At 45.0% G+C, this 57,671-nt stretch carries 55 protein-coding genes (2 of these 55 running past the window's edge); 10 read left to right on the top strand and 45 right to left on the bottom strand.

Annotation, left to right across the window (positions count from 1 at the left end; all coding sequences use genetic code 11):
• Positions 1-51, top strand: the 3' end of a protein-coding gene (locus tag ACHZES_RS07550; RefSeq protein WP_038278888.1) for a hypothetical protein. It extends 147 nt beyond the left edge of the window; 51 of the gene's 198 nt are visible here — the last part of the coding sequence; the start codon falls outside the window, past its left edge; its stop codon occupies positions 49-51.
• Positions 52-159: 108 nt separating this feature from the next.
• Positions 160-1,449, top strand: a complete 1,290-nt coding sequence (locus ACHZES_RS07555; RefSeq protein ID WP_038278891.1) for a peptidoglycan-binding protein — start codon at positions 160-162, stop codon at positions 1,447-1,449.
• A 93-nt stretch (positions 1,450-1,542) separates the two neighbouring features.
• On the opposite strand, the gene ACHZES_RS07560 is transcribed toward ACHZES_RS07555, so the two are convergent.
• The 10 genes from ACHZES_RS07560 to ACHZES_RS07605 all read right to left on the bottom strand — a co-directional run bounded on the left by ACHZES_RS07560 (position 1,543) and on the right by ACHZES_RS07605 (position 10,680).
• Complete coding sequence (locus tag ACHZES_RS07560) at positions 1,543-2,445, bottom strand: DUF368 domain-containing protein (RefSeq protein WP_154521666.1); 903 nt, start codon at positions 2,443-2,445, stop codon at positions 1,543-1,545.
• Positions 2,446-2,574: 129 nt separating this feature from the next.
• A complete protein-coding gene (locus tag ACHZES_RS07565; protein ID WP_038279317.1) occupies positions 2,575-3,345 on the bottom strand; it encodes an N-acetylmuramoyl-L-alanine amidase in 771 nt (256 codons plus the stop codon).
• Positions 3,346-3,436: 91 nt separating this feature from the next.
• Complete coding sequence (locus tag ACHZES_RS07570; protein ID WP_038278897.1) at positions 3,437-3,892, bottom strand: Lrp/AsnC family transcriptional regulator; 456 nt, start codon at positions 3,890-3,892, stop codon at positions 3,437-3,439.
• A 93-nt stretch (positions 3,893-3,985) separates the two neighbouring features.
• Positions 3,986-5,221 (bottom strand): LL-diaminopimelate aminotransferase, encoded by a 1,236-nt coding sequence (locus ACHZES_RS07575; RefSeq protein ID WP_395548378.1) that lies wholly within the window; start codon positions 5,219-5,221, stop codon positions 3,986-3,988.
• 17 nt (positions 5,222-5,238) lie between these two features.
• Positions 5,239-6,051: a diaminopimelate epimerase gene (gene dapF, locus ACHZES_RS07580; RefSeq protein WP_038278903.1), complete on the bottom strand. Its 813-nt coding sequence runs from the start codon at positions 6,049-6,051 to the stop codon at positions 5,239-5,241.
• A 15-nt stretch (positions 6,052-6,066) separates the two neighbouring features.
• Positions 6,067-6,615: an ANTAR domain-containing response regulator gene (locus ACHZES_RS07585; RefSeq protein ID WP_038278905.1), complete on the bottom strand. Its 549-nt coding sequence runs from the start codon at positions 6,613-6,615 to the stop codon at positions 6,067-6,069.
• Positions 6,616-6,657: 42 nt separating this feature from the next.
• Positions 6,658-7,995, bottom strand: coding sequence for a type I glutamate--ammonia ligase (gene glnA, locus ACHZES_RS07590; RefSeq protein WP_038278907.1), 1,338 nt, complete (start codon positions 7,993-7,995; stop codon positions 6,658-6,660).
• Between the two features lie 153 nt (positions 7,996-8,148).
• Positions 8,149-10,017, bottom strand: coding sequence for a heavy metal translocating P-type ATPase (locus tag ACHZES_RS07595; protein WP_154521672.1), 1,869 nt, complete (start codon positions 10,015-10,017; stop codon positions 8,149-8,151).
• 16 nt (positions 10,018-10,033) lie between these two features.
• On the bottom strand, positions 10,034-10,258 hold the full coding sequence (locus tag ACHZES_RS07600) for a cation transporter (protein ID WP_038278913.1): 225 nt from the start codon (positions 10,256-10,258) through the stop codon (positions 10,034-10,036).
• Positions 10,259-10,296: 38 nt separating this feature from the next.
• A complete protein-coding gene (locus ACHZES_RS07605) occupies positions 10,297-10,680 on the bottom strand; it encodes a helix-turn-helix transcriptional regulator (protein ID WP_051835053.1) in 384 nt (127 codons plus the stop codon).
• Between the two features lie 380 nt (positions 10,681-11,060).
• Between ACHZES_RS07605 and ACHZES_RS07610 the strand changes: the two genes are divergently transcribed.
• From ACHZES_RS07610 to ACHZES_RS07620, 3 genes are read left to right on the top strand one after another with little or no spacing between them, the layout of a single operon-like run.
• Complete coding sequence (locus tag ACHZES_RS07610) at positions 11,061-11,861, top strand: ATP-binding cassette domain-containing protein (RefSeq protein ID WP_038278915.1); 801 nt, start codon at positions 11,061-11,063, stop codon at positions 11,859-11,861.
• A 12-nt stretch (positions 11,862-11,873) separates the two neighbouring features.
• Positions 11,874-12,677, top strand: coding sequence for an ABC transporter permease (locus ACHZES_RS07615; RefSeq protein WP_154521675.1), 804 nt, complete (start codon positions 11,874-11,876; stop codon positions 12,675-12,677).
• Between the two features lie 13 nt (positions 12,678-12,690).
• Complete coding sequence (locus ACHZES_RS07620; RefSeq protein ID WP_395548377.1) at positions 12,691-13,476, top strand: ABC transporter permease; 786 nt, start codon at positions 12,691-12,693, stop codon at positions 13,474-13,476.
• 70 nt (positions 13,477-13,546) lie between these two features.
• Here ACHZES_RS07620 and ACHZES_RS07625 read toward each other — a convergent pair whose 3' ends face one another.
• From ACHZES_RS07625 to ACHZES_RS07665, 9 genes are all read right to left on the bottom strand, one after another.
• Positions 13,547-13,897, bottom strand: a complete 351-nt coding sequence (locus tag ACHZES_RS07625; protein ID WP_154521678.1) for a NifB/NifX family molybdenum-iron cluster-binding protein — start codon at positions 13,895-13,897, stop codon at positions 13,547-13,549.
• Between the two features lie 17 nt (positions 13,898-13,914).
• Positions 13,915-15,285, bottom strand: a complete 1,371-nt coding sequence (locus ACHZES_RS07630; RefSeq protein WP_038278922.1) for an MATE family efflux transporter — start codon at positions 15,283-15,285, stop codon at positions 13,915-13,917.
• Positions 15,286-15,306: 21 nt separating this feature from the next.
• Positions 15,307-16,257 (bottom strand): GH25 family lysozyme, encoded by a 951-nt coding sequence (locus tag ACHZES_RS07635; RefSeq protein WP_404820388.1) that lies wholly within the window; start codon positions 16,255-16,257, stop codon positions 15,307-15,309.
• Positions 16,258-16,312: 55 nt separating this feature from the next.
• Positions 16,313-17,440, bottom strand: coding sequence for a sporulation integral membrane protein YtvI (ytvI, locus tag ACHZES_RS07640; protein WP_038278927.1), 1,128 nt, complete (start codon positions 17,438-17,440; stop codon positions 16,313-16,315).
• 57 nt (positions 17,441-17,497) lie between these two features.
• The gene (hisC, locus tag ACHZES_RS07645; protein ID WP_395548375.1) at positions 17,498-18,550 is read right to left on the bottom strand and encodes a histidinol-phosphate transaminase; all 1,053 of its coding nucleotides are present in this window, start codon (positions 18,548-18,550) and stop codon (positions 17,498-17,500) included.
• Entirely contained in the window at positions 18,550-19,755 is a 1,206-nt protein-coding gene (locus ACHZES_RS07650; RefSeq protein ID WP_395548374.1) for a pyridoxal phosphate-dependent aminotransferase, read from the bottom strand. Before ACHZES_RS07650 ends, hisC begins: the two co-directional genes overlap by 1 nt.
• Before the next feature lie 64 nt (positions 19,756-19,819).
• Positions 19,820-22,837: an EAL domain-containing protein gene (locus ACHZES_RS07655; protein ID WP_395548373.1), complete on the bottom strand. Its 3,018-nt coding sequence runs from the start codon at positions 22,835-22,837 to the stop codon at positions 19,820-19,822.
• A gap of 162 nt (positions 22,838-22,999) precedes the next feature.
• Positions 23,000-23,860 carry a diaminopimelate epimerase gene (gene dapF / locus ACHZES_RS07660; RefSeq protein ID WP_038278935.1) on the bottom strand — a complete coding sequence of 287 codons (861 nt, stop codon included), beginning with the start codon at positions 23,858-23,860 and terminating at the stop codon, positions 23,000-23,002.
• Positions 23,857-24,879 (bottom strand): D-alanine--D-alanine ligase, encoded by a 1,023-nt coding sequence (locus ACHZES_RS07665; protein WP_395548372.1) that lies wholly within the window; start codon positions 24,877-24,879, stop codon positions 23,857-23,859. Before ACHZES_RS07665 ends, dapF (ACHZES_RS07660) begins: the two co-directional genes overlap by 4 nt.
• A gap of 144 nt (positions 24,880-25,023) precedes the next feature.
• Here ACHZES_RS07665 and ACHZES_RS07670 point away from each other — a divergent pair, with 144 nt between their 5' ends.
• Positions 25,024-25,875, top strand: a complete 852-nt coding sequence (locus tag ACHZES_RS07670; protein WP_154521693.1) for an AraC family transcriptional regulator — start codon at positions 25,024-25,026, stop codon at positions 25,873-25,875.
• Positions 25,876-25,979: 104 nt separating this feature from the next.
• Positions 25,980-26,957 carry a DUF4349 domain-containing protein gene (locus tag ACHZES_RS07675; protein ID WP_395548371.1) on the top strand — a complete coding sequence of 326 codons (978 nt, stop codon included), beginning with the start codon at positions 25,980-25,982 and terminating at the stop codon, positions 26,955-26,957.
• Positions 26,958-27,016: 59 nt separating this feature from the next.
• Here ACHZES_RS07675 and ACHZES_RS07680 read toward each other — a convergent pair whose 3' ends face one another.
• The 11 genes from ACHZES_RS07680 to ACHZES_RS07730 form a co-directional block, all read right to left on the bottom strand.
• Positions 27,017-28,309, bottom strand: a complete 1,293-nt coding sequence (locus ACHZES_RS07680; RefSeq protein WP_395548369.1) for an O-antigen polymerase — start codon at positions 28,307-28,309, stop codon at positions 27,017-27,019.
• Between the two features lie 100 nt (positions 28,310-28,409).
• Positions 28,410-30,125 (bottom strand): phosphoenolpyruvate--protein phosphotransferase, encoded by a 1,716-nt coding sequence (gene ptsP, locus ACHZES_RS07685; protein WP_395548368.1) that lies wholly within the window; start codon positions 30,123-30,125, stop codon positions 28,410-28,412.
• Between the two features lie 33 nt (positions 30,126-30,158).
• Positions 30,159-30,422: an HPr family phosphocarrier protein gene (locus ACHZES_RS07690; protein WP_038278952.1), complete on the bottom strand. Its 264-nt coding sequence runs from the start codon at positions 30,420-30,422 to the stop codon at positions 30,159-30,161.
• A gap of 35 nt (positions 30,423-30,457) precedes the next feature.
• Positions 30,458-31,762: a YbbR-like domain-containing protein gene (locus tag ACHZES_RS07695; protein ID WP_395548367.1), complete on the bottom strand. Its 1,305-nt coding sequence runs from the start codon at positions 31,760-31,762 to the stop codon at positions 30,458-30,460.
• Positions 31,740-32,612: a diadenylate cyclase CdaA gene (gene cdaA, locus ACHZES_RS07700; RefSeq protein WP_038279330.1), complete on the bottom strand. Its 873-nt coding sequence runs from the start codon at positions 32,610-32,612 to the stop codon at positions 31,740-31,742. Before cdaA ends, ACHZES_RS07695 begins: the two co-directional genes overlap by 23 nt.
• 98 nt (positions 32,613-32,710) lie before the next feature.
• Entirely contained in the window at positions 32,711-33,658 is a 948-nt protein-coding gene (locus ACHZES_RS07705) for a hypothetical protein (RefSeq protein WP_038278957.1), read from the bottom strand.
• Complete coding sequence (locus tag ACHZES_RS07710; RefSeq protein ID WP_395548366.1) at positions 33,655-34,083, bottom strand: hypothetical protein; 429 nt, start codon at positions 34,081-34,083, stop codon at positions 33,655-33,657. Before ACHZES_RS07710 ends, ACHZES_RS07705 begins: the two co-directional genes overlap by 4 nt.
• Positions 34,084-34,272: 189 nt before the next feature.
• Positions 34,273-35,484: an ABC transporter permease gene (locus ACHZES_RS07715; protein WP_395548365.1), complete on the bottom strand. Its 1,212-nt coding sequence runs from the start codon at positions 35,482-35,484 to the stop codon at positions 34,273-34,275.
• 14 nt (positions 35,485-35,498) lie between these two features.
• Positions 35,499-36,707 (bottom strand): ABC transporter permease, encoded by a 1,209-nt coding sequence (locus ACHZES_RS07720; RefSeq protein ID WP_038278966.1) that lies wholly within the window; start codon positions 36,705-36,707, stop codon positions 35,499-35,501.
• Positions 36,701-37,492 (bottom strand): ABC transporter ATP-binding protein, encoded by a 792-nt coding sequence (locus tag ACHZES_RS07725; protein WP_395548364.1) that lies wholly within the window; start codon positions 37,490-37,492, stop codon positions 36,701-36,703. The genes ACHZES_RS07720 and ACHZES_RS07725 overlap by 7 nt, the downstream gene beginning before the upstream one ends.
• A 12-nt stretch (positions 37,493-37,504) precedes the next feature.
• Positions 37,505-38,887, bottom strand: coding sequence for an efflux RND transporter periplasmic adaptor subunit (locus tag ACHZES_RS07730; RefSeq protein WP_395548363.1), 1,383 nt, complete (start codon positions 38,885-38,887; stop codon positions 37,505-37,507).
• Between the two features lie 303 nt (positions 38,888-39,190).
• Between ACHZES_RS07730 and ACHZES_RS07735 the strand changes: the two genes are divergently transcribed.
• Together ACHZES_RS07735 and larE are read left to right on the top strand one after the other, a co-directional pair.
• Positions 39,191-39,844 (top strand): superoxide dismutase, encoded by a 654-nt coding sequence (locus ACHZES_RS07735; RefSeq protein WP_395548362.1) that lies wholly within the window; start codon positions 39,191-39,193, stop codon positions 39,842-39,844.
• Between the two features lie 304 nt (positions 39,845-40,148).
• Positions 40,149-40,985 (top strand): ATP-dependent sacrificial sulfur transferase LarE, encoded by an 837-nt coding sequence (gene larE, locus ACHZES_RS07740; protein WP_038278972.1) that lies wholly within the window; start codon positions 40,149-40,151, stop codon positions 40,983-40,985.
• Between the two features lie 184 nt (positions 40,986-41,169).
• On the opposite strand, the gene ACHZES_RS07745 is transcribed toward larE, so the two are convergent.
• Positions 41,170-41,562 carry a pyridoxamine 5'-phosphate oxidase family protein gene (locus tag ACHZES_RS07745; protein WP_353655122.1) on the bottom strand — a complete coding sequence of 131 codons (393 nt, stop codon included), beginning with the start codon at positions 41,560-41,562 and terminating at the stop codon, positions 41,170-41,172.
• Between the two features lie 144 nt (positions 41,563-41,706).
• Here ACHZES_RS07745 and ACHZES_RS07750 point away from each other — a divergent pair, with 144 nt between their 5' ends.
• Entirely contained in the window at positions 41,707-42,129 is a 423-nt protein-coding gene (locus ACHZES_RS07750) for a helix-turn-helix domain-containing protein (protein ID WP_038278978.1), read from the top strand.
• A 95-nt stretch (positions 42,130-42,224) separates the two neighbouring features.
• Here ACHZES_RS07750 and ACHZES_RS07755 read toward each other — a convergent pair whose 3' ends face one another.
• From ACHZES_RS07755 to ACHZES_RS07820, 14 genes are all read right to left on the bottom strand, one after another.
• Positions 42,225-43,397 (bottom strand): efflux RND transporter periplasmic adaptor subunit, encoded by a 1,173-nt coding sequence (locus tag ACHZES_RS07755; RefSeq protein ID WP_038278980.1) that lies wholly within the window; start codon positions 43,395-43,397, stop codon positions 42,225-42,227.
• Between the two features lie 26 nt (positions 43,398-43,423).
• Positions 43,424-44,104 (bottom strand): HlyD family secretion protein, encoded by a 681-nt coding sequence (locus ACHZES_RS07760; RefSeq protein WP_051835057.1) that lies wholly within the window; start codon positions 44,102-44,104, stop codon positions 43,424-43,426.
• Positions 44,105-44,123: 19 nt separating this feature from the next.
• Complete coding sequence (locus tag ACHZES_RS07765; RefSeq protein WP_395548361.1) at positions 44,124-45,962, bottom strand: ABC transporter ATP-binding protein; 1,839 nt, start codon at positions 45,960-45,962, stop codon at positions 44,124-44,126.
• Positions 45,959-47,689 carry an ABC transporter ATP-binding protein gene (locus ACHZES_RS07770; protein WP_395548360.1) on the bottom strand — a complete coding sequence of 577 codons (1,731 nt, stop codon included), beginning with the start codon at positions 47,687-47,689 and terminating at the stop codon, positions 45,959-45,961. Before ACHZES_RS07770 ends, ACHZES_RS07765 begins: the two co-directional genes overlap by 4 nt.
• A gap of 107 nt (positions 47,690-47,796) precedes the next feature.
• Positions 47,797-48,285: a MarR family winged helix-turn-helix transcriptional regulator gene (locus tag ACHZES_RS07775; protein WP_051835058.1), complete on the bottom strand. Its 489-nt coding sequence runs from the start codon at positions 48,283-48,285 to the stop codon at positions 47,797-47,799.
• A 319-nt stretch (positions 48,286-48,604) separates the two neighbouring features.
• Complete coding sequence (locus ACHZES_RS07780; protein ID WP_395548359.1) at positions 48,605-49,351, bottom strand: MurR/RpiR family transcriptional regulator; 747 nt, start codon at positions 49,349-49,351, stop codon at positions 48,605-48,607.
• A 207-nt stretch (positions 49,352-49,558) separates the two neighbouring features.
• Positions 49,559-50,941, bottom strand: a complete 1,383-nt coding sequence (locus ACHZES_RS07785) for a 6-phospho-beta-glucosidase (protein WP_395548358.1) — start codon at positions 50,939-50,941, stop codon at positions 49,559-49,561.
• A 126-nt stretch (positions 50,942-51,067) separates the two neighbouring features.
• Positions 51,068-51,751 (bottom strand): RpiB/LacA/LacB family sugar-phosphate isomerase, encoded by a 684-nt coding sequence (locus ACHZES_RS07790; RefSeq protein WP_395548357.1) that lies wholly within the window; start codon positions 51,749-51,751, stop codon positions 51,068-51,070.
• Positions 51,752-51,784: 33 nt separating this feature from the next.
• Positions 51,785-52,780: an aldo/keto reductase gene (locus tag ACHZES_RS07795; protein ID WP_395548356.1), complete on the bottom strand. Its 996-nt coding sequence runs from the start codon at positions 52,778-52,780 to the stop codon at positions 51,785-51,787.
• 23 nt (positions 52,781-52,803) lie between these two features.
• Complete coding sequence (locus tag ACHZES_RS07800) at positions 52,804-53,253, bottom strand: PTS sugar transporter subunit IIA (protein WP_038278996.1); 450 nt, start codon at positions 53,251-53,253, stop codon at positions 52,804-52,806.
• Positions 53,254-53,266: 13 nt separating this feature from the next.
• Positions 53,267-55,228, bottom strand: a complete 1,962-nt coding sequence (locus ACHZES_RS07805; RefSeq protein WP_395548355.1) for a BglG family transcription antiterminator — start codon at positions 55,226-55,228, stop codon at positions 53,267-53,269.
• Between the two features lie 24 nt (positions 55,229-55,252).
• The gene (locus ACHZES_RS07810) at positions 55,253-56,137 is read right to left on the bottom strand and encodes a class II fructose-bisphosphate aldolase (protein WP_154521750.1); all 885 of its coding nucleotides are present in this window, start codon (positions 56,135-56,137) and stop codon (positions 55,253-55,255) included.
• An 84-nt stretch (positions 56,138-56,221) separates the two neighbouring features.
• Complete coding sequence (locus ACHZES_RS07815; RefSeq protein ID WP_395548354.1) at positions 56,222-57,328, bottom strand: PTS fructose transporter subunit IIC; 1,107 nt, start codon at positions 57,326-57,328, stop codon at positions 56,222-56,224.
• A 45-nt stretch (positions 57,329-57,373) separates the two neighbouring features.
• Positions 57,374-57,671: the 3' portion of a PTS fructose transporter subunit IIB gene (locus tag ACHZES_RS07820; protein ID WP_038279009.1), read on the bottom strand. 11 nt of this gene lie beyond the right edge of the window; the window shows 298 of its 309 coding nt (coding positions 12-309); its start codon lies off the right edge, out of view — the gene reads right to left on this strand; it ends in the stop codon at positions 57,374-57,376.

Consider the following 57,671-nt stretch of genomic DNA (forward strand, 5'->3'; position numbering starts at 1 on the left):
CGAAACTATGTGGAGTCCATGTTTCAAGAAACAAAATCATCCTTTTTCTAAAAGCTTCCCGCAGGATTAAAATTTATCTTTAACCTGCGGGAGCTTTTGTAATTATTCCTTTTACCCCTTAATATATTTAATAATAATCAATCCATTAAGGGGCATTCTATGAAAAAATACATAACTGCCGTGGCCCAGGAAACAAATGCTTCCGGCGAACAGGAAGCCGCATATACCGGTATTCTTCAGGTAAACGTCGTTTCCCAGGAAAACAACTTTCCCGTCCGGGATGCAGAGGTTTCCATTGCCTACAAAGGAGATCCTGAAAGTACCGTGGAACAGCTTACCACCGATTCTTCCGGCCAGACGGAACAGGTCAGTCTAGCTGCTCCTCCCCTTGACTTAAGCTTATCACCTGGCCTTATCCAACCTTACTCGGAATACACCGTTAACATCCGGGCCCAGGGATTTGAGCCCGTCGTCATCTCCGGCACGGAAATCCTTCCGGACACCACAGCCATACAGCCGGTACGCATGGTTCCGATCCAGCAAGAAATATCTCCGGACGTCCCCATTGTTATTCCGGACCACACCCTATATGGGGAGTATCCCCCAAAAATTGCGGAAGATGAAGTAAAAACAGTGGCAGAAACCGGAGAAATCGTTTTAAGCCGGGTGGTAATCCCCCAGACTATCGTAGTCCACGACGGAGTCCCCACCGATCCAACGGCTACCAATTATTACGTTCCATACCTTGATTATATTAAAAACGTAGCTTCCAGCGAAATTTACGCCACATGGCCCAAGGCCACTATAACCGCTAATGTCCTTGCTATCATGAGTTTTACTTTAAACCGGGTTTATACAGAATGGTATAGAAACAAGGGATATGATTTCACCATTACATCTTCCACAGCCTTTGACCATAAATGGATCTATGGACGAAACATTTATGAAAGCATTTCCCAGGTCGTCGATGAAATCTTTAATAGTTACTTATCGCGCCCCGGCATCAGGCAGCCCATACTTACTCAGTACTGTGACGGCAACAGGGTCCAATGTCCTAACTGGATGACTCAGTGGGGAAGTTTAACCCTTGGAGAACAAGGCTACTCCGCTATTGAAATACTGCGGCACTTTTATGGAAGCAATATGTATATCAACACCGCCGAGCAGGTATCCGGAATCCCCTCCTCCTTCCCCGGTTACAACTTAACCATCGGTGCCAGCGGAGATAAGGTTCGCCAGGTCCAGGAGCAGCTTGATACAATCGCTGGCGTCTATACTGCGATTCCACGTATCACGGCCGACGGAATCTATGGTCAGGCAACCGCAAACGCCGTCCGGCAGTTCCAGTCCATCTTCGGCCTCCCGGTAACCGGTATCATTGATTTTGCCACATGGTACAGGATTTCCCACATTTATGTAGGGATTACTCGAATCGCAGAATACTCTTAAAAAACCAGTTCATAAAGCCCTAAGATATATTCGCATTTTTATCAGGCAAGCATATAAAAAAGGAGGAACCCATTCCTCCTTTTTCTATGTTCTCTATCCTTCTCCCCCAAGCAGCTCAGCTGCCACATATCCCAGCAAAGCAAGTGCAATTCCTCCAAGCAGCTCATACAGCTTCACCATTTCCCACGGCATATCCCATAAGATGACAAAAGGAGAGGAAAACACCAGGCCTATGATAACCCGGTACATCTGTCGTTTATGGCGGGTCAGAAGACGTTCCACCACTTTTGCAAACAGAAAAACGCCTATCAAAAGACCTGCCGCATAAGGCACCAGCACCGTTCCATTGAACAAAAGGCTTTGGAAATCAAAGGAAGAGAGAGCTCTTATGCAAGCATTGTTTGTTTGCAATATGGGTTCATAAAAACCCAGCATCATCATAATCATGGACCCGCTCACTCCAGGAACCACCATGGTGGCCGCAGCTACCAGGCCCACCAGAAACAGCGTAAATACCCAGAACTTTTCGGAAGAAAGATACGCCGCGCCGGAAGCCATATTCATTCCCTCTCCGCTGCTGCCGGAAGTAATATTTGTTTCAGCAATAAAGGTAATGAGAATTACCACGCCGCAGGTAAGGGCAGCCGTTAGAATTCCCTTCTTTCTGTCTTCCCGGTCTTTTGAAAATGACTTTTGAAACAAGGTAGGGAGCCCGCCTCCAATCAATCCTAAAAATGCCATTTTGGTCTGGAGCGGATATGTATGGAAAAGATATTCAAATGCGAGAGACAGAAAAACAATACCGGCCATTGCCCCCACCCCATAGGGAAGGAGTATCCGCAGGCTTTTTAAAGGCTCCCGAAACAGCTGCGTTACCGCATGAATAATCTTATCATACACTCCCATGGTAATGGCTAACATTCCCCCGCTGATGCCGGGAAGTATGTTCGCCACACCAATGATAACACCCTTTAGAAGTTCACTGATATACTCCAAGCAATTCCTCCTGAATTTTATATATATGGTATATCCTATGCCTTTTTAACCGCTTCTAATACATTTTTCCCTTGCCAAAAGCCGCTGGGGCGCGGCTCTTTTTAAAAGCCTGCGTCCCGGCGGCTAATTTCAAAATACAGCCGGTCTCTTGACCATGAACGTATTATATCCGCTGCGCCTGAGAGCATGCTCCATGCGTACCGCATTGTCAATATTGCGGAATGCTCCCACACGAACCTTATAAAGTCCATCTTCATAAACAACAAATGCCGGGAACCCCTGGGCCTTTAAACTATTCACCTGATCTTCGGCCAGGGTGTGAACCCGGAATGCTCCTGTCTGCACCTGATAATATTCGGCGGGTGTGGATACCTGTTCTTTTATAGAATTCAGAGTGCCCTCTGCAATCCCCTGGGCAATCAACTGAAAATTCTGATCAAACAGATTATTATCTTCTTCGTTATCAATAAATCCTGCTTCCACCAGAACCGATGGCAGCTTTGTCCGCCTGAGAACTACTAACCCCGGACGTTCTACTGTACCTAAGTTGGCTAATCCCGTCTTATTTAAGGATTCACCTATGTTTTTGGCCAGCGCGCCCGTCACCCCTTTATCTTCAAATACAAGAACCTCTATTCCGGAACCGGTACCTGGAACCGGCATGGCATTTCGGTGAATGGAAACAAGAAAATCTGCTTCCGCATCGTTGGCCATCACGGCCTTCTCAAGGGGCGTATTGTAGGTATCGTCAGTTCTCGTATACCTGACATCCATTCCGTTGTCTGCAAGAATTCTTCCTACAGCCATCGCAAGCCTTAAGTTATCATCCTTTTCCTGCCGTCCGTCATAGGTCGCACCTGGGTCTGTGCCGCCGTGACCGGCATCTATTACTACGATCATTCTCTCAGCCAAAAGAAAAACTCCCTTCACTACTTCTATTATATAAAGTATGTAAGGGCAGCCTTCTGGGTACCATTTTTTCGTACCACATTTATTCTTTTTCTCCTATTTCCGCCATTACATCCATATCTCTTGGACCTACCGGAGTAGAGAATACAATCTGAGTGCTGGTCTTTCCATATTTTTGAAGCTGCCCGATAAAAAGATCCAGCTCCATGGTGCTTGGAAAGGCTACTTTAACAAGCATGGAGTATTCTCCTGTGACGCAGTTGCACTCCAGCACATTGGGAATGGACTCCATGTCTTCATAAAACCGGATTTTATCCGCCGAGGAAACATCAAGACTTACAAATGCGGTGATGTGATATCCCAGCTTCCTTGAATCCACCGCCGCATGATATCCGGTGATGATTTTTTCCCGTTCCAGCTTTTCAATTCTGGCGGAAACTGCTGGAGAAGACAGATAGGCGGTTTCCGCTATATTCTTTAGGGATGCCCGGGCATTGTTCTGCAGTTCTTTCACTATTTTTTTATCGATGTCGTCCATTATTTCCTCCTAAAAAGAAGAAAAGCGCCAGCACCACCAGGGTACTGAACGCTCTTGTTCTTAAAATTATCATAATCAATCATTAAAAACTTGTCAATGTTTATTTTTAAGGGATGGCATTTCTTTCATCCGCTCAATGGCTTCTATGGTATTCTCATAGGTTCCAAATGCGGTCAGACGGAAATATCCTTCGCCACTTGGTCCGAACCCGCTTCCAGGAGTTCCCACCACACCGGCTTCCTCTAGAAGCCGGTCAAAAAATTCCCAGGAGGTCATTCCCGCCGGTACTTTTAACCAGATGTACGGGGCATTGACACCACCATAAACTTCACATCCGGCTTCCGTTAATCCCGTGTAAATGACTTTCGCATTTCTCATGTAATAAGCCACCTGTTCCTTTAGCTGGGCTTTTCCTTCGGTCGAATAGACCGCTGCCCCTGCTTTCTGAACGATGTAAGGGGCTCCATTGAATTTAGTTCCATGGCGTCTGGCCCACAGGGAATGAAGGGAAATCCCTCCCCGTTTTAAAGCTTTGGGAATGACGGTAAATCCCAGGCGGATTCCGGTAAAGCCGGCATTTTTGGAAAAGGAACGGAATTCAATGGCACAGGTTTTTGCGCCTTCAATCTCATAGATGGAATGTGGTACATCATCTTGAGCGATATAGGCTTCATAGGCTGCATCATAAAGGATCACCGCACCGCATTCATTGGCATAATCCACCCAGACCTTTAACTGGTCTCTTGTCAGGGTCGTACCGGTAGGATTGCCCGGAACACATAAGTAAATAAGATCCGGTATCTCTTTAGGCAGTTCAGGTACAAAATGATTTTCAGCCGTACAGGGCATATAAATCACATTGCTCCACTTTCCGGCCTCTTCCTCATATTCCCCGGTTCTTCCCGCCATGGCATTCGAATCCACATAAACCGGATATACCGGGTCACAGACTGCGATTTTACAGCTTTCATCAAAGATTTCCTGGATATTTCCACAATCGCTCTTAGCTCCGTCCGAGACAAAGATCTCATCAGGGGATATCTCACAGCCTCTGGCCATGTAATCTTCCTTTGCAATGGTTTCCCTTAAAAATCCATACCCCAGATCCGGCGCATAACCGTGAAAAGTTTCCTTATGTCCCATCTCATCCACTGCTTCATGAAGAGCTTTAATAATAGCAGGCGTAATGGGTTGCGTCACATCTCCGATCCCCAGCCGGATGATCTTCTTACCCGGATTTTCCTCGGTAAAAGCATTTACCTTTTTTGCAATGGTGGAAAAAAGATAGCTTCCCGGTAACTTCAAGTAATTTTCATTAATTTTTACCATTGGTTCCTCCTGTTAGCCTAAAGATTTGTTATGTCAAATTCTCCCTCAAACACTTCTACCGCCGGACCGGTCATGAACACATGGCCGCTTCCGTCCCGGTCCCAGTGGATGGTTAAATTGCCACCCTTTAATTCTACCTCCACCGTATGGGAAGTACGGCCGCTTAAGGCTGAAGCAACTGCGCTGGCAGCCGCTCCCGTTCCGCAGGCATAAGTTTCCCCGCTGCCTCGCTCCCATACCCGCATGCGGATGTAGTCACGGTTCACCACCTCAATAAATTCGGTATTTGTACGCTCTGGGAAACGCTTATGGTTTTCAAAGGAAGGTCCCATCGCCAGAAGATCCAGACTGTCAATGTCAGACATGTAGTAAACGGCATGAGGATTTCCCATGGAAATGCCAATGAACTCATAGTCTTTTCCTTCCACACAAATCAACTCCGGTACCTGGCTGGTGATCTCCGGCACTCCCAAATCTACCGTAACTTCAACAGCCCTGCCGTGTTCCGGCTTAATCTTTAAGTGTTTTATCCCTGCTTCGGTTTCCACATCAAATTCCGTTTTTTCCACAAGATAATGATCGTAAGCATATTTTCCTACACAGCGGATCCCATTGCCGCACATCTGACTCTCCGAACCGTCGGCATTAAACATCCGCATGCGGCAGTCCGCTGTTTCTGACGGACAAATGAGAATCAGTCCATCCGATCCGATACCAAAATGGCGGTCGCTGACTTTTCTTGCAAGCTCCGCCGGATCTTCCACGGATTCTTCAAAACAATTGATATAAACATAATCATTGCCTATTCCCTGCATCTTAGTAAATTTCATCATTCTCTCCCATAGCTATCGGTTAATCAGGCTCACGATCATCTGAGCGGTTTCCACCATATTGGTTCCGCTGTCCATGCTGCATTTCTGGATATACCGGTGCGCTTCCGTTTCGGACATATGGTTTCGTTCCATCAAAAGTTCCTTTGCCTGTCTGATTAATTCTTTTTCTTCCATGCTTCGCTCTTTTGGCTGGCTTTTTAATTTCTTCCGCCTTCTGGAAAGGGACTCCACCATCATTTCTAAAGAGCTTACCAGGTCCTGAACTTTTAAGGGCTGACCCAGGCAGACCACGCCCTCAGGTACCCTGCCGCTCCACTGGCTCGGCGACATGAGAAGAAGCATCTCCATGCCTCCCGGAAGGCATTCGTAAATATCGTTAAATACCATATCTGCAAACCTGCAGCCGCATACTACGATTCCGCTGCCCAGCTCATCAGCACTGTTTACTGCCTGGGCGCCGGAGGTGCAGACCGCCGCTACCATAAAGCCATTTCTCACAAGAATATTTTTAATATTTTTTGCATCCTCTTCTCTGGAAAATGCCACTATCACATTGGTCAAACACTCTCACCTCCAGATAACCGTATCAGAAAACAGGAACCATCAGTACTTATACAGGTATTCTTCCACTTCCCAATCCGTCACCTGCACCCGGAACATATGCCATTCGCTTTCCTTGGCCTCCAGGTATTTGGTGTAGATATGTTCGCCCAACACTTCTTTCATAAAATCGTCTTTGCGGAAAGCCTCAATGGCCTCTCCCAGTGTCTCCGGCAGATGTTCAATACCTTTTTCCAAAATTTCCTCCGGATGCATGGTAAAAATATTCCTGTCAACGCTCTCCGGCGGAGTCATCTCTTTTTCAATTCCGTCAAGGCCGGCAGCCAGACAGGCAGCCAGAGCCAGGTACGGATTAACGGCAGTATCCGGGCAGCGGAGCTCAATCCTGGTACCTGCCCCTCTGGTAGAAGGAATCCGGATCAGGGGACTTCTGTTTGCCTTGGCTGACCATGCAATATAAACCGGAGCATCGTATCCGGGAACCAGACGCTTGTAGGAGTTGACCAGAGGATTGGTAAGTATGGTCATTCCCTTTATATGATAAAGGAGTCCGGCTATAAACTGGTAGGCAGCCTTGCTTAAGCCCAGCTCATCTTCCTCATTCTCAAACATGTTTCTGCCCATTAAATCAGACAGCGACATATTGATATGCATTCCGGAACCATTGACCCCTGCCTTTGGCTTTGGCATAAAAGTAGCGTGAAGTCCATGGCGCTTGGCAATGGTCTTTACCGCCATCTTAAAGGTCATGATGTTATCCGCCGTCACCATCCCTTCCGCATATTGAAAATCAATCTCATGCTGTCCCGGTGCAATTTCATGGTGGGAAGCTTCGATCATAAATCCCATTTCCTCTAAAGTCAGCACCATATCCCGGCGGACATTCTCAGCTAAGTCAATGGGAGCCACGTCAAAGTAGCTTGCCGTTTCATGGGTTTCCGTTGTTGGTCGTCCTTCCTCATCCATATGGAAAAGAAAGAATTCACATTCCGGCCCAGCGTGGAATTCAAATCCCATGTCCCTGGCTTTTTTTAATACCTTTTTCAGAACGAATCTGGGATCTCCTTCAAAAGGCGTTCTGTCCGGGCAATACACATCACACATCAGGCGGGCAACCTTTCCCTGCTGGGGACGCCATGGCAGGATTTCAAAGGTATCAAGATCCGGATAAAGATACATATCAGATTCTTCCATTCTTACAAAGCCTTCAATGGAAGAGCCATCGAACATGCAGCGGTTATCCAAAGCCTTCCCAAGCATGCTTCTGGTAATTGCAACGTTCTTCAGCATACCGAAAATATCAGTGAACTGAAGCCGGATAAATTCCACATCCTCTTCCTCTACGATCCGGAATATATCTTCTTTGCTGTACTTGTTCATAATGCTTTCTCCCTTCTAAAAAACCATAAGAAACACGTTTTCCTGTATAGGAAAAAGGGTAGGCAAATACAGTCTCACATCAATGGACCATCTTTGCACCACCCCGTCATATGTGTAAAATATAACAGCTAGAAAAAAATTTGTCAATATTTTTTATTCATTACTTTGATATGCTAACGCCCGGATGGCATTTAAAATGGCAAGCACTGAGACACCTACGTCTCCAAATACGGCTGCCCACATCGTCGCTATTCCGGCCGCCGATAATATCAGAATGAGTACTTTCACTCCAATGGCGAAAATAATATTCTGCTTTACTATTCTTGCGGTTTTTCTTGAAATTGCAATGGCGTCTATAAGCTTTGAAGGTTCATCTGTCATAATCACCACATCCGCAGCTTCCACTGCCGCATCGGAGCCGATTCCTCCCATGGCGATTCCAACATCGGCACGGGCAAGGACCGGAGCATCATTGATGCCGTCACCCACAAAGGCCAGGTTATGTCCTTCCTGTTTTCTTGACAAAAGCTCCTCTACCTTTCCCACCTTGTCACCGGGAAGCAGTCCGCCGTGAACTTCATCAAGCCCAAGCTTTTCGCCAACCGCCTGACCAACTTCCGGTTTATCACCGGTCAGCATTACCAATTTCCTGACTCCGGCTGCCTTTAGTCCTTTTAAGGCCATGGGCACATCTTCCCGAATGGTGTCGGAAATGGTGATGGAACCAAGATAGCGGCTTCCATCTGCCACATAAAGGGAGGTCCCTGTCACTGATCCCTGATCAGTGATCTCAATTCCCTTCTGCTTCATAAGCCTTGCATTGCCGATGTAAAGTTCTTGTTGTCTTTCCCCATCTTTAATCTCTGCCTTGATGCCATAACCTGCAATCTCTTCCACACAGCCGATCAATGTCTCGTCAACAGATTTTCCATAAGCTTCCTTAACCGATAAAGCAATGGGGTGGTTGGAATGAAACTCTCCATAAGCAGCCAGTCTTAATAGCTCTTCTTTTGTTCCTTCCACCGGATCCACATCTGTGACCTGGAATTTCCCTGTTGTCAGGGTTCCTGTTTTGTCAAAGACAACCGTATCCAAAGAAGCCATGGCTTCCAGGTAGTTGCTTCCCTTCATAAGAATTCCATGCCTGGAGGCAGCACCCAGTCCTCCAAAAAAGCTTAAAGGCACGGATATCACCAGGGCACACGGACAGGATACAACCAAAAAGCTGCAGGCACGGTAAATCCAGGTTCCCCATTCACCGCCAAACAGCAGAGGCGGAATCACTGCCAGAATAAGAGCCAGACTCACCACAACCGGTGTATAGATTTTTGCGAATCTGGTAATAAAGTTCTCAGCTTTTGCTTTTCTAAAACTGGCATTTTCCACCAGCTCCATGATCTTTGCCACCGTAGAGTCATCAAACAGCTTCGTTACTTCAACTTCCAGCACACCGTTTAAATTGATGGAACCGCTTAATATCGCATCGTTTTCCTTCACTTCCACCGGCATGGATTCTCCGGTCAGGGCCTTGGTATCCAGACCTCCGGTTCCTTTTACGACGATACCGTCAAGCGGTACCTTTTCTCCCGGCTTTATAACGATCCTGTCTCCTATGGAAACTTCATAAGGGTCTACCTTCTCTTCCTTCCCATCTTTAATAAGATTCGCATATTCCGGATTTATATCCATAAGATCGGTGATGGACTTTCTGGACTTATCTACTGCGTAATCGTTAAACAGCTCACCTACCTGGTAAAACAGCATAACCCCTACCGCTTCTTCTAAAGCCCCGATGCCGATGGCGCCGAAGGTCGCCACTGTCATAAGAAAGTTTTCATCGAAAAATTGTCCGTTTATAATATTCCGTACTGCTCTTAAAGGTATATCATATCCTGCTGCCAGATAGGAGATCAAAAAGAAGATCCAGTACCAGGCAGCCTTTCCTTCTACAATCATCCCTGCTGCAAAAAACAGGGCGCTGGCCGCTAGCCTTATTGTCATCCGTTTCTGTTTCTTTGTCATAGCTGCTCCTTTGTTCTTACCGAATCACCTTAAATTCTGCTTCCGGCTCAATTTTGTTTGATATCTTTCTGGCTGCCTCTATGATTTCATCCGACTTACTTTCTTCGATTTCCATGGTCATCCGTTGAGTCATAAAGCTTAAGGCTGCACTTTCCACACCAGCTAACTTTTTTACCTCTTCTTCAATCTTAGCCGCACAGTTGGCGCAGCATAAGCCTTCCAGTTTAATAATCTTTTTCATAACCATTCTCTCCTTTTATAATTTTTTATCAGACTTCATTACTCATTGATATGCTCCATCCCCTGAGCCAGAATTGACTCGATGTGGCCGTCGGCCAGAGAATAAAATACAGTCTTTCCTTCTCTGCGGAACTTCACCAGACGCATCTGCTTCAACACCCGAAGCTGATGGGAAATAGCTGACTGGCCCATTTTTAAAAGATTTGCGATATCACATACACACATCTCTGACTGGCTGAGTACATAGAGTATTTTTATTCTGGTAGCATCACCAAATACTTTGAAGAAATCTGCCAGATCAAGAAGCTCCTGATCCTGGGGCATGACCTTTAGCACCTGGCTCACAACGTTTTCGTGAACGCAGATAAAATCGCATTGGTCGATTTCATAATCCTGAATGTTCTTTTTGCTGTCCTGCTCCATTTGGTACCTCCTTAACCCTTATATTATTATATGAATAAGTGTTCATATGTTTATATTATCACTTTTTCAAAATTTGTCAAGAGTTTTTTCCGGCTTACTTGACAGCCTTAATCGGCAGTGATAGACTTAAGGTCCTTTTCCAATCTAATTTCACATCTGACATTCAGGAAAAGAGAATATTGATACCACGGTAGAGTCCCCGGAAAAAGATATTTACTGATTCCGGAGAGCAGCGTAACCATTGGGGCAACCAATGACGCTCACCGCTTGGCAAGATATTAGGATCCTCTGGCTGGTCATGACAAGTTTCTTTTTTAATAAAGAACTGCCCGCTGCCGGAAAGAACGGATTCTCAAATATTACTACCAGGAGGAACTAATATGATTCAAGTGGAACACATGAACAAGACCTTTAAGGTCACAAGAAGAAGTGCCGGCTTTTCAGAAGCAGTGAAGGCCCTTTTTCACCGGGAGGTGGAACTCATCCACGCTCTTAACGATATTTCCTTTACCATAGGTGACGGAGAAATGGTAGGCTATATCGGACCGAATGGAGCAGGGAAAAGCTCCACCATCAAAATTCTAAGCGGAATACTGACACCGGATAACGGCACCTGTATGATCAATGGCCGGATCCCATGGAAGGAACGTAAGGAACATGTAAAGGACATTGGCGTTGTCTTCGGCCAGCGCAGCCAGCTTTGGTGGGATGTCCCCATCCTTGATTCCTTTGAACTGCTCCGCGACATCTACGAAATTCCCACACACCAATACCAGGAAACCCTTGACGAGCTGACCGGGCTTTTATCCTTAGGCGAACTTTTACGCACTCCGGCCAGGCAACTGTCATTAGGCCAGCGGATGCGCTGTGAAATTGCAGCCTCTCTTCTCCACAGGCCTAAAATCCTATTTCTGGATGAACCCACCATTGGTCTGGATGCAGTATCCAAACTTGCGGTTCGGGACTTCATCCGAAAGCAGAATAAGGAGCACAAGACAACGGTCCTCCTTACGACCCATGATATGCAGGACATTGATGCCCTGGCAGACAGGGTCCTCTTAATTGGAAGAGGTCGTCTGCTATTAGATGGCACCCTCTCCGATTTAAAGTCCCACCGTCCCAAAGAAGAGGCCACACTAGATGAGATCATTGCCGCCCTTTACCGGGATTACCGGATATAGGAGGAAGAAAGCATGAAAAAATACTGGTCCTTTTTCCGCATCCGCTTTATCCACGGCCTTCAATACCGGGCGGCGGCTCTTTCCGGCATGGTTACCCAGTTCGTATGGGGAACTATGGAGATTCTTTTATTCCGGGCCTTTTATGAGTCTGCTCCGCAAAGCTTCCCCATGGAATTCCAGGCTCTTTCCACCTACATATGGCTCCAGCAGGCTTTTCTGGCCCTTTACATGACCTGGTTCTGGGAGTCTGAGCTGTTTCATTCCATTACTACCGGAAACGTAGCCTATGAATTATGCCGTCCCGTCCGTCTTTACCATATGTGGTTTGTCAGGGGTCTGGCTGTCCGCCTTTCCAAAGCAGTCCTGCGGTGCATGCCCATTCTGGTGTTTGCCTGGCTGCTGCCGGCTCCTTACGGGCTCACACTTCCAGGAAGCTTCCATACCTGGTTTTTTACCCTTTTGTCTATGACCCTGGGACTTCTTTTTGTAGTAGCCTTTGGCATGGTGGTATATATCTCCGTTTTTTACACCATTTCCTCTCAGGGAATCAAACTGATCGTCACCTCCCTCTCCGAATTCTTAAGCGGTGCGATCATACCTCTTCCATTCCTGCCGGATGGGATCAGGGAAATTGTGAACTTTTTGCCTTTTGCATCGGCCCAGAATGTCCCTTTCCGGATTTTCGGCGGTGATTTAAAAGGACATGATATGTACACGAGCCTGCTGGGACAGGTATTCTGGCTGGCGGTGTTCCTTGTTATCGGGCAGATCATGGAGCGCAATGCCTTAAAACGTGTTGTGATCCAGGGCGGTTGAAAGGAGGGATACGATGAATTCAACCCGGTTATACGAAAAATATCTTCTCATACACTTAAAAAGCATGATGCAGCATAAGGTTTCTTTCCTTTTAACCACCTTAGGACAGTTTTTAGTATCCTTTAACATATTTCTTGGAGTCCGCTTTATGATGGACCGTTTTAAAGAAGTAAAGGGCTTTTCCTACGGAGAGGTTCTGCTCTGTTTTTCCATTACATTGATGGCTTTTACGATTGCTGAGACCATCTTCCGAAGCCTGGACACCTTTGAAACCATCATCGGTAACGGAGAATTTGACCGCATTCTACTCCGGCCGAGGGGCAGCCTGTTTCTTGTCCTTTGCAGCAAAATAGAGCTGACCAGAATCGGCCGGCTTTTACAGGCTGTGGTTATGCTTATCTACGGCATTTATTCCAGCTCCATCATCTGGACCCCTGTCCGCATTATGACCGTTGTCCTCATGATCATCGGCGGGGTGGCGGTGTTTGCAGCCATTTTTCTGATTTTTGCCTCCATATGTTTTTTTACCCTGGAGGGCCTGGAATTTATGAACATATTCACGGACGGAGCCAGGGAATATGGAAAATATCCCATCGGCATCTATGGGAAAACCCTTTTAACCATCTGTACTTACCTGGTTCCCTTTGCTCTGTTTCAGTATTATCCCTTTTTATATTTAACAGGAAAGACCTCTGATTCATGGTACAGCCTGCTTCCTCTGGCCGCATGCCTCTTCTTGATACCGGCCGGCCTTTTATGGAATTTCGGACTGTCCCGTTACCAGTCGACCGGTTCTTAAGCAGGAATGAAAAAACGCGGAGCAAGCGGGATCTTCTGATTCCGTTTGCTCCGCGTTCTTTCTTTGCGGTTTAATGACTGTCTTTTCCATGAAGGCTGCAGCACGTTTCCAGGTTATAAACTAAACTTTCGTCCAATAATGCTTCCACCGCAGAATCAGCAGCACCGGTTACTCCTGGATATAACCGGATCCCAGCCTCGCTTAAAGAGGTTCTGGCGCCCTCTCCGATTCCTCCGCAAATTACAGCATCAGCGCCCAATCCTTTTAAGAATTCTGCCAAAGCGCCATGTCCGCTTCCTTGCGTATTAACCACTTCTGTGGATGCTATGTTTTTCTCTTCTATCTGGTAAATCTTAAACTGTTCTGTCTTTCCAAAATGCTGGAATATTTCTCCGTTGTCATAAGTTACTGCAATCTTCATCAATACGACCTCCATTCTTAAGAACCTTTGTTTTCCGCCCCGCTCTTTCCAATGACCCGGTCAAATACCAAAAATGTCACGGTCACCGACACAGCTACGCTGATGAAATCTGAAACAGGCTCCGTATAAAATATCTTATCAATTCCAAACCAGATCGGTATCAAGGCGGCACCGCCTAAAAATATCACCTTCCGGAACATGGAAAGGGTAATTGCGACTTTAGCGACTCCCATCCCCACAAATCCGTCTACAACCGCATACTGAAGGGCCAACGGTATAATGCCCATGGTATAGATCTTAATTGCCCATACCGTCAGTTCCACGTAAGCCTCATTCTTCGTAAAGATTAGTACAAAATACTTAGGAACCGTATGAGCAAGGATAAACATTATAGTAGTAAAACCAAGTGCCAGACCAGAAATATGAAGGCTTGCCTTTTTAATCCTGTCAGGCCTTCCTGCTCCGTAATTATAGCCTAAGATGGTCTGGGTTCCGCCGGTAATTCCCCCTAGAGGCATGGTAACCATTAACATAAAGCTCTGTACAATGGTCATGCAGGTAAGAAGCATGTCACCCTGGCCCTCTCCGCCAAAACGCTGGATCATCATATTTAAGGATATGATCAAAATATTATCAAATGCGATAATAAGAAAAGGGCTAAGACCCAGAACCAAAACCCGTTTCATAACCTGCCAGTCGTAATTTCCAAAGGTGATCCGGATCGGGGGCTTGTTTCCAAACAGAAACCGGAGTACATAGGTGCAGGAAGCCATCTGAGACAAAACCGTAGCGATCGCTGCTCCCCGTACCCCCAGACCAAACACAAACATAAACACCGGGTCCAGAATAATATTGCATATGGCTCCCAAAAGAACCGACTTCATCCCGACTTTTGCAAAGCCCTGACAAATAATGAACTGGTTCATGCCCGTAGACAATAGAGCAAAAATAGTGCCAAGTAAGATTATGGTAATGTAATCATTGGCATAGGTGAAAGTGGCCTCGCTTGCCCCAAACCACATCAAAAGCTTCCCCTTTGCCATAAAGGAAAGGACGGTGATCACCACCGATAAAATCGTTAAAAGTAAAAAACAGTTCGCAAGAATCTGGCTGGCTGCCCGATGGTTTTTCTCCCCCATGCGAATACTCATTAAAGGAGAGCCGCCAACTCCAACTAAAAAAGCAACAGAAGAGATCATGGTCACAATTGGACCGCAGATTCCTACTCCTGCCAATGCGATCTCGCCAATTCCGGCGATATTTCCAATGTACATTCGGTCTACAATGCTGTAAAAAACGCTTACAAACTGTGCCAGCATGGAGGGAATCGCCAGTCTCCATACCAGTCCTTTTATTTGATCCGTATCTAAATTATTTTCTGTCTTCACGTCAAAACTCCATTAATCCGGTCACTGAACCATGGCTCCGTCAGAGCCAAAGGTATAGGTAACTCCGTCTATATCCATGGTCGTATCATGAATCATGATGCCATTGGAATCAAGGAAATACCAGGTGCTTCCCACCTGGATCCAACCAGTCTGCTTTGTATAATTTTTTGTATAATACCGGTTTCCGTCAATGCTCTTCCAGCCTTCAGAACGAATCAGGGTATTGTAATCCGCAAAGGAAAACTCAAGGGTCACATCTCCATCAATTCCATCCACTCTTCCCTGGTCCGTGCACTGCCAAATGGTACGGTTCTTGTAGTTGTTTATGGAGCCGTATCTGGCATACCAGACATCATATGGGATCTGGTTCATATCAATGTGATTGGTCAGCCATTTGTTATTGGCATAAACCACCGGCCGGTATCCTGCATCTGAAATGGTTTTGCAGAATGCATTGATGTTATCTGTAATTTGCTGCTTTGACAAATGATTGTCAAGAAGGTACTGGGATTCCACATCATATGCAATCGGATAAGAAATCTGGTAATCCTTCACCATCCGGAGCACATACTTAGCTTCCTCTACCGCAGTCTGCGTATCAAGAGCCTGCGTGTAGAAAAACACGCCGGTCTTAAGCCCGCCTGACGCTGCGCCTGCCATATTGATAGAATAATAAGGATCCATGTCATTAAGATAACCGATCCGCACCATGGCAAAAGAAATACCATCCTGAGCCACTTTCTTCCAGTCGATCCCGCCGGTTAATCCATTCTGACGGTTCTGGTACTTTGATACGGTAATTCCTTTTTCCAGCGCGCCTGCGATGGGAATGCCTGAGGCATCCACATATTGTCCGTTTTCCAACTTCCACGCCTCAGCAGAAAATCCATCCTTTGGCACAGCCGTGGCTTTTAAAGTCATAAGGCCGGCCGCTAGACATAAGGCTATTCTTAGTTTTGTATTCTTATTCATCATTTCCTCTTTCCTGTCCATGCTTTCCAGGTATACGAAATACCGCCAGGGAGATTTAATCCGATCCCCTTCGGAACGCTTTTATATCATGGATCAAAGTTTTCACGCTGTTAATAAAAGAGTCAAAGGCTCCGAATTCATATAGATTTAAAAACAGCATGCCAATGGGCACCGCCAAAATCATACCGGCAATCCCGCTGATCTTAAATCCCAAATATAAAAACAGCAATGTCATGAGGGGGTCAAGCCCCATGGTATCCCCTACGATCTTTGGCTGAATGACCTGCCTTAGTACCAGGGTCAGAACATAGATGATCAGCAGACCGACACCAAAGGCATACTCACCGGCAACAAGGCGGATCAATGCCCATGGAATCAGAATGGTACCGGTTCCTAAAATCGGCAGAAAGTCAAGAATCGCTATGATAACTGCAAGAAGCAGCGCATAATTTATTCCCAATACCAGAAATCCTGCCGCCAGTACCACGGCAATAACAAACATGATTTTAAACTGGGCAAGAAAATAACCGCTGACCAAACGCTTTGCATCTTCTTTAAGATACTGGTAATATTTGGTTCCTCCTTCCGGTATATACCGGCGAAGTATTTCCATAATCCTATCCCGATCCACAATAAACAGATAGGAGGAAAAAATCGTAACAATGGTATAAACCAGGGCGCCAGGAATGCTCTTTACTACATTTCCCGCCACCGTCACCGTAGGAGAAGCGATCTTTTGAACCATCACATTTAAATATTCTCCCATATGGGTAAAAAACTGATTTACGGAATCCTGAATGTTCTGAGGCAAAAACTGCAAAAGCCTTTCCACCTGCAAAAGCAGCTTCTGGGTCTCAATCCAGGCTGATTCATAATACTTGGGAATATCTCTTGCAAATCCGGCCGCCTCAGAAACCAGCTTAGAGATCAGGAAATAAAGCACAGTGATAATAAGGGCCAGCACTGCAACCACAATGAGCACAGAACTATGTTTCCTGACGATCTTTAGGCGTTTCTCCAGGAAGCGCACCAGAGGATTTGCAATGACAGCAATAATCCAGCCAATGACAAAGGGAAGGAAGAAATTTAAAATCCTCGGTCCCCACACACAAATTAAGTATATAAACAAAATTGGTATAACAATATTGAGAATCAGTCTGCAATACTTTCTAACTTTTTCCATTTTAATCACCCATTTATATGATACTCTTTAAATGTCCTTCTGGCAAACGAAAAAAATCTAAAGAAATTCTTTTAAAAAGATGTATAACGCCTCCATCTCTTCATCCGTTCCTATGGAAATACGCAAGTGATTGTCAAGCCTTGGCTGTTTAAAATACCGGACATAAATATTATTATCCCGGAGAGCTTTGTATATCTCTTCTGCCCTGCGTTCTTTATGAGAGGCAAAGATGAAGTTTGCCATAGAATCCGGGAACGAAAATCCCAGCTCCCCAAGCCTTATTTTCGCCTGTTCCCTTGTGTATATGATCTTATCCAGGGTTTCCTTAAAATATTTATCATCTTCAAGTGCTTTTACTCCCAAAACCAGGGAAGGAATATTCATGGTATAAGAATTATAAGAATATTTCACATCATTTAACGCACGGATCAGATCCGGATGCCCGTAAGCACATCCGATTCTCATTCCAGCCATGGAACGGGATTTGCTGAAGGTCTGCACAACCAGGAGATTATCATATTTTTCAGTCAGTTTTATTCCGCTTTCTCCGCCGAAATCAATATAGGCTTCATCAAGAATCACCACTGACTCCTGGTTATGGGCTATGATATCCTCTACTTCGGAAAGAGGCATAAGAAGACCGGTGGGGGCATTGGGGTTCGGGAATATGATTCCCCCATTTTCCCTGTAATAATCTTCCTTCCGGATACAAAAGTTATCGTCAAGAGCAGGTGTTTCATACGGAATCCGGAATAAATCCGCCCAGACCTTGTAAAAGGAATAGCTCACATCAGGAAACAAAATTGGTTTCCTGGAATTGAAAAAGGTCATAAAAGCTACGGCAATCACATCATCAGATCCTACCCCTACGAAAATCCGGTCCTCTTCTACCCCATAAGTTTTTGAAAGGGCCTTAATAAGAACTGTTGCAGCCGGATCCGGATATTTGCGAAACCAGTCGCAATCCATCTGGGCCAAAGCCTGCTTTACACCAGGAGACGGCGGATAGGGGTTTTCATTGGTATTTAACTTAATTAACTTCTCTCCCTTTGGCTGCTCTCCAGGTACATAAGGAGCAACCCTTCGGATGTTGGCTTCCCATGGCTTCATTATGCTTCCTCCCTTTTTTCTGTAAGGCCATACTCTTCTGCTATCTTCTTAAATGCAGGAAGAGAACGTTCAATCTGCTCATAGGAAACGCAATATGCGATCCTTACATAGCCCGGACACGCAAAGGAAGATCCAGGCACCAAAAGCACTCGATGCTCTTTGCAGGACTGACAAAATGCCTTATCATCAACAGGAGATTTTACAAATAAGTAAAAAGCTCCTTCCGGCTTAATGCAGTCAAACCCATATTCCTTTAAACGGTTGTAGAGAAGCTCCCTGTTCCTGTCATAGGCTTTTAAATTTACTTGGCTCTCCACGCAGCGGACGATCACCCGCTGCATAAGGGAAGGCGCATTGACACAGCCCAGCACCCGGTTGGCAACAGCTGCTGCTGCTATGACCTTTGAGGAATCTTCCATTTCATCGGGAATTACCAGATATCCGATCCGTTCCCCAGGCAGGGATAAAGACTTGCTATAAGAATAGCAGACGATGGTATTATGATAAAACGGTGTGACAAAGGGAACCTCCACCCCATCATAAGCCAGCTCCCGGTAAGGTTCATCAGAGATCAGCACAATCTGGGTACCAAGCTCTGCTTCCTTTTTCTTAAGGATTCCTGCAATCTCCCGGAGAGTCTCCGCAGAATAAACCACGCCCGTTGGATTATTAGGGGTATTGATGATCACTGCCTTTGTCTTGGGAGTGATACGCTTTTCAAATTCTTTTAAATCAGGCTGAAAACTGGATGTATCCGGGGGCACTGCCACAAGCACGCCGTCATAATTCCGGACATAAGAACCGTATTCCATAAAATACGGTGCAAACACCAGCACTTCATCGCCGGGATCCAATATGGTTTTAAATATTACATTCATGCCGCTGGCCGCACCAACGGTCATAAGAATATTCTCCAGACGAAAATGAGTTCCAAACCGCCTGTTTAAGGACTGGGCTACTGCATCTCTCGTATCCTCAAATCCTGCATTGCTCATGTATCCATGGACGAAAGTGGTTTCTTCTTCCCTGATAATGTCAAGAATGGCCTGATTTACTGCCGGGGGCGCCGGCACATTGGGATTTCCCAGGCTGAAATCATAGACATTCTCTCTGCCGTATACGGCAGCCATCTTCTTTCCTTCTTCAAACATGGCACGGATGGCGGAATTGTTTTCTACAAGGGGTCTCATCTTGTCTGCTATCATAATCTTATTCCTTTCCCTGAAATGATTTTATGTTCCTCATTGTATCACAAGTGCCGGATGCGGTCTATTCTAATCTCATACTTTCTCTATCTGAACGCTTACCGGATTGTACCAGAGCCGATCTTGCCTTATCACAGCAATCTTCAAAATCTTTGTCCTGCGCCTCGATCATGGCAAAAGCGGCGTTAATCCAAAATAGAGGCTCCTTCTCATTTCCCATAAGTTCCTGGGTTAAAACTTTTGTAATCCGCTTTAGCTTTTGTTCCATATCGCTGCTCCGGATATTTTTGCACAGTACCATTGCTTCATGTACACCGTTTAAACAGATGATATCATCTTCCCTGAAAAAACGCTTTAAGCATTCCACATAAGGAGCAAAAAACGGTTTCTCTGTCTTAAAGCCTTTTTTGCTTTTCCCTTCCGGCCCCTGGATCTCAAATAAAACCAGGGCAGAAGGCTGGAAGCGGCGCCGCATCACATAAGCCTCCATCATGGAAACGGCGGCATGGCGGTCGGGCAGCTTCTCAAATGAAAGATCTCTTCCGGAAAGCCTCAGCACATCTCCCAGCATTTTCTGAGAGTCTTCAAGCTGCTGGCGCTGCTCCATCTGCTCCGTAGCATCCCTTACCGCTCCATAGTACAAACGGTGCTCGTCCTGCTCCCTTAAAAAGAATACGCGAATATGTACCCACATCAGTTCCCCGCTTAGACGGTACTGCCGGAAAATACCTTCCCCTCCCCGGATCGGGTTGCTGTATGCGTTCTCAAATATATTCAAAACCCAGTCTCTGTCATCTTTATAGATTCGGTTTAAGAGAAACCACCTTCGTTCCTCCATATCCGACGGATTATCCCCTGTTATGCGGTAATATTCCTGATTTACTCTGAGAACCTCGCACCGGTCCTCATACACTTCATACAGGGCGATTGCCCCAAGCATGTTATTTAACATCGCCTCACTGGTGATGTTCTCATTAAATAAATCCTCCAGTTTCAGCTGCCCCAGCTGGCGGGCCTGAATCCCACCGTAATCTACGCAATCCTCCCGTATCAGGAGCTGCTCCGCCTCTTCTACCGGAAGCGGTTTATAATAATAATATCCCTGCCCGTAAATACAGCCGATATTTCTTAAAAAATCTACCTGATCCTTTGTCTCGACCCCTTCTGCAATGATCTTCATCTGCATGACCCTTGCCATCCTCACAATGGTCTCCAAAATCCCCATTCCCCGGCTCTGGCTGTTCTCATTCATATCCAGGAATTTGGTGTCGATCTTAATGACATCTACATTGACATCCTTAAGCATGTTAAGAGAGGAGTACCCGCTTCCAAAGTCATCCATAAACACCGGAAAGCCTGCCCTGCGCAGATCCTCCAGTACCCTTTGCATCTTATCATCATCCTCTGCATAGGCGCTTTCCGTTATCTCGATTTCTAAGAATCTTGGATCGATCTCATATCGGTCCACCAGTTCCTTGAATTTCTCCACAACATCAATGGCATAGATATCCATGCGGGACATATTAACAGAAATGGGGATCAGTTTTTTCCCGGCCTTGCCCCATCTGTTTAACTGCCTGCATACCATCTCCCAGATATAAATATCCAAATAAGTAATAAACCCATTCTGTTCTAAAAGCGGTATGAACTCTCCTGGAGAAATCAGTCCGCGTAAGGGATGCTTCCATCTAACCAGGGATTCCAGACCGATGATCTTGCCTGTAAGCATATTGCACTGGGGCTGAACGTAAAAAATAAACTCTTTCTTTTCCAGGGCGCTTTGTATTTCTGAGAGAAGGATCTGATCATTTTCCATCTTCTGTTTCATGCCAGGATCATACCAGCCTATTCTCTTGGCATAATTGCCTTTTACGGAGTTCAGTGCGATCGCTGCTCTGTCATACATCATACTGACCGAAAGGCGGCGGTCCTCGATCCGGTAGACCCCAAATGCCGGAAGAAATCCTGCATTTCCGCCATATTGTCTGGCATAGTAATTGATCTCGCCTTCCAGGCTTTTCAATATGGATATGTCTTCCGGAAGGATGACAACAAAATCATCACCACCCATATACCCTGCTATGGAACCATGCAGCAGTTCCAAGGACTTCAAATATTTTCCAATCTTTATCAGGAAGCGGTCCCCTTCCTCTTCTCCATACCATTCATTGAAAAGCTTAAAATGCTCAATGTCAATGGCCACCATAAAATATCTTGTGCCGGGTTGGTTTTTCAAAAGCTGCTCTGCTTTCTCAAAAAAAGGACCGTAACGGAAAAGCCCTGTCATGGAATCTGTTTCTTCCCGCTTTTCCTTAAGCTTTTTCTTTTCTTCCTCTTCCTGTTTCCTTCTGCTGTCGATATCCTGGATATAACACATAATAATAGGGTCCGCACAATCCCCGCACCGGAACAAAACGGCAATCACTCTGATCCAGCAATAATTCCCGTCCACCATCAGCCTGCGGAATTCTCCCCTGATGATCCTTCCGCTTGCATGAAGACGCTCAAGTAAGGTAGGCCCATCCCAGAATTCCAAAAACTTCTCTCTGTCTTCCGGGTGGATCATGAAATCCGCCACCTCAAGACACATGGAATCCAACTGTCCTTCTATCTTTGGAATCCTGAATTTATCTTTCTGGTGAAACAGGATCCTATAAAAATTTGCTGCAATGTTCACTTCAAAAAGTTCATCATAAACGGTGTTGTCCGTCAGATGATAAAAAAGATTCTTATTCTTCTCATCCACCGGCCGGAACATAATAAGCTTGCATCCGTCGTGGCCGGGCCAGTCAATTGTGGCTGAGGATACATCCATCCAAAGCTCTGAGGCAGAATTATATAATATCACATGCCCTGACTTTCCCCTTGTACCAGGACAGTCTTTACAGGGGTCCAGTCCTTTTCCGATCCCCTGAAAACAATACATTCCTTCTCTTAAATCCGGATAATATGATTTAGCCGCATTATTGAGATAAATGATTCTGTAATCCTGGTTAACTATGTAAATACCGGCTTCTTCATTTTCAGCCGACATAAGATTCATAAGCCCCCGCCTCTCCTGTATCACATTATCTGCGACCATATAAATTATTGTAATATTATAGTATGAAAAGTCTATTTCCGTCAACCAATTCAGTCACACATCGTGAAAACAGGAACGGCACTTCAATCCTCCGTTAGAGCAGTTCCCTCATGCTCTGTATTTACGGTGATTGCCGTGCCGTTTTGCCAATCTTTATATTTATTACCGGAGAGCGCGCAGCTCCTCTGTCATCTCATGAGAAAGGGTGAATCTTCCTACGTAACCGACTTCCCCTGTCATCAGCACGCCGCCATCCGGTTCAATCTCCACTTCAAGCACGCCTCCCGGCATGTGCACGTACATCTTAGGATCTGTAAGCCCCATGCGGTATGCCGCACCGGCGGCCGCGCAGCCGCTGGTTCCTGATGCAAGGGTATATCCCGCTCCCCGCTCATAAATTTCAATTTCAATATTGGTCCTGTCCACAACCTTTAAAAGCTCTGTATTGATCTTTTCAGGAAAATAATCGGCTGTTTCCGAATGCTTTCCGATTCGGCAGGCCAATTCCTTTGATATGTCGTTCAGCCAGATGACGCAGTGAGGATTGCCAATGGTCACACAGGTGACCCGGTAAGGAATGCTTCCAAACATCATGGTTTCATTGAGTACCTCTCTCCTTGGCCCGGTAACAGGAATTTCATCGCTGTAAAAGCTTAATTTTCCCATGGAAACCTTTATTCTGGTCCCGGTCTCATTCAAGTACTGGATGGTCTGCTGCCCGCTTAGTGTATTGACAATAAAACGGTTTTTCTGCACGTATCCGGCATCCTTTAAGTATTTCCCAAAGATCCGGACCCCGTTGCCGCTTAATTCCGCTTCACTTCCATCGGGATTTAAAATCTTAAGTTCCAGCTTATCCTGCCCCAGAATCGGACCTACTAAAAGTCCGTCAGAACCTACTCCAAAATTCCGGTTGCAGATCAGCCGGACACTCTCCTCTGTCAGCTCCAGTTCATTTTTATTGGGATCAAAAATCAGATAGTCATTGCCCAGTCCATGGTATTTCTCCAGCGTGATATTCATGATAAAACTCCTTTCCCGTGTCTCGCAATATCCTCACATAATTGATAATATGAAATTCCGGCAGCCTTAGCCTCTTGTGGAAGAAGACTATAAGGTGTCATTCCCGGCAGCGTATTAGCCTCCAGACAGTAAAGACTTCCATCTTCCTCCATAAGAAAGTCCACCCTGGAGTAATGACCAAGTCCCAAAGCGTGATGGACCTTTAAAGCCATAACGCCCATGGCTTCCTCTTCTTTTTCTGTGAGCCTTGCCGGACAGATTTCCTCTGTCATGCCTGCCTGATACTTATTTTCATAGTCATAAAACCCTGCCTTTGGTATGATCTCAATTGGAGGAAGTGCCCTTTCTCCCAGGATTCCAACAGAAAATTCCCTGCCAATAATTTTCACTTCCGCCAGTATCCGGTTTTCATAAGCAAAGGCAGAATCAAGGGCCTGTTCCCATTGTTCCTCTTTATCCACCATGGTAATACCTACGCTGGATCCACAGCCGCATGGCTTTACCACACAGGGAAAAGTAAATGGCTCCAAAGGCTCCCCTTTCGTATAAAGACGCCAATCCGGTGTTGGTATGCCTGAAGCTTTCATCAGGAGTTTTGCCATAGGCTTATCCATGGCTTTTAGGCACCCCTCATAACTGGTTCCAGTATAAGTAATGCCATAGGCATCAAAAACAGCCTGTATCTGCCCATTTTCCCCCGCTCCGCCGTGCAATGCCAAAAATACAACATCTGCCTTACTGCAGATTTCAATTACCCGGTTTCCTATAAATCCTTCTCCCTTTCGCCCTTCGCTTAAGCGGTCAAGCTCCGGAACCTTTTTTCCGATTTCCCATGAAAGCTCTGTACCATCTTTAAGGCTTTTAAAGCAGACAGTTTCTCCGTCGGCAACTCCAAGATAAGAATCCAGTAAGTAAACCTCATGCCCATTTTTTATGAATGCGTTTGTGATCATCGCCCCTGAAGATAATGAGACTTCTCTTTCCGGGCTGTAACCGCCTGCCAACACGACTATTTTCATTCTTGTCTTCCTTCTGTTCATGAACATTTATTTTATATATTCATTATATACAGCACTATTTATCATTTCCATCAATATAATGCTTTTTTTATTGCAAATTATGTTGTATTATAAAAGGCAGTACATAGGAAGGATACGATTGACATGGATAACTATGAAAAGCGGGGATATTTAAACAGTGATTTCCGGCTGTTTCATCTGACTGATACAAAAAAACAGGATTTTGAATACCATTATCATGATTTTGATAAAATCATCATATTCATCCGGGGATCCGTAACTTACCGGATCGAAGGTTGTGCTTATAAACTGAAGCCTTATGACATCATACTGGTCCGCCATAACGATATTCATAAGCCTGACATCGACCCGTCGGTGCCTTATGAAAGGATCATCGTCTATCTTTCCCCCGGTTTCTTACTGGCTTACCGATCCGACAGCTATGATTTGAGCACCTGCTTCCAGAAATCAAAAGAGCTACACTCCCACGTCCTGCGGATTCATTCCATGGAAAAGAGCGGCATATACCGAACATTGGCGAACCTGGAATATGCCTGTACCCATGACGGATATGCCAGGGATTTATACTGCCAGGTGGTTTTTCTGGAATTCATGATCCAGTTAAACAGGGCATCTCTGGCCAATCGGGTGCAATACCTGCCCCCTTCCACCGGTGACCGGCGCATTTTAGGTATTATGGACTATATAAACAATCACTTGACGGAGGAGATAAGCGTAGAGACGATTGCAGAGTCCTGTTATATCAGCCGTTATCACCTGATGCACTTATTCAAAGGGGAAACCGGCTACACTCTGTTTGATTATATCACGGAAAAACGTCTGGCATTGGCAAGAGATCTTTTAAAAACAGGAATGCCAGTTACCGAAGCATGTTTTGCCAGCGGCTTTAAAAACTACTCAACGTTTTTCAGGGCCTATAAAAAACATTTTCACTCTTCACCTTCAGAAGCCGTAAAAGAACATGGAAATTTATAAGTTTTTCTTAAGTTCCCCTGCCTTTGTTGAAATGGTCCAGGTGTCATGCTATTCTAAGGATATCACATGATTTTTAGAAATATGCTGATAAAAGGAGGGGTTCTATGAGATTAAGAAAATGGGGATTCATTCCGTCTCTTCTGTTCGTTCTCTGCTTAAGCGCATGCTCAGGCAAGTCCGCAACAACGGCCCAGTACGCTGCACCGGATTATGGAGTTGCCATGCCTGCAGAGATGAATGATTCGGTTAGCGCAGACAGCCAATATGAAAATGGAGCGGGAGAAAAGTCGGTGACATCACTGGCAAGTGAAACTGGGGGCAGCCCGATGCTTCCGGCCGGAAGAAAGCTTATACGGAACATATCCATCAACGTGGAAACAAATGAGTTTGAAACACTGCTCTCAAACCTGCAGTCAAAAGTCACACAGCTTGGCGGATATGTAGAACAATCCGATATATCAGGCAGCCGAAAGGACAGCATTGGAAATCCGGATCCCAGATTTGCCAATATGACCGTCCGGATTCCTGTAAATCAAATTGACAGTTTTGTTGAAACAGTAGAAAAAAACGGAAATGTCACGAATAAATCCGAATCCACCCAGGATGTTACGCTGCAGTACAGTGATTTGGAAAGCAGAAAGAAGTCTCTGGAAATAGAGCAGGAAAAGCTATGGGAATTCCTTGAAAAAGCCGAATCAATTGATACGGTCATCACCCTTCAGCAGCGTCTTTCCGAGATACGGTATCAGCTGGAGTCCATGGAATCCCAGCTTAAGCTTTACGACAATCAGGTGGATTACAGCACGGTTTCCCTCAACATCAGGGAAGTCACCATATTTACTCCCACTGCCCCGGAAACAGCCGGAACCCGCATAAGTAATGGATTTACAAGCAATCTTAAGCTTTTTAAGGACGTCGTATTAAACCTTACGATCGCTATCCTTGCTACTATCCCATTCTGGTTCCCAATTGCAGCCATTGCGTCTGCCATTATCTTCTTCCGCCGGCGTAAAAAGAAAAAACTCCCTGCCGTCGCTCTTACCAAGGAGGAGAAAGAACCTTCCGACACACCCAAAGTTTGACTTTAAATCTTACCATATAAAAAAGCTCCCGGATTTTTTCCAGGAGCTTTTTTCAGTTGTCAACCATGTCTTCCATTGTTCTTCCACGAACAGAATACAAATAAAATCCCTGTCATTCCAAAATAAAACCAGGTGGAGGGATTGCTGAACCAAGTTGTAAAAAAAGAAAGGATCATATACATGGCAAATTGGGCATAGAACAAATAGCCGATGGGATTGCGGATACGCTTTGCCATCCGCATCAGGAAAAACGCAACTCCGCCAAGAATACAGCCAAAAATCAGGACGCCCACAATGCCGAAATCATAAAAAGAATCATAAAACAAGGTAACTGTAGTCAATTCCTCTTTCGTCACATAGATGGGAAAATCCACAAGGGCCGGGACCAGGAATTTAAGCCCTGTAAGCGCCCATAATGGAAAGAGCATCCGAAGTCCAAAGGTATGGGATGGAAGCCACTCTACCAGGCAGTTAAAATTGTCGTAGTTGTTTGCAATGTACATATAAGGCTGAGTGATAAATATGGGCATCTGGCTGTTTTTCATCTGAAATATGCCGTTTAAGTAGGAGACATCATGGCCTCTTGCAATGGTGAGGATCACATAAATGGGGATCATTCCGATCATCAGGCCTGCCCCATACACGATCTTCAGTCTATGTTCCATAGCTATATAGGTGAGAACCGCTAATCCCACAGAAAGGATCAGCTGGAACCGGGATACACATAAAATCGGAATCAAACATGCAATGACATCCATAAGTATGACCAAAATCAGCCTTAAACCATTTCTCCCCTGTTCTATGCAAAAATAAAGAACCGACAACGCAGGCACCAGCACACAGGATACGGTGAAATAGTGAATTCCTGTTATGTGGAACGTAGAGTAAGCATGGGGCACTCCTTTCACAAAAACGGGGATAAACCCAAGCACTGCCGCCTCAATGATAAAACCGGCAAGGGAAACAAAGGTGACAAAAAACATGGATAAAAACAGAGGCCTTTCATAGCCTTTAAAACTGAACCAGCTGGAACGCTGCCCTCCTGATTCTCCCTGCAGCTTTGCAAAAAACTCAAAGGTGACCCAAAATCCCAGGAATGCTACCAGAAAGCAGAGCCACGTAATAATATTCCAGTCAAAAGAAAGCTCTGAAAGCTTTAAACAGGCGATGCCTTCCCCTCCTACCCAGAACAGGGAAAACAATCCCCTTAAATGAATGATATTCTCGGTCCGGCGGTAATCCCGCCAATACAGGAAAAGAGCTGCCAGCATTAAAATAATACCGGACAGCCAGTAAAAACCTGCTCTTGCAAATAAATAAGACGCTCCATAGCTGATCAGATAAACACTCATCACAAAATATCCCCTTTTGCAAATAATAGAAACGCCGTCTTATATGGAAAAAGGCAGCCGCCGCCCTGGCGACAGCCGCACTTCCCCCTTTTGTCGTCCATTAGCTATGGCTAATGAACTCTCTCATATAATCTTCTACCTCTTTAACGGTGGAATAGGACATTGCCTTTTCCGCCACGGCCTGCAGCTCTTTTGTGCTGTAGCCGGTGATCAGCTTTCTGGCGTTTAAGATCGCCGACGCACTCATGCTGAACTCATTTAAGCCAAATGCCAGAAGCAAGGGGATGATCATGGGATCGCTGGCAGCCTCCCCACACATTCCGACCATAATCCCTTCTTTGCGCCCGCATTCAATGACATGGCGGATGCTTCTTAAAACTGCTGGATTCAATGGAGAATATAAGTATGATACCTTATCATTTCCCCTGTCCACAGACATGGTGTACTGAGTCAGATCATTGGTTCCGATGCTGAAGAAATCAACTTCTTTTGCAAACACATCCGCCATCAAAGAAGCCGCAGCCGTCTCAACCATGATTCCCACTTGAATATCCTTTTTATAGGCAATTCCCTTTTCATCTAATTCTTTCTTAAGCTCTTCAACAAGTGCCTTTGCTTCTCTGAATTCTTCCAGGCAGGTCACCATGGGAACCATGATGCGGATGTTGCCGAAGGCGCTGGCTCTTAAAAGGGCCCGCAGCTGAGGTTTGTATACATCTTCCTTCCGGTCCAGACAAAAACGGATCGCTCTGTATCCCAAAAATGGATTTTCATCCTTTTCAAGACCCATATACGGGATTTCCTTATCTCCTCCAATATCCAGAGTCCGAATAATCACAGGCTTGCCGTTCATGGCTACCGCAACCTTCCGGTAAGCTTCAAACTGCTCATCTTCTGTAGGCATTGACGTACGGTCCATAAACAAAAATTCCGTACGGAACAATCCGATCCCTTCCCCGTCATAATGAAGAACCTTTTCCACATCCTCCGGCTTTCCGATATTGGCTACCAATTCAATAACCGTGCCATCCTTTGTCACGGTAGGCTTTCCGATGTATTGCTCCAGTTCCTTCTTTTCCTTTAGAAAGACTTCTCTTTTTTCAGCGTACTCCGCTTTTAACGAATCTTCCGGATTTATGATGACAACCCCCTGAGAGCCATCCAGGATCACATCATCCCCATCAGATACCTGACTTAAAAATCCCTCAATGGCAACCACTGCAGGAATTTCTAAGGCTCTGGCAAGAATCGCGCTGTGAGATGTCTTTCCTCCCAGTTCTGTGACAATACCAACTACCTTATTCGGATCGATTCCAGCTGTCATGGATGGTGTAAGATCTCTGGCAACGATCACACTTCCTTCCGGCAGAGCGGAAATATCCACGGAGCTTACCCCCATAAGTATCTTCTGCACGCGGGTTTTGATGTCGTGCATATCCGTTGCTCTCTGCTGCATGAGCTCGTCTCCCATAGATGCAAACATATCGGCGTAAGTATTGCATACTTTTTCAACCGCATATTCGCTGTTAACATTCTCCCCTGTTATGGAATTCTCGATCTCACCAGTCAGCATTGGATCGGAAAGGAGCAATAAATGACCATTTAAAATCTCCGCTTCCTTTTCTCCTACTTTTGTTGCCAGATCCTGGGCCAGAATGCCGGTCTCTTCCATGGCCTGCTTTACCGCCCCCTGAAAGCGGGCCTTTTCAGCTTCCGGATCCGTTATTGCCTCTCTCTTGATCTTAAGCTCTGCTTCTTCTACGTTAACGGCCTTCCCAATACCGATTCCCGCAGATGCACTTGTTCCTTTAAACATAATTAGCCTCCTTATTAATTACTGAATCTTAATCTATTCGCCAAGACCCTCTTCAACGGCCTTGACCATGGTCGCCAGAGCTTCCTCCTCATCTGCTCCCTCACAGACAAAAGTTATCTCATCCCCGCTTTTTACACAGGCACCCAATACGCTAAGCACGCTTTTCGCATTGGCGGTGGTGTTCTTAAATTTAAAACTCACCGAAGAATTAAAGTTCATGGCTTCCTTACAAAGAATCCCTGCCGGCCTTAGGTGCAGGCCGGTAGGATTCTTTATAACAACTTTAGCACTAACCATACTGAATTACTCCCTCCATTCCATCATCAAACTTCCTATTGCGACTCAGGCACTTCTGTAGAAGTGGCTGTGGTGCTTTCATCCGTTCCGGGGCCAGGATTTTTATGGGCTACCGTCACATTGAAAGGCGTATAACCAACCACTTCAAATCCTCCTGAAACCTCAAATGTTACCATTCCCGGATGAGGGCCAGCCTCCTGGTCCGTTACATCAAGAACTGCATTCAAGTTCGCTTCTGTCAAGGCATCTAAATCTGCCTTGAGCCCTTTTACCGTAACATCAGAAGTTTCTTTATCAAAACTGTAATCGTAATCAGCTACTACACCCTTCTTATCCAGATTCTTCAGTTTCAAAGTGAATACTCTGGTAGTCAATGGCTCTACCTTCAGCTTCACGGTTACATTCTTATATTCATCCCCTGCAATAGAGGTGCTTGGCGGCAGATACTGGCTCAAATCCAGTTTAACCTCCTTATCAGAGGTAGCGCCGTCAATATTTAACTTATCAGAAGAAACAGATAAACTGGTCAAAGAGGCAAGAACGGAATTCGTACCTACCACCGGCACGGATTTGATACTGGATTCCAATCCCGTATACCGGTATCCCTTTGCCACATCTCCTGAAACCTCGAAGTTGATTGTAAGATTCTTTGCTTTTAGCACGGAAACCGTATATTCGATCTCGTGCCTGTTAACAGTCACCTTATTTTCCAGTTCCGGCATTTTGTTGCCGTTGGCATCGTAAAAGACCGGAGTAGCTACTCCATTTAAATCCGCATTTGCATTATCCACATCGATCTCGATACCCATATGGTTGATCTGGCCAATCTGAGATTCAGGGCCTTCCACTGTCACATAATCCGGTGACAGGGTGATCATTCCCAGGGCATACCCATCTTCCTGGATTCCTTTGGTCTGAATCTGAAGATCAAACTTCTTGCGCTGAAGCTCTTCTGTTCTGATCCGGATCACCATCGGCTTAGCCGTAATGGTGTCGCTCCTGACCAGATTTTCCTTATCTTTATTAATCTCCACCGTGATCGGAATGGCCCCGGTCACGTTATAATCTTTTAAATCCGCATAGGCATGAAAGTCCTGAGCCCTCACCAGGGAACGGTCTCTTGTTCTCACCTGATAGCTGACTGTTATCGAATCCTTTCCCACAATTTCATAGGTTAAATTGGCAGCATCCAGCACGTCCTCATTGCGCATCTCGACTCCAACTACCTGGGAATCGTCAATAATGGGATTGGAAATGTTGACAACAGCCATCCATACTGCAAAGGCAAGGACCAGAGACGCAACTTTCAGTCCAAGATTATTTAACAGCTTTTCCTTCATTCTTACGCCTTCCCTTCAAAATCCTGAATCTGCTTCCTTCCTCTTCCGCCTGTTTCACGCCTGCAAGGACTGACCGGAGCATATCTGCATCCGTAATCTTCCTAAGGCCGCCCTCCAGGGCCACCGTCACACGTCCGGTTTCTTCCGATACCACAATAGTAATGCTGTCGCTTACTTCACTGACGCCGACTGCGGCTCTGTGTCTTGTACCCAGATCCTTGCTGATGCTCATATTATCGGACAGGGGCAGGTAGCAGGTAGCTGCCGCCACACGGTTTCCCCGAATCACCACCGCTCCGTCGTGAAGCGGTGTATTATGCTCGAAGATGTTGATAATAAGCTGGCTGCTTACAACTCCTCCCACTTCTATTCCAGTACGTTCGATCTCTTTTAAAGAATCTCCTCTTTCGATTACCATGAGCGCTCCGGTCTTGACCTTTGCCATCTCAAAAGTAGCCTTTACCACCTCGTTGATGGTTTTATCCGTAAAGCCGGAAGTATCCCTTCCGTCATCAAAGGTGAGAATTCCCGTAAAGGGATTCTTACTTCCCAACTGCTCCAGAGCCTTCCGAAGTTCAGGCTGAAAGATCACGATCGCCATGGTAACTGCCGGAGTAGCAATTTTATTAAGGATCCAAAAAATATTATCCAGCCGGAATACATATGCAAAGAGATAGAAAAGAAGGATCACAATAATTCCCTTTAATAATGTCCATGCTCTTGTATTCATGATCCAGGTCAGCAGCTCATACAGCAGAACGGCTATAATAATAATTTCAACTAAGTTTGTTTTCGATATTCTGGGAAGGAACGATACCCAGGAGTACATTCCGTCTAAAAAATCTGTTATTGTCTCCACCTCCCTTTACTTTCCTAATTACTGCCCATGCTTTTTGGGCAGAGCCCACCCGCTTTACCGGTTGTAAAGGTATGCCCGTATGGCACTTCCTATCTCTGCGGTCTTTGGAGCTTTCTGGCATTAATTTTCTGAACTTTCACATCAGGCGCGCTGACTGTCAGCTTTGGAACTGCCTTGACGTAGTAATAATAATCATCATCTTCAAATTGTACGTATTCTGTCCTGGAATAATCCACTGCAAAGACAAAAAATGTATAAATTCCTGCAATTACGATGGAAAAAAGGATACCTACCAGGAGCCGGATTACCGATACTGATACATCTGCAACAATATCTCCGACAAAAATCACGCTCAGCTGTGCAATGGAACCTGCTACAATGGCAATGATCCAGGAATAATCCATGGATAAGCTCCGGGTAACCGCCACCACTACAAGAGAAAGGGCAAATGCTGTTACCATCACAAGCATCAGTTTATTAGACAGCAGGACCTTCATGAGCTGCATGAATTTAACTACCTGATCCACCGACATATCGTTGGTCAGCACTCCTGCATTTTGCTTTACATATAAAAGCGTATAATAAATAAATACACCGCAGCTTACCGGTATCACAGATATAACACTCCCGGAAAGCCCTACGATCAAAGGGATCGCATAAGGGATCTTTAAAAGGAAAAATACAGGGGTCAGCACCAGCAGATAACTGTCACCCGGCTGGAATCCATAATAAAGAAGTCCTACCACCACAATAAAAACAGCCATGACCAGTGTGATCTCAAGGGAAATTCCCGACAGATGGGCAAGCATAAAGCCTGCCGCCAGAAAGGAAATGGCTCCATAGGGCAAAAAAGAGCATACCAGAGCCAGTACCAGCGGAATGTATGGTTCCGTCAGCTTTGTCATAAAGCCAATATTCTTATTCATCAGAGAAAATGCCAGGAGACTGAATAGAAACTTGATCACAGGTGTTATATAAATCTCAAACCTGGCATAAAACTCTTTCAATCGTTCTTTAAATACAAGAAGGCCCATCATGATGTCCGTCCTCCCTTTGGTCTTTTTAAAGGTCTGGTATTTCCCTCATATCGCTTGTCCAGCCTTTTTAATTTCGCCAAATATACCTTTGTACCACGGCTGGCATATTCATATCGCTTCATATATACAACAACACTGATTCCCAAATAAATGATCAGTCCTATGAGATAAATCAGTCCAATTCGCATCCCGGCTGCCGTAAGGCCCTTCAGCTCCATGTTATTGAGCCACTGTCCCATATCATATAATTCCCATAAAACCAGACATAAAACAAAACTCAGGGTATAGCTGAAAAAAGAACGGAACAACTTACTGCTGATGTAATCACTTTTAAAGTACCGGTTGATGGAAAATATCCTTTTTCCTTCGTGTTTTTCAAACATTGCAAGGCTAGTCATGATCTTTATTTTCTCTTCACTAAGCATATAGTTCCCTCACTAAACCATAAGATATCACCCTATTATATCATAGAACCTTTTACTTTGCGAGCCGTTTACGGAATTTTTATTTTTTTATATCATCCCTGTTATTTCATGGATTATTCCGGCAGAGCCGGAAATATGCAGGGCACAGCTGCTATGAATGAAAGAGCGCAGCTGATCTGCTGCGCTCTTTCATTCATACCTCAGGGCGTCAATAGGATCTGCCTTTGCCGCCTTGGAAGCAGGATAAATACCAAAAAACAAGCCTACCAAAGCCGAAAATCCCACTGCTACCAGTATGACCGACGGCTTTATGACCACCTTCATGTGAAACAGCGTTCCTCCTAAAAGCACAAGCCCGCCGCCGACCGCTACACCCAGGATCCCTCCCAGAGCGGACAGGATGGCGGATTCCGTCAAAAACTGGATCAGGACATCCCTTGTTTTAGCACCTAAAGCCTTACGGATTCCTATTTCACGGGTCCGTTCCGTGACGGATACCAGCATGATGTTCATGATTCCGATCCCTCCTACCAAAAGGGAAATAGCCGCGATTCCACCCACAGCAGCAGATAAGCCGCCCATTATGGTGTCCGCACTTCCCATTTCACTGGACACAGAATAGAAGGTAACATCTTCCTTGTTCCGGTTCTTCGTCTTTGCCAAATAAGAAGTAAACGTATCAGAAAATGCATTCATATCCGTTCCCTCTTTTGCATAGAGGCGCAGACCGTAAATGTTATCATTGGGCCAGGTTAATAAGGAATCCGGTACATATCCGGACCTGGTAGCGTTGGTCCCCGCCATCATAGCCTCAAAAGGATTTAAGTCCTCCTTGTAGATTCCAACTACATTGTAATCGTCTGTAGTGCCATAAATGGTGGTACGGAATGTCTTTCCTACTGCGTTTTCCGTGCCAAAGAGCTCCTTTGCCCCTTTTGCCTCCAGTACAACGTTGTTCTTTCTTCCTTTTATATCGGCTTCGTTTAAATTACGGCCATAGATAATGTTGATCTTCTGGACTTCATGATAATTGGAAAAAATCCCTTCAAACTGATACTTGACCTTATTGCGGCCAAAAACGGCTTCTGCATTCGTACTGGCATTGCTGTCAATGTAACTGATCTCGTCTCCGAACACTTCTTTCAGACGATCCATTTCATCAAGAGTAAAATAGTCGCTTTCCCTCATATCCCCGCCGTCCTTTGGCCAGACGTAGACATAGGCCAGGGTTACTCCCGCATTCTTATAGATATCAGATACCATAAACCGCATGGTATCACCAATGGACACGATGGCAATGACAGACCCAATGCCTATAATGATTCCAAGCATGGTCAGAAAGGACCGCATCTTGTTAGCCTTAATGGCATGAATTGCCATACTCATATTTTCCAGCAGCATGATGTTCTCCCCTCCTATTCATATCTTAACGCTTCAATGGGATCTTTTTTAGCTGCCTTAGAGGCCGGATAAAGACCAAAGAAAATACCCACAAGAGCCGAGAAGCCAACAGCCATAACCACCACCGAGGGCCTGACGACCACGGTCATCTGAAAAGCGGCACCTCCTGCTTTAACGAGGCCGACTCCAAGAATGATGCCGATAATCCCTCCACAGGCAGACATAAAAGCAGATTCCGTTAAAAACTGAATCATGATGTCTCTTGTCCTGGCGCCCAGGGCCTTTCGGATTCCGATCTCCCTCGTCCGCTCTGTAACCGAAACCATCATAATATTCATGATTCCGATTCCGCCTACCAGCAAAGAGATGGCAGCAATTCCACCTACGGCTGCCGCCATGGCTGAAAGGCTGGTATCCACGCTTCCCATTTGTTCTACCACGGATATGGTCCGGATCTCGGATTCCGGGCGGCCTTTTAATTTTGCCACGTACCGGGTGAGTTCTGCAAGGAATGCGTTCACATCCACTCCCTCCCGGACGTAAAAGTTTAAGTCTTGAAAATAATCATTGGATTTTGTGAGAACCGTATATGGCAGAAATCCTGCCTGAGTCTGCCCGTTCCCCATAAGCATAGCCATCATGGGGGAAATATCCTTATGATAAACTCCCACAACCATATATTCCTGTGTATCCTTATTAATGGTCATGCGGAAGGTTCTTCCTACGCAGTCAGCCGTACCGAAGAGCTGCACTGCTCCCTTATCCTCCAGTACCACATGATTTGCCGCCCCTTTTACGTCTGCCGTATTGAGGGCTCTGCCGTAAATAATATCCAAAGGCTGAACATCGGTATAATTGGAGTCAATTCCCTGGAACTGATACTTTACCTTTCTGCGTCCGTTGACTGCCTCTGCCTCGGTGTTAGCATCACTGTCAATATACTGAATTTTATCCTGGTATACATCCCTGACCCGATCCATCTCATCCCTGGTAAAATAATCCGTCATGCGGAAATCTGTTACATCCCAGGATACCATGATGACTGCCCGGTTAAAGCCCACATCCTTATAGGCATCGGTAAACAAGTTTCTCATACTGTCGCCCACAGATACAATGGCAATCACCGCTCCAATACCAATGATAATTCCCAGCATGGTCAGAAAGGACCTCATTTTATTGGACCGTATGGCGTGAAGCGCCATACTCATATTTTCTATCAGCATGGCGCCCCCTCTTTCTCCGTTTTTGCTGTCTCCTCCTGTAACTGACTTTGGGGGACATTGGGCAAATCGCTGACCAGCTGCCCATCCCGGAACCGTATGATCCTCCCTGCAAATGCAGCTATGTTCTCTTCATGGGTTACCAGCACCACAGTGGCGCCTTCCCGGTGTAGCTGGGAGAACAGCTCCATAATCTCCACGGAGGAAGCGGTATCTAAGTTACCCGTAGGCTCATCAGCCATAATGAGGGGCGGCTCATTGGCCAGTGCCCTGGCAATGGCTACTCTCTGCCGCTGTCCGCCGGATAGCTCATTGGGCATATGTTCATACCTTTTCCCAAGGCCCACCCGTTCTAAAAGCATTAAGGCACGTTCTTCCCTTGTTTTTTTGGAAATGTGGGCATAGGTCATGGGAAGCTCCACATTCTTTAACGCGGAAGTTCTTGCAATTAAGTTAAAGGACTGGAATACAAATCCTATTTTGCGGTTTCTGATTGCCGATAATTCATCAGCAGAAAGTTCTGCCGTATCAATCCCATCAAGATAAAAATGCCCCATCGTGGGCCGGTCCAGGCACCCTAAAATATTCATAAGCGTTGATTTACCCGAGCCGGACTGTCCCATAATAGCTACAAATTCCCCTCGTTTTATGGTTAAGTTCACCCGTTTTAAACCCAGCACCTTAATGGATCCGGTGTCGTAAACCTTCACCACATCCACCAGCTTTATCAAATCTTCCCGGACATTCTCTGTTACGCAAGCGGGAAGCTTATCTTTCTTTTTCCACATACTGCCTCCCCCTTACTGAACCGGCGGAATCACGGTTACTGTCATTCCTTCTGTAAGCATGGAGGACGGAGTATCGATTACCTGCAGCCCTTCTGTTAAGGCCCCTTCTTCTTTTGGAATAATTTCCGCCTGAATATCACTCTCCACACCGGTTGTCACTGGAATGAATGAAACGGTATTGTCTTTTACACAAGCGATTGCCATGCTGCCATCTGGCTGCTGGATAATAGCGGAAATCGGGACAACCCATACATTCTCTGCCTTTTGAAGCTCTATCTTCGCCTTTGCAGTTATGCCCGCAATCAGCTGGGTGTTTTGATCTATAATCCGTATGGTGGTAGGGATAACTCTCTCCGTAGAACCATTTCCCTTCTCCTCACCGGTTGGAGAAATGGCGGTCACCTCACCTCTTGCAGTTTCACCGTTTAAAATATCGGCGCTGATCTCCACCGGCTGTCCGATGGCTACCTTTCCGATGGAATACTCGCTGACATTGATCTTCATCTCAAGTACATCTAAGTTGTTAATAATAAACATGGGTTTGTCATCGTCGGTTTTATCCGCAAAACGTCCTACCTTGCAGTTGACCCTTACTACGGTTCCTGCAATAGGGCTGGTAACTTTGGTATTCGTAAGCGCTTCCTTCTTCTGTTCCAGTTCAAAAGCCTCTTTCTCGATCTGCAGGGCATAGGACTCATTTGCCACAGGTCTTCCGTTCTTTAAGGTATATGTACTTATTTCCCTCTGTGCGTCATTCATGGTATTAGACGCAGCTTCAAGTTCCACCTGGGAAGCACTTCCGCCCTGGTAAAGAGCCAGTGTCCGGTTATAATTGGCTTTGGCCGTATCAAAATCCTGCTTTGCTTTTGCATATCCGTTCTCTGCTTCCAGCTGCTTATCCTGATAGGTGCTGACAGCCAGATCATAGGCGTTCTGGGCAATGTCTACTTCCTTTTTTGCATCCTTGTCATCAAGCACTGCCAAAACTTGCCCTTTTTCTACCCTGTCCCCTTCCTTTACCGGAAGCTCCAGGATCTCCGCATGAAGATTCGATACTACTTCCACGCTGTCTGTTCCCTGGACAGGGCCGCTGACTGAAAGCATATCGACCACCTCTCCCTTGGCAAGAGGTGAAACAGTTACCGGTAAGGCACCGCTGCCGCCCCCTGCCAGAACTTTAAAGGCAATAAAAAAGGCCCCAATGGCCGCTGCTCCAATGGTTATGATCTTTCTCTTTTTGCTCCATTTTTTTCTAGAGCCTTTCTTTTTCTTCTTTTTACCGCTATTTTCCTCTTCCATCAGGTTTTGTAACTCTTTATCAAAGGCTTCATCAGACATTTGCTCCATTTCCGCTGATCCGCCTGTTTCTTCCACATCGTTCTTAAATCTTTCCATGCCCGCTTCCCTCCTGTGCTAGACGCTACTTCTTTTTTCTCTATTATAGCGGGCTGATATAACTTTTTTAGGTATAAAATTCTTATTATTTTCTAAACTTTTCCATTTACTAGAACTTCTTTATTCATAACGCTTCCTAACAAGGGCTTTAATCATCGGTATATCCCAGGCATATATGCCTTTAAATTATCCATTAATTTAAGACAAACAGTAAAATAAAAAAACAACAAAAAAAGTTTTACCCTCACATGCCCATATTTACTGAATATAATTATACAAATGACAGAAATAGGAAAATAGCGAATGAACGATCATTATCCATTTGTAAATCCTCCCCTTCCATATGCTTACGATGCACTGGAGCCGTGCATCGACGCACTAACCATGTGTCTTCATCATGACAGGCACTTACAAACCTATGTGAACAACCTTAATGATACCCTCAAAGACTGTCCGGACCTGCATAGCTGGTCACTGGAAAAGCTGCTCTGCAATGTAGATTGTCTGAAAAAAAATATTCGGCAGTCCATCCGAAATAATGGAGGCGGCGTTTTCAATCATATCTTTTATTTTAGCGGCATGTCAAATTCTGAAACACGCTGTCAGGCCGGAAAGCTCTATGATGCAATTGCGGCTGAATTCGGGTGTGTAGAGGCTTTTTTTTATGAGTTTAAGGAAAAGGCACTGTCTGTTTTTGGTTCCGGATATGCATGGCTGGTTGTAGACCAAAACTGCAAGCTGCAAATCATAACCACAGCGAATCAGGATACTCCTATTGTCCTAAATTTTTGCCCTGTACTTACCATAGACGTTTGGGAACATGCTTATTATTTATTGCATTACAATGACCGGGCAGCTTACATTCAAAACTGGTTCAATGTGGTAGACTGGGAATGTGCCAATATGCGTTACATGGATTGCTTGGACTGCTTTGATTGCAGGAAATGCCGGAATTAAAGTCCCATAAAACGATTGCATGCCTGGTCAAATAAAAGCCAGGCATGCACAATTTAATTTGCATTTCTCTGTCCGACGATTGACATATTCTCACGCTTGTAGTAAAATAATGGAAATGCATACCAAGAAGGTATGTTTATAATTCTTTCACTAAAATCAAACGGATGCCATGAACGGATCTTGCGTAGCAGCAGCGCGTAACGCAAGTGTCTTTTGGCATCGTTTTTATTTAATGGAGAATAAAAACTTTAAGTGGCCGGATCCAATACTGCCTAACACTCAATAATCAGGAGGATAAAGAATCATGGAGGCAAAACAAAAATACGAAAAACTAAAAGGTTATTTACAGGATTTAGGAAGTGTGGCAATCGCGTTTTCCAGCGGTGTTGATTCTACGTTCTTATTAAAATGCGCTCATGATGTTTTGGGCAATAAGGTCATAGCCGTTACTGCCCGTTCATGCTCTTTCCCAAAGAGAGAACTTGACGAAGCAGCCGCTTTTTGCAAAAAAGAAGGGATTGCTCATATCATATGCGATTCTGAAGAACTTGAGATCGACGGGTTTTCGAAAAATCCCCCAAACCGCTGCTATCTTTGCAAACAGGAATTGTTCACAAAAATCTGGAAGGTCGCAAAAGAACACGGGATCGATCATGTCGCCGAAGGCTCTAATATGGATGATAACGGTGATTATCGTCCCGGTTTGATTGCAGTTGCGGAGCTGGACGTAAAAAGCCCTTTGCGCTATGCAGAATTGAGCAAACAAGAAATCCGGCAGCTTTCTAAAGAAATGGAATTGCCGACATGGAATAAGCAATCCTTTGCCTGCCTTTCCTCCCGTTTCCCCTATGGCGAGGAAATTAACATCCCGCGTTTAACAATGATCGATAAAGCAGAGCAGTTTCTCTTAGATATGGGCTTTGGCCAGGTGCGGGTACGCTATCACGGCAAGCTTGCACGAATCGAAACCGACGCAGATGGATTCTCTATCATGCTTTCCCTTAATAACCGCGAAAAAATTCATTGCGCATTTAAAGAACTTGGATTTACATATATTACTCTGGATTTATTGGGCTACCGTACCGGGAGTATGAACGAAATGCTTAAAGACGATATCATCGAAGCCGGTAAGCATATGTGATAAAAAAATGGTGTCAGCCTCCAGCCTTCCCTTAAATCTACAGAAGCAACAAAACACCGCCTTTCCCACGCCTGGTCAAATAGCAGCCAGGCACGGGAAAGGCGGTGTCTTGTTGGATACTGTGTGAAACCCATTGGTCGGTTTCATTAACCATGAGCCACGGCAATGCAGGCAGATAGTTTCGTTAGAATCGAATGACCTTGGGCTTATCCCTAAGCGATGCGATCGTTGCGGTGGCTTCTTTTAAATAAAAGACTTCGGTATTACCATCATCAGCCGCGTACATCCCTTTTAACATAGGATAAGTATCCAGCATATGCTGCCTTGCTTCATTCCGGTCATCCTCAACAGCCACAGCTTCGATACGAATCCACTGATCACCAGCCATGCCGCAGATTTCAATTTTCGGATTCGCATGTATCTGTTTTGAAACATTTTTGATCTTTCCTGTTTGAATATAAAGTCTGTCTTCAAAAATGTCCACTGTACCAAATGGGCGGACCCTTGGCTGATCGCCATCCATGGTTGCAATATAATATGTTTCAGACTTTTTTAAAAATTCGTAAACTTCATTCACTCGCTTATCCTCCATGTTCGCAGGGATTGACTGCTGTTTTTCTTTGCTATATAATAGTACGACAATAAGATATGCTTTACAAGTAGGCATATGATTATGACATAGTCATAAAAATATGACTATTGGAAAAGGAGCGGATGTTTGATGACTGATAAATTTGATGCAAACAAATTATGTCCTGTAAATGTAACGCAGAATTTATTGATGGGAAAATGGAAATTAACGATTTTATGGATTGTCAGCCGCAAAACAAGACGGTTTGGTGAACTGCAAAGGCTTATCCCCGATGTGTCCCGCGGGGTCCTGGTACAGCAGCTGAAAGAATTGGAACGGGATAACCTTATTTATAGAGAAGTATATAAGGAAGTTCCACCAAAAGTAGAGTATTCCATAACGAGCATTGGGGAGAGCTTTATTCCCATAATGACTCAAATTATGGAATGGGGTGCATCATATATAAATAAAACGACCACCTGCAATGTTGATGTCTGCATCGCCAATAACTTCCCCTGTTCTAAATGCCATGAAATGTTAAATCTAGAGAAGGAAGCCATTGAGGATTTATAATGTCTATAAACCAACACCGCCTTGTACATGCCTGCTTAACTGTCCAGGCATATACAAGGCGGTGCTTTTATTATGTTCTTTTACCTGATTCAAACTTACTTTACAGTCAGCACATGAACCTTTTTGCCGTCTTCCAGCGTACTGCTGCTCTGCATTACCACTTCATCCCCTTCAGATAATCCCTGGGACACCTCATAATAAGCGTTCTTTTTCTTCCCCTCTGTAACCGCCGTCTTAACCACGGATCCATTGGTAACCTTATAAACGAAAGACCCGGAATCATCGGACTGGATGCACTTTGCCGGAATGTATACAGAAGTGTTTTCCGTATTATCGGATACCCTTAGATCCGCCGTCATGCCAATATAGCTGGCCTTGCTTGCCTCTTCCAGCTGTACAGTCACAGTAAACATCCCTGTGGAAGCATTGCTGACTGCAGATATCTCGGAGATAGTTCCCTGGCAGCTCTCACCCAGTGACTGAAGGCTGACATTCATGGGCATTCCTGTTTTCAACTGGTCAATGTCCATATCAGCCACCTGGATCTTCACCTTCTTGCCGCTGTCGTCAATCACCGACATTGCCTTAACCTGTGGGGAAACCATTTGACCAACTTCCACATAAACATTGGTTATCATTCCGGATATGGGTGATGTAACCGTGCAGTCATCGTATTTTTTCTGTACAATATCCAGTGCAGCCTTGGCGCTGTCCATCTGGGCCTTTGTGACCTCATAATTGCCTGTCTGCCCGTTTCTTGCCGCCTGAAGCTGTACGGATGCCGAATCCATCTGGGCCTTGGCTCCTTCATATTCTGCCTGGGAGATAGCTCCGCCGGAATATAAGGCTTCCATACGGCTAAAATTATCTCTGGCTGTATTGAAAGCAATTTCCGCCGGCTTTACGCTTGTATTTTGTTTGCTTGCCTTCTCTGCATTTTTAAAAGCGGCTTCTGCTGCCTGAAAACCTGCCTTTGCCTGTTCCAGCTGAAGTTTTGCATCCTGATTATCTACCTGGAACAAAACATCTCCTGCATTTATATGATCCCCTTGATTTACCGGGATCTCTAAAATCTTTCCATTGCTGTTTGGCATCACATCAACACCGCTGAGTGCTTCCACAGTCCCCTGCCACACCATGGTGGACAAATCCTTACCTGATTTCGCTACCGCTACGGTTACCTCAGTCTGTTTACTCTCTCCCGCACATCCGGTAAGAAGGCCCACCAGCATTGCCGTTGCCATAAAACCTGTGATCAATTTTCTCATCTTTTCCGACCTCCTGTAAGCCCTTTTCATTTCAGATGTATTTTAACAGATGCATTCATCCCAAAAACAAGGGGAAGATCTTCTTCGTTTTCAATCGTCACCTTAATTGGTATCAACTGCGTCACTTTTGTATATTCTCCGCTGGTGTTAAAGCTCATATTACCGGAAAAATAGGTTTGAGTGGCCGGATCGATCTCCGTCACCTGCCCCTTAAAGGTTTTTCCGGGATATGCATCGATTTTCACATCCACCCGCTGTCCTAAGTGAACCTTCATGATATCTGTTTCTTCCACATTTACCCCTATGTAAAGATTTGAGGTATCGGCTACTAACGCCAGTTCTGATCCCAGGGCCACCGTCTGATTTACGGCACCGTCATTCTTTACTACAGTTCCTGTAATAGGGGAACTAATATAAGGAAGGACTTCCTGCCGTCCCATCACCTGATCCTGCTCCACTAAGTCCCCATTTTCCACATCCCAGGATAAAAGCTTGCCATTTGATACCGCTTTTATGGAATACAGCTTTGCCGTTACTTTTGCATTATTTGTCTTAAAGTAAGAGACACTGGAATTATAGATATAATATCCGACCCCGCATCCGACAAGCACCAGTATGATCAGCAGTGGAGCTATGATCTTTTTTAGTTTTCCTGTTCCTGTTTTTATTTCCTGATCCTCAACATTAATATGTTTGTTTTCCTGCATATTTTTTCTCTCCATTCTATTATTGATCTGCAAACTGACTGTGGTACAGATCTGCATAAAATCCTTTCTTTTCCAACAGCGTTTCATGATTTCCCTGTTCTATGATATCGCCGTCCTTCATTACCAGAATCAAGTCTGCATCCCGAATGGTGGAAAGGCGGTGGGCGATTACAAAGCTGGTTCTGCCCTGCATCAATTTACCCATGGCCTTTTGGATCAAGACTTCTGTTCTTGTATCAATGGAACTGGTTGCTTCATCCAGTATCAAAATCTTAGGATCCGCTAAAATCGTCCTGGCAATGGTCAAAAGCTGCTTTTGTCCCTGGGATAGGTTGCTGGATTCTTCGTTGATCACCATGTGATAACCTCCCGGCAATGAACGAATGAATTCATCGCAGTGAGCCGCTTTTGCCGCTTCTATGACTTCTTCATCTGTCTTATCAAAATTTCCATACCGGATATTATCCATAACAGTTGCATTGTACAGCCATGTTTCCTGGAGCACCATACCGAACATGGATCGTAAGTCCCCTCTTGTAAAATCAAGAGTGTCATGGCCGTCGATCAAAATATGACCGGAATTTAATTCATAAAATCTCATCAGCAATTTCACAACCGTTGTTTTACCCGCTCCTGTTGGACCTACAATAGCGACCATCTGGCCGGCATTTATGGCGGAAGAGAAATCGTGGATAATCATTGTATTTGGCGAATAACCAAAACCAACATTTCTAAATTCTACATTTCCCTGGATCTCCTGCAGCTGGATCGGTGACTCGCATTCCGGTACTTCATCCTGCTCATCTAAAAACTCAAATACACGCTCAGCAGCTGCTGCTGTGGACTGCAGTGTATTGGATACATTGGCAATCTGGGAAATGGGCTGCATAAAAGACCTCATATATTGGATAAATGCCTGAACGTCTCCAATCTCTATCACCTTTTCTACGGTTAAATATCCGCCTAATAAACAGACACCCACATAGCCCAAGTTGCTGACAAAAGTCATAATGGGCATCATCATACCTGATAGAAACTGGGATTTCCAAGCTGACCCATATAATTTGTTGTTGATGGTACGGAACTTTTCTATTGCTTCCTTTTCTCCGTTAAATATCTGAACCACATTATGGCCGCTGTAAATTTCTTCAATATGGCCGTTTAAGTATCCAAGGCTCTCCTGCTGCTTCTGGAAATATTTCTGGGATTTCTTTACCACCCCCATAATTAAGCCCATGGAAACGAAAAGGACCAAAACAGCTACCAGGGTCATCCGAATGCTGATGGATATCATCATGATCACGATTCCCACCAGTGTGGTTACTGAAGTGATGATCTGGGTCAAACTCTGATTCAAGGTCTGGCTCACCGTATCCACGTCATTGGTGATCCTTGACAATATCTCACCATGAGTTCTTGTATCATAATAATTAAGGGGAAGACGGTTCATTTTTTCTGAAATATTTTTTCTGAGCTCATAAGTCACCTTCATGCTGATGCCTGACATGATATAGCTCTGAAGGTAAGAAAATGCAGCTGACACCAGATAAAGCACCACCAAAAGCAGCAGTCGGTTTCGGATATACCGAAAATCCGTTAATAATCCGGTCCCCATTGCCCAGGCAATCAGGCCTTCAAACAGCTTTGTCGTGGCCTTTCCTAAAATCTTTGGTCCAGCAATGGAAAATACGGAGGAAAAGCTGGCAAACAAAATCACGATGAATACGGAGGCTTTATATGGCTTTAAATAATCAACCAGGTGCAGCATGGTTCCTTTAAAGTCCTTTGCACTCTCTGGTTTGCCTTGCATTCCGCCTCCTGGGCCCATGGGGGAACTGGATGGTTTTTTCTCTGTCATTTCAATTCCTCCTCGCTAAGCTGTGACAATGCAATCTCCCGGTAAACTTCGCAGGTTTTCATCAATTCCCGGTGAGTTCCTTTTCCGGCAATTTTTCCATGCTCCAAAACAATGATCTGGTCTGCATTCATAATCGTGCTGATGCGCTGTGCCACCAAAAAGATCGTGCTGTCACCGGTTTTTTCACGAAGGGCCGCCCGAAGCTTTGCATCTGTTTTAAAATCCAGAGCGGAAAAGCTGTCATCGAACACATTAACAGGCGCTCTTTTTACAAGTGCACGGGCAATGGAAAGACGCTGCTTTTGTCCGCCTGATACATTTCCTCCTCCCTGGGCAATGGAGGACTCTAAGCCCTCTGACTTGGAATGGATAAATTCTGTGGCCTGAGCTGTATCCGCAGCCTCTTCGATCTGTTCCCTGGTGGCCTGCCGGTCTCCATACATCAGGTTGCTTTCAATTGTCCCAGAAAATAAAACCCCTTTCTGGGGAACAAATCCGATTGTATCCCGCAATTGGTGAATGGGCCAATCCTTGATATTGATTCCATCAATCAGGATTTCCCCTGACGTCACATCGTAGAATCTGGGGAGTAAGTTCACCAGCGTACTTTTTCCGCTTCCCGTAGCGCCTATAAATGCCGTGGTACGTCCCGGCATCGCCGTAAACGTAATGTTATGTAACACATCCTCATCTGCATCCGGATACCGGAACGATACATCCCGGTATTCCACAACTCCCTTGGGAGACTCTGGAATTTCAGCCGCATCCTTTGGATCTGCAATGGAGGGCTCCGTCTGAAGTACTTCAACAACACGCCTGATGGAAACGATCGCTCTTGGGATCATAATAAACATCATGGTCATCATCAAAAATGCCATGATGATCTGCATAACGTACTGCATATAGGCCATCATATCTCCCACCTCCATACGGAAGGAGGATACTGCCTTAGACCCTACCCATATAATCAGGAGATTGGTCAGATTCATGATCAGCATCATGGCCGGCATCATACCGGAGGTAACTCTATTGACAAACAAATTTGTTTCAGTCAGCCTTACATTCACCTTTTCAAACCGTTTTTCCTCAAAACGCTGGGTGTTAAATGCCCGGATCACCAGCGTTCCTTCCAGGCTTTCTCTTACTACCAGGTTTAATCGGTCAACCAGCTTCTGTACAAATTGAAAACTTGGCAAAACAACTGCAAGCATGCTGAATACCACTACCAGTAACAACGCCACGGAAAGTGCAATAATCCATGACATGGATTTGTTTTTATCCAGTGCGTGAATCACGCCTCCAACTCCCATGATCGGAGCATAAAATACAATCCTGATTACCATAACGATCAACTGCTGGATCTGGGTGATATCGTTTGTTGTCCTTGTGATCAGGGAAGAGGTGGAGTATTTCTCCAGCTCCGTATTGGAGAAGCTCTCTACCTTCGTGAAAATGTCCTGGCGAAGATCACGGCTGACACCAGCCGCTATTCTGGCGGCGATGAAACCCACGACAATCGTACAGCAGGCACTAATAAGGGCAATGCCTAACATTTGAAATCCCACTTTCAGAATGTAAGAGGTGTTGCCCGTTGTAATTCCTTTATTTACAATATCAGACATGAAATCAGGAAGTGATAAGTCACAAGTCGCCTGACTATATAACAATGCCACAGTCACTGCTAAAAATAAAATATATGGCTTAAAATACCGAAAAAATATTTTCATATCGATTCCCTCCTTTCCTTTCATCTCTAATTCTTTCTGTCAAACGTTTTGTAGATCTGTCTGTCTTTTCTAAATCTGTCTTTATCCTCTGCAATCTACTTTATTCCTCACATATCCTTTTCTTTCATCATTGATTCCACTTCTTTCTCCATTAGTTCCGTAAACTTTTTCCATAATTCAATTAATTTACTTGCATCCTCTTCTCCCATGCTAATAATTACCCGTTCCAGAAGATCACTCATACCTCCTGAACACTTCTTCCATAGTTTTTCTCCATCTTCCGTTAAGGAAACACAGATATTTCTGCGGCTTTTGGGATCTATTTCCCTGTATATTAAGCCCCTTTCCTCCAGTGAGTTCAGCATCCGGGATGCTGCCGATAATGCGATATTCATCCTCTTTGCCAAAGCGGATACATGAATCCCCTTTTTTTCCGGATTTTCATTCATACCGGTCCATATTTGATGCAGCGCAAAGAATTCACTGCGTGTGACGCCTTCCGGCACACAGTTTCTATGGATGCTTTGCTTTCTTCCCATCATCATAGCCAATTCTGTTTTAAACTTTTTTATGTACTCTTCCTGTCCATCCTTCACAATAAAACCCCCCTATTTTTTCACTTAACAATGTTAACAATTTTCAATGTTTATGATTCTACATCCATTTAAACGATGTGTCAATTATTTTTTCGTTAAGATTCGACACATTACTGGTAACTCATCCAGCATGATCCTGTAATGAAAAAATCATGGTCCCATCATGAAAATACCGGTGATCATGCATCTTTCACAAGAGCATTCCACCGGTATTCGATGCTATTAATCATAATTACTAACAAAAAAAAGGGAAGCCTGTTGATGCTCAAGCAAATCCCTTTCCTAAATCTATTGAATGTTAAATTTTCTTTATCACTTTTTAACCTTGTTTTCTCTGCACTGCCAGTTTTGCCAAAGCCTCCACAATATATACTGCCGGTAACTGGGAGGTTATATCCACCTTCATCTTCTTATAGACCGTCCGTTCCCTCTGGATATAATAAGAGATATTGTAATCAGAAATTTTAGCCAAAGTACTGTTTTTACTATTGGTAATTGATACGACCGTACTGTTGCACTGCTTAATAATCTCTGAATTTTCAATGAGTATGTCCGTTTCCCCCTCCACGGAAAGAATGATAATAATGCTTTCCTTGGGAAATTCTAAATTAATAGGAAACATGGGATTGTTGATTCCTGTGGCAAATATTCCGATGTTACAGAAATACCTGCTTGCATACTCCGCTATAATTCCTGAATTGCCTATCCCAAGAAAAATGATCTGCTTTTTTTCCGCGATAATGTTGGCGATAGACTTAAGCTGTTCATGAAACGATTCCGTCTCGATCCTTTGGAAAAAATCTATAATTGAACTGGAATCAAATCCCTGTTTCATTGGCTTTGTACTCTCATGCTCCATCTTGTATCTGATCTTAAACTCGGAAAATCCATTGCAGTTTACTTTCCTGCAAAACCGGGCAATAGTCGTTGTGGAAACATGGGCTTCATTGGCAAATTCCCGAATGGTCATATAAGGAATCTTCTCACTGTTTTTCAATATGAAATTATAAACCTCATAATCAAGTTCACTAAACTGGTTCAGTACCTGATTGGAAAACATCATCATATCCCTTTACCGCCTTTTATATTTATTGTTCAAAATTTGATCGTCAATATACTCCTGCAGGTTGTCTTTTTTATATTAGCATAAAAGGGGTGTATTTTCAATGAACAGGGATTCCATGAACACCAAAAGAAGTCATTGCAACTAACCTTTTTATGTCAGCATGCAATGACTCCTTTCACAGAAAAGAAATAATATAATTGGGAAAACTTAGCTGTTCTTAGCTTCCAAACGAACAATCGTCTCTTTAAACTGAGGTAAATGTTCCTTATGAGCAATTAATAATTCATCCAATACCGTCTTAGCAATTTTTCCGCTTGGAACCAGAGGATTTATGGTAAATGCCTGTTGGGCAGTTCCGTAATCACCGGTTACCGCTGCTTTAATGGTAGTTAACTCCATGTCTTTCATTAACTGCAGCAGTCCCCTGCTGGAGGGTTCAAAGGAACTCCAGGAAATCGGAACCGGACCGCCGGATGTTATGATGCTGCTTACTTCCACCACCACATCATCAGGCAAATCGGAAATAGCTCCATTATTTCTCGTGCTGACTACCATATGGGTACGCTTATCATTATAGATGGAATTAATTAACTCACAGGCAGCATCGGAATAGAAAGCCCCGCCCCGTTTTTCTAACTGCGGTGGCTTAATGCTTAAATTCGGATCTTTATACAGTTCAAACAATTCAGCCTCGGTACGTTTTACCAGTTCGGCACGGGTTTCCCCCTTAGCAAAGGCTTCCAATTCTTCCTGGAGCATGTCATCTGTAATATAATAATATCTGTGATACATGCACGGAATAATTCCAAGATTTAAAATCTGTTCCGGCAAAAATGAAATATTGGGGATATTTTGTACTCCCGAATTTGCGCTGGTAAAGCTCTTCAGTGCATTTTTCATATTTTCAACACTGGTATAAGCCGCTTCCAGTACCTCTCTGGTCTTTTCCTTGCCGGCTTTGTCCCAAACTCTGTGCCAGTGAAAATGATTCAGACCTCCAAACCGGAAGAACAGATCCTCCTCATTCTCCTTTAAAGCTCCTGCCGCAATCTTTCTGCAAAGAATGGGAACGTTACATAGACCTACTACCTTATTCCAATTACCATAACGCATAACAGCTTCTGTTACCATGCCGGATGGATTTGTGAAATTAACAAGCCATGCATCGGGGCACAACTCTTTCATGTCCTCCACGATGTCTAAAATAACTGGAATGGTACGGAATGCCTTTAACATGCCTCCGGCGCCATTGGTTTCCTGGCCCAAAATTCCATGGGATAAGGGGATTCTCTCATCTTTAATACGAGCCTCCAGCAGGCCGACACGAAACTGAGTGGTAACAAAGTCCGCATCCTTTAAAGCTTCCCGTCTGTCTAATGTCAGATGAATCTCCCAGTCAAGTCCTGCTGCCTTTACCATGCGCTTTGCTAAATTTCCGACAATCTCAAGTTTTTCTTTTCCTGCCTCAATATCTACCAGCCAGATCTCTTTTATGGGAAGATGGTCTTTTCTTTTTATAAACCCTTCCATTAATTCAGGAGTGTAACTGGAACCGCCTCCAATGGTTACAATTTTAATTTTCTTGTTCATATTTAGCCCTCCTTTTTATATATAAATTATAATATAAAAAAGAGGGCAAGAAAACAGAGGCAGCCCATCCAGTAACATAACAAACCGTTTAGGTACATGTTTCATGTAAAAGACACCTTGTGTTTTTTACTTTCCATTTGCATCTGCGGCCATCTGATCCACAAAAGCCTTGATTTCTTCATCTTTACATCCCTCATAAAAGCAATCTAAGAATCTTGGGATCATACATTCCTTCACCATTTGAGGATCCATGGATTTAAGAGCCTCTAAAAGTGGTTTTGCCACCTGCTTTTTCACTTCAAAAAGGAGATTGGCATTCCTGTTCTGCGCCTCTTTCCTGCCTTCCGGGTATCCCATCCCTTTTGGGGAACCAAATGCCCTGGTAAAAATATTGTTTAAATTCAGTTCCGCTCCCCAGCCAAAGCCCTTGGCAAAAGGAAGGGACAGAGCATTTCCGTTATTAATCTGCAAGAACAGATAAGCATCCGTCGGCTCTATGCAGTATCCGCAAACAACACCCGGATACATATTTAAGGACATCAATGCTCCCTGTCCTGTTCCGCATCCGGTAACTACAAAATCAACCGCTCCTGAATTTAAAAGAAGGGCTGACTGGATGCCTAAATGCAAGTAAGTGAGCCTGGGGTTTTCTTTGGTATATGCCTCCGGCACATCCTGATCTGACAGGGGTTTTTCCATTGCTGAATTGTATACCTGATGACCCATTGGTTCTGCTACTGATTTTAACTCCTTTAATATAATTCCGTTCTTAGGCGCCTGACTGAATTCATTTAATAATGCAATTTTCATTTGTTTCCATTCCTTTCCGTCTGTCTTTTTTGTCTAAACCTGTTTTCCTATGGCCTTATCCGCGTCCCTTCTCATCCTTAAGAAGTCCTCCTGTGACAGAGGAATGTCCATGGATTTTGCAGTATCCTCGATCTGGGACAGCTTCCTGGCTCCGCAAAGCACGTTAATATTAGGGGAAACCATGGAGTTCCACTTAATGCACAGGTTTGCAAGGCTGCACTGATACTTATCCGTTAAGTCCTTCCAGCCTGCCAACATCTCATTTGCTGTCCTGATATTCTCCGGCTTCCACCAGGTTTTTCCGTCCCGGACTTCTCCCTTTCTTGGTATATAGTCATCCGGTGCTTTCCCGGCAAGAAGCCCCTGTTCCATAGGGGAATAGGTCTGAAGGGTGATGCTATTTGCTTCGCAGAAAGGAAGGAGGTCTGTCTCAGATTTCCTGTCCAGGATGCTGAATTTTTCCTGTATCACGTCCAGCTCTCCTGCAGCCACATAGTCCTTAAGGACTCTTAAATCCACGTTGGACGCTCCAATGGCCCGGATTTTCCCCTCTTCCTTCATCCTCAAAAGCTCTCCCATCGTCTCTGCCACAGGTACCTTCCCATAGGTTTTGCATTGCCAGTGGGTGTAATATACATCAATGTAATCCGTTCCCAGGGCTTTTAAGCTCAGTTCCAAGTCCCGCCGTATGGCTTTAGGAGATAAATCCCTGCTCACAGTATTGCCTTCCTTTGTAAAATGCACCTCTCCTCCATGGTCATACCACTGGAGTCCGCATTTGGTGGAAAGGATGACACGGCTGCGGTCCGTTTGCTTTAACGCCTGCCCGATTACTTCCTCACTGTGTCCAAAGCCGTAAACCCTGGCAGTATCAATCCAGTTGATCCCCAGTTCCAGCCCCCTTAGGATTGTTTTCACCGACATTTCATCGTCATTGGCTCCCCACCATTCTCCGCCCCCAATTGCCCAGCAGCCCAGGGAAAAGGCATTGGTCCTGATTCCTGATTTTCCTATCTCTCTCATTTCCATAATCAAACCTCTATGATCTTCCTTTATGAAAACGCGTCCAGTAAATCTTCATAAGTAGACGCAGCTTGCAGTTTTCCCATGATGGCCTCATTTCCAAGCTTACCCGCCAGTTCCGCAATCAGGCGAAGGTGGCCTTTGGCGCCTTCGCTATCGGAGGGTACGGCAAACAGGAAGAAAAGGTCCACAGGCTCCTCATCGTAGGACTCCCATTCCACCATCTGCTCCGTTCTTCCCACTGCAATCCCTACCTTATCCACAAATTCAGATTTTCCGTGGGGGATAGCCACATGTCCTCCGATCCCTGTAATTCCTTCCTCTTCCCTTAAATATACATCTTTAATGTAGCCTTCCAGATCTTCTACGTATCCCGCCTTCTTAAGGAGGCCTGCCAGATGGCGGATCACCTCGTCCTTATTAACTGCTTTCATCTTTAAATCAATGACTCTCTTATCCAGAATCTCTTTTACTGCCATCTTGTTTCTCCCCTTACTTGATAAAATACTGATAGACTTCCAGAGACGACTCCAGCCGTTTCATAGCCTCCATGTTGTCGTCATTCTCTGTAAGCAGCAGAAAATCTTTATAAAACTGCTTTGTCCTTTTTATCTCAAATTTTGACGTCATTTTTATTGCAAGAAGGAATATGGTATCAACCATATCCTCATGCCATTTGACCGGTTTGTCTAAGATAGCCACCACAATGCGGGATTCATTCACCTCTGCCATGTTTCCATGGGGAATGGCAATTCCTCTGCCAATGCTTGTCGTAGTAGCCCTTTCCCTGTCAAATACACTTTCCAGATAATTCTGAGTCACATCTCCCTTTTCTTCCAGCCTCTTTACCATCATGGTAATCAGCTGATCCTTATCCTTGGCTTTAGGCCTTACCAGGATTAAATCGACCTCAAACAACTGGTGGCATAAGCTGTTAAACTGGAAATCCGGTTTATTCCTTAGTCTGGTGACATGGGCAGCCTTCCGCCGTATGATCTCAATTTCCTTTTCGCCTATGCGGTCTTCCACTATTACTACCCTGGAATCCTCGATATCCCGGCCGGATCCATTGATAATGATATCTGTTTCCGGATGATGGGACAATTTAAAATCATGGCGGCTGACCGCCTGTATGTCCGTGATCTCAGGAATGCTGTATTTAATCATCTCAATGGAAAGCTGGCAGGCAGCCATTCCCCTTTGGCTCACCAGCAAAGCGGTCAGGGGTCTCCCCTTTTTTCTGCGGATTATGGCAGCCTGGATATAAAGTGCAATCCCTGCCAGTTCATCCTCTGTTACCTGTACATCGTAATACTCTTCAAATAAGCTGCTGGTTGACCAGGCTGCCAGAAAGGTCTGTTTGTATTCGTTCTTAACATACTTACTTATGCTGTCTCCCGCAACCGTGGAATACTTCATCCGGAATATGGCAGACCTCATATGGATCAGCAGGCCTTCATACAGCATCTGGTCTCCGGAAAGGTCTGCTTCCAGCAGGTCACCAATGGTTTCGATTACCAGCTTTACAAAATGTTCCAGATTCTTATCATATTGCATGGCATAATCCTCGTCGCTGACATCGGTAAAGCTTTTCAGCTTTTTCGCCGAAAGCAAAAGCACCGCTAGAAGGACGTTATCATCCTCTGATAAGTCAACCTGATATTCCCTACCGATCCTCTGGTAAATGGATTCGGCAAAAGAATATTCATTGTAGCGCTGGATATTTTCCTCCTGCATATTGCTGGAAAGAAGTCCATCGTCAAGACCTTTACGGGAAACAGACAGGCATGTCATGATCCATACCATCTTAAAGGAATGATCGGCCAGCTCGATTCGCCAGGCGTTTTCCGCTTCCACGATCATGCGCCGGATATGGGCCGCATCCACTCCCGGTGCATAAGTTCCAAAGAGCGCCTCCATGATTTCCGGCAGCATATCCAGCATATAATCCTTGATTGCAATCCGGAAGCTGTACTCTTTCCCTATCAGGCATATTCCCTTGTTCCGTACGGCTGTTATTTTTATGTTCCGTTCCTCAAACCATCCCGAAATGTCTTTCAGCAGATTGCTGACGGTGGGAGGGCTTAAATAGAGACTATCCGCCAGCTGCTGAAGGGTTACGACTTCTCCTGGCTTCATTTTGAGAAGCTTGCCCATCAGCTGTATGTTCCGGTTATCGAAATCTCCGGCAGGGTTATCCCCAAACTCCAAGCGGCTTTCCAGTATTTTTCTCTGCCTGCCGTCAAGCTCCAGCCATATCCCGGTTCCCCGCCTCTTTTCTATTTTCCCTAGCCCTTCCGCCTCCAGCCATTCATCAAGCTGCTTCATACGGGTCCTTACCGTTTTTTCAGATAATCCCACATTATCGGCAAGCTGCAGTATGGTGTAAGTATCTCCGTTTAACAGACACTGCAATATTTTATTGTTATATAATGCGATCTTATCTTCCTTCAAGTAAACACCCCTATCCTTTAGGAATTACTCATTTCCTGCCTGCTTTGCAGCCCCATAAATATATCTTCCGCTGGAACCGATCACCTTCATATAGTCCTTTACAAACTGCTTGATCCCTGCTTCCGCTGCCATGCAAAGATGCATGTAATCGATCTCCGGATTCTTCCCAATCTCCTTAAGCATAGCTGTCTTGCCTGCTTCAAAGGCATCGGTGCATACATTAATCTTGTTGATGCCTCCGGCAACCGCCTTTCTTAAATTTTCTTCTCCGGAGCCGGATCCTCCGTGAAGCACCAAAGGGATATGTAACGTCTCTTTTAACAGATGAAGGCGTTCAAAATCCAGCTTCGGTATCTTTCCCTTGGGATAAGCCCCATGGGCCGTGCCAATTGCCACAGCCAAAGCATCAATTCCTGTCTTTTCCACAAAATCCATTGCAAGGCCAGGATCTGTATACAAATCCGTATCCGCATCGTCCTCTTGGTCCGCCTGGCCTACATGTCCCAGTTCCCCTTCTACGGAGCAGCCCATGCCATGAGCCAGGGCGGTAATGATTGCCGTACGCTTTACATTTTCCTCATAAGGTAAGGATGAGCCATCGTACATAACATTGGTAAATCCCCGGTTGATGCAGTCCGCAATGGTGTAAAAATCAGAACCATGGTCAAGATTTAAGGCAACCGGTACATGGACCCTTGATGCCAGTTCCTTTATCACCGGAAGCATTTCTTCTGCATGGGCATGATTTTTCATCTGCCCAGGCCCAAACTGCATGATAATAGGAGAATGCTCCTCTTCCGCTGCCATAATCCCCGCTCTGGCCATCTCTATGTTAATGCTGTTCATAGCCATAACACCGTAGTAATTTCTATTTGCATCATCAAGGATGGCTTTCATTGATACTAACATGCTTTCTTCTTCCTTTCCTTAATTATGCCCATGTTTTCTGGGCATAAAGGTATGCCCGCAGGGCGTTCCATATTATCCTCAGTCTTACTGGATATTAATATCCAAATCAAAGTCAAGTTCTTCCTCTTCTTTTTCTACCTGTTCTTCTAGAGGCTGCTTTAAAAATGCGTAGATAACTCCCGTCACCACAGACCCAATGACCAGTGCAATCAAGAACCACAAGGGGTTCTTCATCATGGGAACCACGAAAATACCTCCATGGCCTGCTACAGACTCACAGCCCATACCTACTGCAATGGCTCCGGCCACAGCAGAACCGATCATACTGCTTGGAATCACTCTTGCAGGGTCCGCTGCCGCAAAGGGAAGAACACCTTCCGTAATAAAGCAAAGGCCCATAGGAAGAGCTGTTTTAGCTGTTTCCAATTCCACTTTTGAAAATCTGTTTTTCCTTAATAAGGTAGCGATAAATATTCCGATAGGAGGGGTCATACCTCCGATGATCTTGGCAGCCATAGGTCCGTTAATCCCATCTGTTCCCAGAGCATTAGCAGCCATGGAGGCAGTCTTGTTAATGGGACCTCCCATATCAAATCCCATACAGGCGCCTATAACCCCTCCGATCACAGCCTTTGCTCCTCCGTTTAAGGAGATGATCCACTGCTGGAACACATTCATAACAAAGGAGAGTGGAATTGAGAACACACAGAGGAAAATCATACCGCATACCACGGTCGATATCACCGGTATGAACATAACCGGCATCAGTCCTACACACCATTTGGGAAGCTTCCAGGTCTTCATCCAGTTCACAAAGGATCCAATGATAAAGGCCATGAGCAGTCCCCCTAAAAACCCCGCCTTGGATTGGGACGAACAGTAGCCGATTACAATACCAGGTACGATTCCAGGCCGCCCTGCAATGGAATAGGCCACACCGGCCGTCATCACTGCTACCGCAAAATCCATTGCTATGGAACCTAATTTATTCACTCCCCACCAAAAGCCAATCCAGGAAAAGGGATTTAAATTGGTAAACGGTGTTGCCCCTGCCTCTACGGCACTGCCGATATCATATCCGCCAAACCCCTTTGCCAGTGCACAGAGAATTCCCCCACATACAACAATAGGAATCATATAAGAAATTCCAGTCATAACATGTTTTTTAATATCAAGTTTTTGCCTTGCCATTGTATTCCCCTCTTTCTCCATATTCTTTTCTTTGCTGCGTTTTGGCTACTTCCCCATTTTTTCGTGTATCTTTGAAATTACCCCTTTGGGAGATTTCATCACCATGCTGATTGGAATCTCCACGACCGGTTTTCCTGTAAAACGGTCTTTACTTACCCTGATATCTGCGGAAATTAGAATTACGTCTGCCTCCCGGATATCTTCAGGGGTAAGCTCATTTTCCACCCCAATAGAGCCCTGGGTCTCCACCTTGATGTGGTCTCCCAGTTCCTTTGCTGCATTTTCCAGCTTCTCTTTGGCAATGTACGTATGGGCGATTCCCGCCGTACATGCCGTGATGGCT

It is taken from the genome of Lacrimispora sanguinis, from assembly GCF_044987295.1.
GTDB lineage: Bacteria > Bacillota > Clostridia > Lachnospirales > Lachnospiraceae > Lacrimispora > Lacrimispora celerecrescens_B.

Excerpts from the sequence above, each read along its gene's own strand:
- ACHZES_RS07555 (WP_038278891.1), top strand. The coding sequence starts at position 160 with ATGAAAAAATACATAACTGCCGTGGCCCAGGAAACAAATGCTTCCGGC.
- ACHZES_RS07565 (WP_038279317.1), bottom strand. The coding sequence starts at position 3,345 with ATGATCGTAGTAATAGATGCCGGTCACGGCGGCACAGACCCAGGTGCG.
- ACHZES_RS07570 (WP_038278897.1), bottom strand. The coding sequence starts at position 3,892 with ATGGACGACATCGATAAAAAAATAGTGAAAGAACTGCAGAACAATGCC.
- ACHZES_RS07575 (WP_395548378.1), bottom strand. The coding sequence starts at position 5,221 with ATGGTAAAAATTAATGAAAATTACTTGAAGTTACCGGGAAGCTATCTT.
- dapF (WP_038278903.1), bottom strand. The coding sequence starts at position 6,051 with ATGAAATTTACTAAGATGCAGGGAATAGGCAATGATTATGTTTATATC.
- glnA (WP_038278907.1), bottom strand. The coding sequence starts at position 7,995 with ATGAACAAGTACAGCAAAGAAGATATATTCCGGATCGTAGAGGAAGAG.
- ACHZES_RS07595 (WP_154521672.1), bottom strand. The coding sequence starts at position 10,017 with ATGACAAAGAAACAGAAACGGATGACAATAAGGCTAGCGGCCAGCGCC.
- ACHZES_RS07600 (WP_038278913.1), bottom strand. The coding sequence starts at position 10,258 with ATGAAAAAGATTATTAAACTGGAAGGCTTATGCTGCGCCAACTGTGCG.
- ACHZES_RS07605 (WP_051835053.1), bottom strand. The coding sequence starts at position 10,680 with ATGGAGCAGGACAGCAAAAAGAACATTCAGGATTATGAAATCGACCAA.
- ACHZES_RS07610 (WP_038278915.1), top strand. The coding sequence starts at position 11,061 with ATGATTCAAGTGGAACACATGAACAAGACCTTTAAGGTCACAAGAAGA.
- ACHZES_RS07615 (WP_154521675.1), top strand. The coding sequence starts at position 11,874 with ATGAAAAAATACTGGTCCTTTTTCCGCATCCGCTTTATCCACGGCCTT.
- ACHZES_RS07620 (WP_395548377.1), top strand. The coding sequence starts at position 12,691 with ATGAATTCAACCCGGTTATACGAAAAATATCTTCTCATACACTTAAAA.
- ACHZES_RS07625 (WP_154521678.1), bottom strand. The coding sequence starts at position 13,897 with ATGAAGATTGCAGTAACTTATGACAACGGAGAAATATTCCAGCATTTT.
- ACHZES_RS07635 (WP_404820388.1), bottom strand. The coding sequence starts at position 16,257 with ATGAATAAGAATACAAAACTAAGAATAGCCTTATGTCTAGCGGCCGGC.
- ytvI (WP_038278927.1), bottom strand. The coding sequence starts at position 17,440 with ATGGAAAAAGTTAGAAAGTATTGCAGACTGATTCTCAATATTGTTATA.
- hisC (WP_395548375.1), bottom strand. The coding sequence starts at position 18,550 with ATGAAGCCATGGGAAGCCAACATCCGAAGGGTTGCTCCTTATGTACCT.
- ACHZES_RS07650 (WP_395548374.1), bottom strand. The coding sequence starts at position 19,755 with ATGATAGCAGACAAGATGAGACCCCTTGTAGAAAACAATTCCGCCATC.
- ACHZES_RS07655 (WP_395548373.1), bottom strand. The coding sequence starts at position 22,837 with ATGGTCGCAGATAATGTGATACAGGAGAGGCGGGGGCTTATGAATCTT.
- dapF (WP_038278935.1), bottom strand. The coding sequence starts at position 23,860 with ATGAATATCACGCTGGAGAAATACCATGGACTGGGCAATGACTATCTG.
- ACHZES_RS07665 (WP_395548372.1), bottom strand. The coding sequence starts at position 24,879 with ATGAAAATAGTCGTGTTGGCAGGCGGTTACAGCCCGGAAAGAGAAGTC.
- ACHZES_RS07670 (WP_154521693.1), top strand. The coding sequence starts at position 25,024 with ATGGATAACTATGAAAAGCGGGGATATTTAAACAGTGATTTCCGGCTG.
- ACHZES_RS07675 (WP_395548371.1), top strand. The coding sequence starts at position 25,980 with ATGAGATTAAGAAAATGGGGATTCATTCCGTCTCTTCTGTTCGTTCTC.
- ACHZES_RS07680 (WP_395548369.1), bottom strand. The coding sequence starts at position 28,309 with ATGAGTGTTTATCTGATCAGCTATGGAGCGTCTTATTTATTTGCAAGA.
- ptsP (WP_395548368.1), bottom strand. The coding sequence starts at position 30,125 with ATGTTTAAAGGAACAAGTGCATCTGCGGGAATCGGTATTGGGAAGGCC.
- ACHZES_RS07690 (WP_038278952.1), bottom strand. The coding sequence starts at position 30,422 with ATGGTTAGTGCTAAAGTTGTTATAAAGAATCCTACCGGCCTGCACCTA.
- ACHZES_RS07695 (WP_395548367.1), bottom strand. The coding sequence starts at position 31,762 with ATGAAGGAAAAGCTGTTAAATAATCTTGGACTGAAAGTTGCGTCTCTG.
- ACHZES_RS07705 (WP_038278957.1), bottom strand. The coding sequence starts at position 33,658 with ATGATGGGCCTTCTTGTATTTAAAGAACGATTGAAAGAGTTTTATGCC.
- ACHZES_RS07710 (WP_395548366.1), bottom strand. The coding sequence starts at position 34,083 with ATGCTTAGTGAAGAGAAAATAAAGATCATGACTAGCCTTGCAATGTTT.
- ACHZES_RS07715 (WP_395548365.1), bottom strand. The coding sequence starts at position 35,484 with ATGCTGCTGGAAAATATGAGTATGGCAATTCATGCCATTAAGGCTAAC.
- ACHZES_RS07720 (WP_038278966.1), bottom strand. The coding sequence starts at position 36,707 with ATGCTGATAGAAAATATGAGTATGGCGCTTCACGCCATACGGTCCAAT.
- ACHZES_RS07725 (WP_395548364.1), bottom strand. The coding sequence starts at position 37,492 with ATGTGGAAAAAGAAAGATAAGCTTCCCGCTTGCGTAACAGAGAATGTC.
- ACHZES_RS07730 (WP_395548363.1), bottom strand. The coding sequence starts at position 38,887 with ATGGAAAGATTTAAGAACGATGTGGAAGAAACAGGCGGATCAGCGGAA.
- ACHZES_RS07735 (WP_395548362.1), top strand. The coding sequence starts at position 39,191 with ATGAACGATCATTATCCATTTGTAAATCCTCCCCTTCCATATGCTTAC.
- larE (WP_038278972.1), top strand. The coding sequence starts at position 40,149 with ATGGAGGCAAAACAAAAATACGAAAAACTAAAAGGTTATTTACAGGAT.
- ACHZES_RS07750 (WP_038278978.1), top strand. The coding sequence starts at position 41,707 with ATGACTGATAAATTTGATGCAAACAAATTATGTCCTGTAAATGTAACG.
- ACHZES_RS07755 (WP_038278980.1), bottom strand. The coding sequence starts at position 43,397 with ATGAGAAAATTGATCACAGGTTTTATGGCAACGGCAATGCTGGTGGGC.
- ACHZES_RS07760 (WP_051835057.1), bottom strand. The coding sequence starts at position 44,104 with ATGCAGGAAAACAAACATATTAATGTTGAGGATCAGGAAATAAAAACA.
- ACHZES_RS07765 (WP_395548361.1), bottom strand. The coding sequence starts at position 45,962 with ATGACAGAGAAAAAACCATCCAGTTCCCCCATGGGCCCAGGAGGCGGA.
- ACHZES_RS07770 (WP_395548360.1), bottom strand. The coding sequence starts at position 47,689 with ATGAAAATATTTTTTCGGTATTTTAAGCCATATATTTTATTTTTAGCA.
- ACHZES_RS07780 (WP_395548359.1), bottom strand. The coding sequence starts at position 49,351 with ATGATGATGTTTTCCAATCAGGTACTGAACCAGTTTAGTGAACTTGAT.
- ACHZES_RS07785 (WP_395548358.1), bottom strand. The coding sequence starts at position 50,941 with ATGAACAAGAAAATTAAAATTGTAACCATTGGAGGCGGTTCCAGTTAC.
- ACHZES_RS07790 (WP_395548357.1), bottom strand. The coding sequence starts at position 51,751 with ATGAAAATTGCATTATTAAATGAATTCAGTCAGGCGCCTAAGAACGGA.
- ACHZES_RS07795 (WP_395548356.1), bottom strand. The coding sequence starts at position 52,780 with ATGGAAATGAGAGAGATAGGAAAATCAGGAATCAGGACCAATGCCTTT.
- ACHZES_RS07800 (WP_038278996.1), bottom strand. The coding sequence starts at position 53,253 with ATGGCAGTAAAAGAGATTCTGGATAAGAGAGTCATTGATTTAAAGATG.
- ACHZES_RS07810 (WP_154521750.1), bottom strand. The coding sequence starts at position 56,137 with ATGTTAGTATCAATGAAAGCCATCCTTGATGATGCAAATAGAAATTAC.
- ACHZES_RS07815 (WP_395548354.1), bottom strand. The coding sequence starts at position 57,328 with ATGGCAAGGCAAAAACTTGATATTAAAAAACATGTTATGACTGGAATT.